We start from the raw sequence: 57,671 nt of genomic DNA, 5'->3' as shown, positions 1-57,671 counted from the left end.
GGTGTCGCGGATCAAGCACAAGTCCGCTGACTCCGCCTACCAGGGCGTCATGCTCGTCAACCCGGGTGGCCCCGGTGGTTCCGGCCTCGGCCTGGCGGTGCTCGGCGAGTACGTGCCGAACGGCGCGGGCGAGTTCTACGACTGGATCGGCTTCGACCCGCGCGGCGTCGGATCGAGCGTGCCGGCGCTGGCCTGCGACCCGAACTACGCCGGCTACAACCGGCCGTTCTACGTCCCGGTCACCCGGCAACTCGAGAAGACCTGGCTGAACAAGGCCAAGGGGTACGCGAAGGCGTGCGACACGGCCGGCGGCGCCCTGCTCGACCACCTGAAGACCACCGACTCGGTCGCCGACATGGAGAGCCTGCGCAAGGCCCTCGGCCAGTCGAAGATCAACTACTACGGCTTCTCGTACGGCACCTACCTGGGCCAGGTCTACGCGACGCAGCACCCGGACCGGGTCCGCCGGTTCGTCTTCGACGGCGTGGTCAACCCCGAGCGGGTCTGGTATGACGCGAACCTCGACCAGGACATCCAGTTCGACAAGAACATGGACGTGTTCTTCGGCTGGGTCGCGAAGAACGACGCCACCTACCACCTCGGCACGACCGCCAAGGTGGTGAAGCAGAAGTACTACGCGACGCTCTACTCGCTGATCAAGAACCCGGCCGCCGGCAAGATCGGCCCGGACGAGTGGAACGACATCTTCGTCTCGGCCGGCTACTACGTCTTCGGCTGGGAGGACGTCGCGTCGGCGTTCGCCGCGTGGGTCAACGACAAGGACCCGGCGCCGCTGCTGAGCCAGTACGCCGAGCCCGGCACGCCCGGATCCGACAACAACTACGCCGTCTACCTGGGCGTCCAGTGCACCGACACGCAGTGGCCGACGAACTGGTCGAAATGGCAGCGGGACAACTGGAAGATCCATTCCAAGTACCCGTTCATCACCTGGAACAACGCCTGGTACAACGCGCCCTGCATCAACTGGGGCGCCAAGGCCGGCAAGCCCGTCGACATCAACGGCAAGAAGGTCCCGCCGGTTCTGCTGATCGCCGAGACCAACGACGCCGCCACCCCGTACTCGGGGGCCATCGAGGTCCGTAAGCGGTTCCCGCGGTCGGTTCTGATCGAGGGCGTCGGCGGCACCACCCACTCCGGTTCGCTGAGCGGGATCGCCTGCACCGACGACACCATCGCCGCCTACCTGGCCACCGGCGAACTGCCGGACCGGGTCCGCGGAAACCGTTCCGACAAGCAGTGCGACCCGATTCCCCAGCCGGATCCGGCCGCCGTGTCGGCGTTCTCGGCAAAGACCGCCGACAATGCGCGGGCCGAGGTCCGCGACGCGATCGGCGTTCGCTGAGCCATGGAGAAAGAGCCCGGTCATCCCGTACGGATGACCGGGCTCCTTTCATTGTCCGGCGTTCTTCTTCGCCGCCTGGATCTGTTCGTAGACCCTGGTCCGCATCGCGATGAAGGCCGGGTCGGCCCGGGTCGTCAACTGGTCACGCTCGGCCGGCAGGTCGATGATCAGCTCGTCCTGCACCACTGTCGGTGACGACGACAGCATCACCACCCGCTGCCCCAGATACACCGACTCGTCGATGTCGTGGGTGACGAACAGGATGGTCACGCCGAGCCGCTTCCACAGCCTGCGGACCAGGTCCTCCAGGTCGGCGCGGGTCTGCGCGTCGACCGCCGCGAACGGCTCGTCCATGAGCAGCGTCTGCGGCTCGTAGGCGACCGCCCGCGCGATGGCGACCCGCTGCTGCATGCCGCCGGAGAGCTGCCAGGGATACGCCGACTCGGAGCCGGACAGGCCGACCGCGTCCAGCGACTGCTCCACCAGCTCGGTCCGGCGCGCTCTGGCCACCTTCTTCTGCTTGAGCGGCAGCTCCACGTTGTCGCGCACGCTCATCCAGGGGAACAGGCTGCGCCCGTACTCCTGGAAGACCACCGCCATGCCCTCCGGCGGCCCGTCGACCGCCTTGCCGTTGACGCGGACGTCCCCGGCCGTCGGGTCGAGCAGGCCGGCAATACAGCGCAGCAGCGTCGTCTTGCCGCAGCCGGACGGGCCGACCAGGCACACCAGGTCGCCGTTGTCCACGGTGAACGTCAGATCGCGGAGCGCCTCGACCTCCCGGCTCCCGGACCGGTAGACCTTCCGCAGGCCCTTCACTTCGAGCATCGTCCGCTCCCTCTAGCCGGCGCGCTGCGCCGCGCGCAGGCCCTCGTACCACCGCAACAGCCGCCGCTCGGCGAGCCGGAACAGCACCGACAACACGAAACCGAGCAGACCGAGCAGGATGATCCCGCTCCACATCTCGGGGATCGCGAAGCTGCGCTGGAACTGCACGATGGTGAAGCCGAGACCGTTGCTCGCGGCGAACATCTCGCTGATCACCATCAGGATGATCGCGATGGACAGCGCCTGGCGCAGCCCGGCCGCGATCTGTGGGCTCGCCGACGGCAGCACCACGTGGGTGAGCCTGGCCGGCCCGTTCACCCCGTACGAGCGTGCGGTGTCGAGGACCACGCTGTCCACCGCGCGCACCCCCTCCACCGTGTTCAGCAGGATCGGCCAGATGCACCCGAACACGATGACGGTGACCTTCATGCCGTTCCCGATCCCGGCGAACAGCATGATCACCGGCACCAGCACAGGCGGCGGGATGGCCCGGAAGAACTCCAGGACCGGTTCCACCGTGGCCCGCAGGCGCCGGTTGAGGCCGATCGCCACGCCCACGCCGACGCCGATCAGCGCGGCCAGCAGGTAGCCGGCGAACAGGCGCACCAGGCTCGGCGCCACGTCGGCCTTCAGCCGCTCGGTCTGCCAGGTGTCGCCGAACGCGGTCAGGATCTCGGACAACGGCGGGGCGTAGAAGTTCTCGCTGCCGGCGCTCAGCACGTACCAGCCCACGAACAGGACCAGCGGCAGCGCGACCACCAGCGCGACCTTCTTCAGGATGTCGCCCACGTTCATACGGCCACCTCTTCCCGTGGCTGGTGGACGTTGCTCATACCGGCACCTCTTCCCGTGCCGGCTGGTGGACGTTGCTCATACCGGCACCTCTCCCTGTACCGGCTGGTGGACGTTGCTCATACCGGCACCTCTCCCCGTACCGACTGGTGCCAGGCGAGCAGGCGGCGCTCGCCGGTCCGAGCCAGCAGGTTGATCAGGACACCGAGCAGGCCGGTGACGACGACCAGGGCGTACATGGTGGGCACGGCGTCCGACGACTGGGCGACGGCGATCTCCTTGCCCAGGCCCGGCGAGCCGATCACCAGCTCGGCGGTGATCGCCAGGACCAGGGCTACCGAGGCGGCCAGGCGGACGCCGGTGAACACGTACGGCAGGGCGGTCGGCCAGAGCACGTGCCGGATCCGGGCCCACGCGGAGAACCGGAAGCTCTTCGCGGTCTCGAAGGCGACCGGGTCCACATCGGCCACCCCGTACAGCACCTGCACCAGGACCTGCCAGAACGACGCGTAGCAGACCAGCAGCAGGGTCGAGCCCAGGTCGGTGCCGTACATCAGCACCGCCAGCGGGATCAGCGCCACCGAGGGGATCGGGCGCAGGAACTCGACGGTCGACGCGGTCAGCGCCCGCAGCACCGGAACCGACCCGATCACCAGGCCGGCCAGCACCCCGGCGACGACCGCGACGGCCAGGCCGATCGCCCACGCGACAATGGTGTCGGCCAGCGCCGCCCAGAACGCGGCGTCGGACGCTTCGTCGGCAAGGGCGCCCGCGATCGTGCTGGCCGGCGGCAGGAACCGCTCGTCGACCAGCCCGATGCGGGGCACCAGTTCGATGACGAGGAGCAACCCGGCCAGTCCGGCGACCCCGAGCAGAGCGGGGTTGCCGGACCGGACCGGGTTGGCCGGACGGGCCGTTGTCACGGCAGCAGCTTCGCCAGGTCCGGGGTGCCGGTGAAGATGCCGTCCTTCTCGCCCAGGCTGGCGAGGGTCTGCACCGACTCCTTGTTGATCTGGGTGGGCCACTTCGGCAGCACCAGCGACGCGCGCTGCTTCTCGTCGATCTTGGTGTACGTGGCCAGGACCGCGCGGACCTCGTCCGGATGCGCGTCGGCGTAGGTCAGCGACTCGTTGATCGCCTCGGTGAAACGCTTGACCAGGTCGGCGTTCTCGGTGATCAGCTTCTGCGAGGTGAAGTACGCGGCGACGGTCAGGTTCGGGGCGGCGTCGACGAAGGTCGAGGCGATCTCCCGGCCACCGGCCGCCTTGATCGTGGACAGCTGCGGCTCGACCACCCAGGCCGCGTCGATCTCGCCCTTCTCCAGGGCCGCCGGCATGGTCGGGAACGCCATCTCGACGAAGTTCAGCGCCTTGTCGTCGCCGCCGGCCTTGCGGACCGACTCGCGGGTCACGGTGTCGCCGATGTTCTTGAGGGTGTTCACCGAGATCTTCTTGCCGGCCAGGTCCTTGGCCGTCTTGATCGGGCTGTCCGCCTTCACGACCACGGCGCCGAAGTCCTTGCCGGCCTCGCCGGTCGACGAGACACCCGCGGCCACCGCCTTGATGGGCAGACCCTTGGTCTGGGCGATCATCAGGGAGGTCAGGTTGCTGAAGCCGAACTGGGTCTGGTTGTTCACCACACCCGGCACGATCGCGGCGCCACCCTGACCGGCCTCCAGGGCCAGCTCGATGTTCCGGTTCTTGAAGAAGCCCTTCTGCTGACCCAGATAGATCGGGGCCACGTCGACGATCGGGATGACGCCGACCTTGACCTGGTCGGCACCGCTCTCGGTCTTCGCCCCACCGCCGGAATCGGAACCACAGGCCACCAGGGAGCCGGCGAGCGCAGCCGCCGCGAGCCCCGCGAGAAGTCGCCGCATATTTACTCCTTCGAAATGTGTGCGCATGACGAACGTGAGTTCTCATGGAGAACGCTATGATGTGCCCCGTGTCACGTCAACGATTCGGGTCGATCATCTGATGCCGCGCGAACCGTACTACGTTCAGTCGCTGGAGCGCGGCCTCGCGGTGATCCGCGCGTTCGACGCACAACACTCCGAGCTCACGCTCAGTGACGTCGCCCGGGTCTGCGGCCTCACCCGCGCCGCCGCCCGGCGGTTCCTGCTCACCCTCACCGACCTCGGCTACGTACGCACCGACGGGCGGCTGTTCTCGCTGGCCCCGCGCGTCCTCGAACTCGGCTACTCGTACCTCTCCAGCATCTCGCTGCCCGAGGTCGCCGAACCCCACCTCGAACGCCTCGTCGCCGAGGTCCGCGAATCGTCGTCGATGTCCGTGCTCGACGGTGACGATATCGTCTATGTGGCCCGTGTCCCGACAAGTAGGATCATGCGGGTCGCGATCAACGTCGGCACCCGATTCCCGGCATACGCCACCTCGATGGGCCGCGTGATCCTCGCCGGCCTGCCCCCGGCCGACCTGGACGCCTACCTGGCCCGGGCCCGACTCGAGCCGCTCACCGACCGGACCCTGTGCACCCCCGACGCACTGCGCGCCGAGCTCGCCCAGGTCCGCCGGCAGGGCCACGCGATCGTCGACCAAGAACTCGAGGAGGGGTTGCGGGCCATCGCGGCCCCGATCCGCGACCGCTCGGGCACCGTCACCGGCGCCGTCAACGTCTCCATCCACGCCGCCCGAGCCACCGTCGACGACATCCGCGAACGCATCCTGCCGCCGCTGCTGGCCGCCACCGCCGCCATCGAGGCCGACCTGAAGATCGCCGCCCGCCGCCCCGTCGGCTGACCCACCCGTCCGCGGCGCTCACCCCTCCGCGGTGCTCGCCCTTTCCGCGGTGCTCGCCCTTTCCGCGGTGCTCGCCCTTTCCGCGGTGCTCGCCCTTTCCGCGGTGCTCGCCCTTTCCGCGGTGCTCACCCCTCTGCGTTGCTCACCCTTTCCGCGGCGCTCACTCCTCCGCGACCGCTCGCCCGGCCGCTGTTCGGCTCCGTCCGCCGCCGGTCCGTCCGCCTCGATCGGGCCGCCTGCCTCCGGTGACGTTTCAGGCAGCAGCGGCGCTGTCATTGTCGTGCAGGAGGTGTGCGGAACCCGGTATCCGCTTGGCGGCGTACATCGCGGTGTCCGCCCGGCGCAACAGATCCACCGGATCGTCGCCCGCTGTGCCCCCGGCGATGCCGACGCTCGCCCGCACGCGCAGCGGTTGTCCCTCCACGATCACCGGCCCGTCCAGCCCCGCCAGCACCCGGTCCGCCACAGCGGCCGCTTCGGCTTCCGTCGTCCCCGGCAGGACCAGCACGAACTCGTCGCCACCCAGCCGCGCCGCCGTGTCCCCGGGCCGAATCGCCGCGGTGAGCACCTCCGCGACCCGGGTCAGCAGCAGATCTCCGGCCTCATGCCCGAACGTGTCGTTGACCTGCTTGAACCCGTCCAGATCCAGCAGCGCCACATGCACGGCGCTCGCCCGCTCACTGACCGGCCTCCTGCCATCGGCCCGTCCGTCGCCTGTCCGTCCGCCTCCTGTCCGTCCGTTGCTCGCCTGCTTTTCGTCGGCGCGCTCGTAGTCCGTGCGCTCGTCCATCCGCTCGCCAGCCGTGCGCTCGTTGTCCATCGGCCCGTCTGTCAAGCGCTTGTCGTCCGTGGGCTTGTCGTTCGTGCGCTTGTCGTCCGTGTGCTCGGGTGGCGCTGTCGGCTGCAGGGACTGGGCCAACCGGCGCTGGAAGAGGGCGCGGTTCGCCAGGCCGGTCAGGGCGTCGTGCGTGGCGGCGTGATCGAGTTCCCCGAGCAGCCGGCTGTTCTCCCGCAGCGCCGTCATCTGCCGGTAGGCGACCATCCCGGTCAGCGCCACCGCGGTGAACGCGACCGCCACCATGTCGGCGGACCGCTGCCACGCGGTCACCAGCAGCAGCCCGTCGACGGCCGCGACCGCCGCGTACGGCAGCATGCTGTACGGCCGCTTGCGGAACCCCGCGCGTGGCACCGGCCGCCACTGCGCCTCCGCCGCCTTCGCCCCCAGCCACAGGACGAGCGGGATCTGAACCTGCGCCACGAACAACCGATCCCCGGCCATCGCGGCCAGTGGCTGGAGCATCGGCGCGAACGCACCCAGCACGGCCGCCGACGCCAGCAGCCGCAGCCCCCGGCCGTCGATCGCCGAATACTCCGACATCACCGCCTTCGCCAGCGCGAACACGGTCAGCACGGCGAGCACCGTGAGCGCCAGCGACACCAGGAGCTGCGGGGTGAGCCCGGCCCCCAGCGCATGCCGGGTCCCGAAGTGCCAGCCGAACACCGCCGCGGCCAGAGCGACGGTGCCGGCGTCGAGCGCGACCAGCGCGGCGGCCCCGGGACGCCCCGTACCCGTCGGCAGCCGGACCACCGCGACGATCACGATGATCAGAGCGCAGGCCCCGAGGATCAACATCCAGGGCCCGGTGTACGAGTCACGCCCACCCGGATGCGCCAGCACATCAGCGGCCTGCGCCATCTGTCCCGCAGCGATGACCGCCGGCGCCGGAGCGAGCCGCCGCCAGAACCGCCGGGTCGGCGCACCCAGGCGCGGGTTCCGTGACACCGATCCGAACGCCGCCGACGTCAGCGCCCCCGACAGCGGGATGGCCGCCCACAGCAGCCAGGCCGGCCCGACCGGCCACACCACGGTGACCCCGAACCAGACCGCCGACATCACAAGAAGCGCAAGGCACGCCCGGCTGTACTTGTTCACGACTTCCTACTCCCCGCCAACTCAAGCGGAGAGCACATCGGCGACCCGGCGGAAAAGTTGAGCGCTCAACTTCCACAAGGCGCGCTGGTGCCAACCACCCGCGCGGACTCGACCGGTGCGTGGCCTCGGGGGTATGGGTTGCGCGGGCTGTCCCGCACGCGGCCGGGCGGGAAGCTCGGGACGACCGGGCTGCGGACTTCGGGAGGGTGCTCAACTCCGGGCGTGCGCGACCGAATGTGACCGGCGTGCCGAGACTTGTGCGTGTCCCCGGGTGGCTGGCCTGGCTGATGTGCGGGCTGGGCGCGGCTGTCGCGTACACCGTCATGCCTTATGGATGGGTCTCCCTCGTCGTCTCCACCGCCATCTCGGCCGGATCGTGTGCGGTCATGGTCGTCGGCACCCGCCGGAATCGCCCGGCCGCCGCCTGCAACTGGTACCTGTTCGCCGCCGGTGTCGCCACCTGGATCCTCGGCGACGTCGTCTACGCCGTCCAGATCCTGGTCGGTGGCGCGGCCGCCTTCCCCTCGTGGGCCGACGCCCTCTATCTCGGCGCCTACCCGATACTCACGGTCGCCCTCTTCCGCCTCACCCGCGAACGCCTAGCCGGAGGCGCCTACCTCCGTGGCAACCTCATCGACTCCGCGATCATCGGCGTCGGAGTGGGCATCGTCTACTGGACATTCATGATCGAGCCGGTCGTCACCGACTCCTCGATCCCGGTCCTCATCCGCATGGTGACCGCTGGATACCCCACCGTCGGCGTGCTGCTCTGCGCCGTCATCACCCCGATCCTGCTGCGCCGCGGCCCGCGCAGCCCCAGTCTCTGGCTGCTCACCGCCGGCAGCGCCATCACGCTCGCCGGCAACATCTCCTACACCCTCCTGCCCCACGCCGTGGATCCGATCTACCTTTACGCCGGATACCTCGTCGCCTACGCCTGTTGGGCCGCCGCTGCCGCCCACCCGTCGATGGCCCGGCCGATCACCGGCGACCGCGACAGCCTGGGACGCAGCCGTCTGCTCGTCCTCACCGCCTCCACCCTCCTGGTCCCCGCCGTCCTGCTCGTCCAGGGCGAACACGGCGGCGGCCACGTCAGCTGGGCCGCCGTAGCCGTCGGCTCGATGGCCCTCTTCGTCCTCGTCGCCACCCGGATGAGCGGATACATCTCCCGGGTCGACACCCAGGCCCGCCAGCTGCGCGACCTGGCCATGCGCGACGACCTCACCGGCCTGCCGAACCGCCGCGACTTCGAACAGCGCGCCGCCCTCGCCGTCGCCACCACCTCCTGTCACATGATCATGATCGATCTGGCCGGCTTCAAACACGTCAACGACCGTCTCGGCCGAGCCGTCGGCGACCAGGCCCTGGTAGCCGTCGCCGACCTGCTCCGCCAGAGCCTCCGCGACGGCGACGTGGTCGCTCGCATGGGCGCCGACGAATTCGCCGTCCTCGTCCACGACACGCTGCCCGACGACGGCCAGATCGTCGCCGGCCGTCTCGCCGAGGTGCTGCGACACCCCGTACACGCCGGTGAGCACGAACTGCTCCTCAACGCCCGCCTGGGCGTCGCCTCCTCCGCTCTCCCCGCACTGCCTTCTACCTTCTCTATCGCCGCCGGTGACGCGAACGGTTCTGTCCCCGCCGCCTCTCCCGCTGTGCCGGGCGTCTCACTCGACGGCGCGGCCGAACTGATCCGCCGCGCCGACACGGCGCGCTACGCTGCGAAGGCGAGCGGAGGCCAGCTCGTCGAGTACACGCCGGAGCTCGACGAGCGCGCCGAAGCCGCCGAACGGCTCGGCGCCGACCTGCGGCACAGCCTCGACGACGGCGACTTCCAGGTCGTCTACCAGCCGATCATCGACCTCCGCGACGATCGCACGGTCGCCGTCGAGGCCCTGGTGCGATGGACCCATCCGGTGCGTGGCCCGGTCAGCCCCGCCGCGTTCATCCCCGTCGCCGAGGACAACGGCCTCATCGTCGAACTCGGCGAGTGGATCATGCGAACCGCGTGCCGGCGGCTCGCCGACTGGCGTACCACCCTGGGCTCTGACGCACCGCTCTACATCAGCGTCAACGTCTCGCCGCGCCAGCTGAGCGAACCCGGCTTCCCGGCCGTCGTGCTCGGCATCCTGGCCGAGACCGGTCTCGAACCGGCCGCCCTGCTGATCGAGGTGACCGAGACCGCCATCTTCGGCGGCGGCACCGCCGTCGAGGCCGTCGAAACCCTGAACCGGGCGGGCATCCGCATCGCGCTGGACGACTTCGGCACCGGCCACTCGTCGCTGGGCCTGCTCCGTACCGTGCCGGTCGATGTTCTGAAAATCGACAAGTCTTTTGTGGACGAAATCACCGAACCGGGGCGACGCGCGGTCATCGTCGACGCACTCATCCACGTCTGCGCCGGCTTGGAGCTACGCGCTGTCGCGGAGGGGGTGGAGACCGCGGAACAGGCCGATTACCTGCGGGAACTCGGGTACCACTACGCGCAGGGATACCATTTCGGGCGTCCGGTCGCCGACCCGATCACCCCGGCGGCCGAGACCCTCCCGGTCTGATTCTCAGATCATCGAGAGAGGGTAGGCGGCATGCGCTGCCAGGGAAGCGGGTCGGTGATCCGCCGCAGCATCGGCATACGCGTCTCAACAGCGGCGACAGCAACTCGGCAGAGCGATGAATTGATGTCCACTACCCGGTGGCGCCGGGCATCCGGTGCCACGGGGCCGGATCAGTGATCCGATGCCACCACCAACGGTCCGGCACGGGGCCGGTGAGGGAGGCGAGTGCCTGACCCCCGTCGTCCACCGTTGCTTCCGCGAATAGTCGGTCCACCTCGATCAGTGCGGCCATGAAGGCGGTCCTGGCGGGTTCTGGTAGTTCAGGTTCAGCGGCGGCCAGAGCATCGCGGTTCTCCAGACCCTCCCGGTAATAATCGGGTGGATACCAGCCGTCCGGCGGCCATCCGGAGACGAGCCGCACCACCATGGACTCCCAATACGAAAGGTCGCCGATCGGCGACTCGGTGGCTGATCCTGGCACCGTTCTCAGCTGATCGGTGATTGGCGTCCGCATGTGAAATTCGTGGATCACCTCGGGGAGGGGGCGGACCGGAACGCCGGAGAGGGTCGGTATCACGCTTTCTACGGCCGCGACCCGACGACCTGACGACAGCAGATCCCCGTTCTCGTCCTCGTCGAGAAGGCGGGCGCGAGTACGCTGCCCGTCCGGCCCGACCAGCCAATAGGCGCTGGGCGGCAACGGTACAGATTTGTACGCGACGACAGTGTTCAGGCGAGCCGCCATCCAGGCGGCAGCATCGGCCTCGGACGGTGCCGCGACACTGTCGTCGAAGTAAATGTCAAGGTGAAGCGGAAAGTCGCCATCCAGACGCGTCAGCGTGCAACTGATGGGAGCGGCCCAGTTTCGCTCGTCCTCGCCATCCTCGCCGACGTCGATCGCCGTCGCCGGAAGAGACAACATCTCGGCGAGAACGTCTGCGAGTAACGACTGGTCGACTTCTCGTCGAAGGAGGAGAAGATAGCTCACTGCTGGTACGTCCCGTCGTATATGGCCTTGGCCTTGACGATCACATGCGGATTCTTGAGGAATCGGGGGTTGAACTTCAACTGTGGTGCCGCATCCGGGTCGCCATTCGCCCTGGCGATCTCTCTCAGCGCTGCGTACTCATTGCGATCCAACTTTGCGAGACCTACACCGGAATCCGGGAACAAGCGGCCACCTGGCTCCACGCCATAGGTGCGGCCGTTGACTTTGTACCGACTGTCCTCCCCTATCCATTTGGCCTTACCGGCGGCGATGTCAGCTACATCTTGAGCCGCCACGTTCTCGAATGTTCGCAGATAGACGCTGTTATGTTCCGCAGGCTGGCCGGAGCGGACGCCGGAGAGGGTATGCCGGGCATGCGGAAGCCTGATCACGCCCCACCGTTGAGCTGGACCGTCAACGGAGTCGGCGACCGGGAAGGTCGGCTCGTTTCGGCCGGCAGGGTCGGCGGTTACGAACGGGGTGGCACCGTCGGTCATCGGGGTGGGGGTGGCGTCGCCGTTTACGACCAGGGTGTCCATTCGGATTACGTCGCCGGGGACGTCCAGGCCGGAATGGCTCTTCAGTGGGAACGTGCTCACCTGGCGGGTCTGGGGGTCCAGGTAGAGGATGGTGCCGTTCTGGTTCACCGCGGCGAAAGCGTGGGTGCGGCCCGCCTGGTCCTGGGTTTCGATGAACGCGAAAGCGCCGTGGCCCAGCGACGTCAAATGGGTGCGCAAGCCGATTTCGGCCATCTTCACCTGGACCCGGGCGTCGTCGGGATCCAAGGTGCTCGCATCGGTCAGGCCCTCGAAACGGCCGCCGACCGTGTCCTCGATGCGGGCCGTCACGCCGTCCTCGGCGCCGATCGGGCGGGACGGGTCGCCGTTGTGGTAGCCGTCGAACGTTCGCGGGGCCGACACCCTCGGGCGGGCGTGCATATAGGAATCGAACAGCGACAATACGTTGTCGCCGCAGTTGTTCGAACGGGTCGGGTCGAGTTCGGGGCCGCCGTCGTTCTGCAGGGCGAACCATGTGCCCTCGCGCGGGTCGGCGTGCCGGACGATGTCGCCGTTCTCGTCGCGGGGCATGGCGCGTTCCAGGTCGGTCTGGTGCACCTTCAGCGGGGGCCGCAGACCGCCCCGCCGGTTGTACGGGCGCGATCGATCCGACGGGGGCGGGCGATCGTTTCCGGTCAGCGCGGAACTGTCGGTGGTCTCCACCGGGCCGGGGGCCAGCTCGCTGGCGCTGTCGTTGGCGAACTCCCAGTCACTGCCGGTGAGCAGGACGTCGTCCATCGGACCGTCGTTCTCGATGGCACGAGCCTGGTCGAGGAGGTTGTCGGACTCCCGCTGCAGGCGGGTGGCGTCGATGTCCGCGGCAGCCGACTCCACGAGATCGTGGCCGTTGGCGAACCGTCGCCGGTCCTCCGCGTCGAGAGCCCTGTCGTTGGCCTGTTTCCGCAGCTCCTGGGCCATCTCCTGCCGGTGCGTGCTGGCGATTCGCTGCCGCCGCTGCTGGCCCTCGTAGAGGTAGTTCTCCCGGGCGCGCGCATCCGCCGCGTCCCGATCGTCCGTCACGGGCGGTGCCGGCGTCGGATCCGGTGCCGGCGCGGTCTGCGCGAGCTTGGCGTCATGGTCCGGATCAAGAACGGACAGCGGATCCTTGACGGGGCTGGCCATGGAATCCGGGTCCAACACCGACAGGGGGTCGAAAACCGGGCGGTTCGGTGCGGCGTCCCTCGAGGGAGACGATTCCGATGAGGTACGGACGGAGTCGTCCACGATCGGAGCAGGAGCCGGAGGCGCCGCTTCCGGGCGGTCGGTCGGCTCCTCGGGCCGCACACCGTCGAAGTCCGGTGCCGTGTCCGTGCGGGTGGTGAGCTCGTCCGGCCGCACGTTGTTGAAGTCCGGCTCCACCGGCGCCGGCTGGACCGGAGCCGGATCAGGGTCCGGCGCGGGTGACGGTGCCGGGGCCGGATCAGGGTCCGGCGCGGGTGACGGTGCCGGGGCCGGATCAGGCGAAGGTGCCGGTGACGGATTGGGTTCCGGCGCGGGGGTGGGTGCGGGTGACGGATCGGGTTCCGGAGCGGGTGAGGGCGCCGGGGCCGGATCAGGCGAAGGTGCCGGTGACGGAGCGGGCTCCGGCGCGGGAGCGGGTGACGGAGTGGGCCCCGGCGCAGGGATGGGCTCCGGCGCGGGAGTGGGAGCCGGGGCCGGACCGGGAGCCGGAGCCGGCGGCGGAGGCAGCGGCGACGGCTGAGTGCTGACCGGCGGCTGCTGAAGCGCCTGCTGCTGCATCTGATAGGCCAGTGGTGGCGGAGGCGGCGCGGCGCGGTTGCTGTAGAACGGCGCCGGCGGGGTGTTCGGGGCGGCCATCGGGTTGCCGCTGCCGTCGACCATCAGCGCGTTGAGCGCGACCACGTTGCCGGGGTTCGGGGAGCCGTCGTGGCCGTACAGGGTGCGGGTCTGGGCCAGGGAGAAGTTCGACGAGTCGGCGTACCGGCCGCTCTGCGGATCGACGAACAGGATCGTGCCGTTGTGGTTGACGGCGTTCCAGGCATGGGCGCTGCCGTCGCCCCACACGTTGATGATCACGGCCGTGGAGCCGTGCCCGCCCATCGCCAGAGTGTCGATGATCTGCTGGAAGCCCTGGTCGACCGCCGCCTTCACCACGGACGGCGGACGCGGGTCGGTCCGGACGTCACCCTGGTAGGGCGCCAGCTGGGTGAAGCCGCTGCCGGTCACGTGTTCGGCGCGCAGATGGCCCTGGTACTCGCCGACGTGCCTGTCGACCTCGCCGATGCCGTAGGTGTCGATGGTCCGCGGCGCGGACACGGTCGGGCGGCCGTGCAGGTACGTCTCCAGGAACGACAGGGCGCAGTCGAGACAGTTGACGCCCCGGGTCGGGTCCGCCGATGGGCCGCCGTCGTTGAGGAGCCGCAGCCACGGACCCCGCGGGTCCGGATTGCGGACCGGCTGATGGTGGGCGTCGCGGGGGACGGCACGCTCCAGGTCCGCCTGATGGATCTTGAGGGGTACGCGGAGCCCGCCCCCGACCCGGTAAGGCCGGGAGTGGCGCGAGTTCGGGCGCTGGGCCGGGCCGGGGATCGCCGACTGGTCGTTGCTCCAGATCGGGTCACCGGACAGGACACCCCGGTCGGTGTTGGCCGGGAGGAAGCTCGACGAGTTCGTCAGGTTCCACTGGCCGGCCAGCACCGAGTGCGGGTCCTTGACCAGGGTGTCCAGCCTGCTGCCGGCGTCCCGCGCGGCCCTGCGGTGGTCGGCCTCCTGTTTGAGCGCGTCCCGTACACCGCGGAAGTCGAGGTTGCGTGCCGCTCGCAGAGCATTGCGCCGGGCGTCCTCCGCGTCGGCGCGTTCCTGGGCGACCTCCGCGGTCAGGGCCTGATGCCGCAGGTGGTACATGTCCCGGGCGAAATCCCGCTTGTTCAGCTCGAACTCGGCGAAGTACTCCCGCTCACGCTGGTCGTCCACGGCGGTCCGCGGCGGCATGTGGAACGGCACCGACACGGGGCTGGTCCCGGCAAACGACGGATCAGCACGCACGGGATCAGCACGGCCCGGATCAGTGCGACCCGGATCAGTGCGGCCCGGATTCGGCTGACCGGGCGTCTGCGCCGACGGCCCGGTCTGCGTGCCCGGGTTGACCGGTCCGGGCTGTCCGGGAGCTGCGGTGTCCGGCCGTGCCGGAAACACCGTCCCCGGCGAGGTCGTGCCCGCGGGCGGTGCGGTGGTCGTCGACGCCGCTGGAGAAACACCAGGAGAGACGGACGAATCGCTGCCGCGCGTGCCCGTGTCCGGATGGTGCGGAGATGCGCCGTTCGGAGTGGATCCCGCGAGAGGGGTTCCGTTGGCGGGCGAGCCCACGGAAGGGCTCGTGGAGGTGGCCGGGCTCGTGGAAATGGGGAGGCTGGGCGAAGGAGAAGGGCCGGACGACGGGGAAAGGCCAGGCGAAAGTGAAGGGCCGGACGATGAAGAACGGCTCGGCGAAGGTGAAGGGCCGGGCGATAGAGAAGGGTTGGACGAAGGTGAAGGGCCCGGCGATAGAGAAGGGCCGGGGGAGACAGCCGAGCTGGGGGCCATGGCCGGCCCGGTGGTGGCGATCGTCGGGGAGCCCGCCGGTCCGGCGTTGCCCGGGGGCGGCGCGAAGGTGACCGGTGCGTTGGTCTGCGCGTTCGCGGCAGGGGGAGCCCCGGCCGAGGCAGGTGCCGTCGACGTCGGGGCGCCGGGGCCGGCGGCGGGAGCGTCCACCGGCGGCGCGACCGATGACAGCGTGACATCGCCGGGCGACGATGCGACGTGGCCGGCCGCAACCGTCGGCCCCGTGTCGGTGGCGACGGGGGGAGCGGTGACAGCGGAGGCCGCCGCCGAGGAGAGGCCAGGGGTCGCGGAGGCAGCCGGATGACCCGAGAACGAGGAATCGGCAGCCCCGGCGAAGGAGGAAGCAGAGCCCGCGGAGGAAGCAGCGCCCGCGGAGGAAGCAGCGCCCGCGGAGGAAGCAGAGCCCGCGGAGGAGTGGGACGAGGCCGAGGAATAGGAGTCGGCCGGGAAAGGCGAGTGCGAGCCGGAGGACGACGTCGAGGGCGAGCCGCCCGACGAAGGAGAACCGGGGGAGGACGACGAATGCGAGCCGCCCGGCCCGAGGTCCGGAGAACCTCCCGTGGGCAGGCCGGACAACGAGGTGCTTCCACCCGTACCGGCTGGGGAGGAAACCGGAACCGGCGACGGACCCGCCGCCGGACCGTCGATCTTGAGGTCTCCGTCGAAGCTCGCCCCGAAGTCGGAGAACGACTGCCTCGTGTTGCCGACGGCCGAGCCGGCGGCGCCGGAGGTGCCGGCCTTGGCGAGGTCCTCGAACGACGGCAGCTTGCCACCGGCCGCCGAGCCGCCCAGCTCCCCGAGGACCTCAGCCGCCGCACCGCGGAACAGCCCGCTCCGGTTGCCCGCTCCCACCATCGCGCCGTGCGCGGAAGCGCCGCCCGCGGCCCCCGCGACGGTGGATCGGCCCAGGTCACCGAGGTCGATGCCGTCGGAGTGCCCGGCGCCGGCCTGATACCCCTGCACGGCGAGGTTGGTGAGGAACTCCTCGCGGGCCTCCTCCCGGCCCTCCTTGAGCGCCTTCTTGCCGAGGTTCTGCAGGCCCTTCTTGGTGAGCAGGTCCTTGCCGGCGCGTTTCGCGGTCTCCTTGACGGTCGCCTTGATCGCCTTCTTGGAGAGCTGTGCGATCAGCCGTTTGAAGATCTGCTGGATCGCCATCCGGGTGGCCGCGATCAGGCCGCCGGCCGCGGGCGAGGCGGCGCCGAGGGTGAGCGTCACGGTGACCGCGAGACCGATCAGCTCCATGACGAAGAAGCCGAGCTCGATCCACGCCTCGAGTTTCGCGGCCTCGATGTCCTGGGCGCACTCGTCGACGACCTTGCCCATCTCGCCGGCGAACGCCACGAGCGCGTTGAGCGGGGCCTCCTCGCCGTCGGCGACCTCTTTCCAGGCGGCGACGAACGCGTCGATCGTGGTGCCGCTGCCGCCGTACGCCGCGATGAACTGCCCGGCCGCGTCGGCGGCGTCCTGCCGGGGCGTGACCATCGCGTCGACCAGGTCGTACCACTGGTCGGCGAGGTCCCAGGTGGTCTTCTCGTTGCCCTCGGGCCAGTCGAAGCCGACCACCCATTCGAGCGCCTCGTAGGCCCACCCGGGCAGGTCCCAGGGGGAGTAGTCGAGCGGGTGCGGGATCGGGCTCGGCAGCATCGTCATACGGTCAGGCCTGGTACGACGTGGCGACGACGGACGCGGCGCGCGAGTCGGCGGCCTCGTTGTCGGCGACGGTCTGCACCGCGGCCTCGCCGATGCCCTCGACGTAGCCGGCGACCTTGCCGAACGCCTCGACGAACCTCTGCACCATCGGCCCGTAGTCCTTCTGGAACGCGGCGCCGATCTCGTCGCGGCCCCACGGCTGGGCGGCGCTGCCGGCGGCGATCTCGGCGACGTGGCCGTTGCTCATGCCGACCAGCCGGGCGCCGGCCGCGGAGAGGTCGCGGCCGCTCGCGGTGGCCCGCGGCGCGTCGAGGTACAGCTGCTCACCGGCCATCGTCGTCACCCGCCTCGCGCATGATCCGGTCCTGCCGGGCGAGCAGGTTGCCGAAGTCGCCGTCGCGCAGGAACCTGGCGGCGGCCGAGCCGGCCGGAAGGTACTCGCCGACCATCTCCTGCACCCGGTCGCCGGTCTTGGCGACGGCCCGCTCGACGGTACGCAGAATCGTGCGCGCCAGCTCGTCCGGATCGCCCCGCCGGTAGACGTCGCGGCTGAGCCGCAGGTCGATCAGCTGGCCGCGGGCGCCGACGGTGGCCCGGACCGTCCCGTCCGCCGACTCCTCGGTGACCGCCAGCGTGGACAGGCGCTCCTGGATGTCGTCCAGGCCCAGGCGCAGGCGCTGGTACTGCGACACGACGTCGTCGAACCGTGCCCGGAGAGCGTGGTTCACGTCCCGATCGGCCTGTCTGCTCACGGCTGTCTCCCCGAGGACTCGCGAATTGACGGCAAGAACCTACCAGCCGCGATCCGTCCCGGGGCTCCGCCGAGTGACCGCCGGGGGGTGCCTCTAAGCTCGCAGTCCGGGGACCGAAGGGGGCGGGCCAGGATGATCACACGGACCGAGGCGGAGCGCATCGCCGTCGGCTGGGCTCATCGGCAGTCGATCCAGCGGGGCTACCCGTGCGCCCCGTTCGTCGAGGAGCTGGCTCTCGGCTGGGCGGTGTCGATGGTGCTGCCGCCGGAGGCGCGGCCCGAGCCGGGCGCCGACCTGACCGCCGTCATCGACCGGGAGACCGGCCGGGTCTCGCACTGGCCGCCGGTGGACACCGGGCAGCTCGACCGGATCTACACCGAGCGCCGGGACGCCGCGGTCGGCGCGCACCGGACCGCCGATCCGCTCGCCGAGCTGTGGCGTGAGGCGTTCCGCCGGGTCACCCCGTCGGTGGCGGCGCATCTCACGCTCGGCGGCCGGCTCTTCCGGGCCCGTGGCGCCAAGGGCGACCAGGAGCTGCGTCATCATCCGATCGTCGCGGGGCTGCTGGCCGCGATCCCGCCGGGGCGCACGGTTCGCGGCGCGGCCCGGCACGCCGAGCTGCTGGTCGTGTCGGACGTGCTGGCCGAGGCCGACCGGACCCGGGCCGCGGCCGGTCTCGGCCCGCTCACCGTCGACGAGGCCCGTGCCCTGCTCGCGCCGGGCCGGTTCGAGACGTTCCACATCCGGGAGAGCGGCGACCGTCTCGGCGGGGAGCCCGCCGTGTTCTGTTTCACCTGTGCCGAGGTGCTCGTCGGCCTGCGGGTCGTCACCGAGGCCGAGCGGGCCCACCCGAGGATCCGGCGGCTGACCGCGGGGACCGATCCGGAGCCGGGCCGTTTCCCCGAGGACGTCGCGTGGGAGCTGGCGGCCGGCGACTGGCGCGGCGACCCGGAGTCGAGTGCCCGGCGCGGCGCAAGCCTGGTCGAGCGGATCGTGAGGTCGCGCGGGGCGGAGCACGCGCTGGCCTCGTTCCCGGTGGCGGAGGACGCGTTGCGCGAGTTCTCCGACGTGGCGTCGTTCCGCAACGGGACCGGCGACGCCCAGTGGGTGCGCTGGTTCCATCTGGGCAGCGGCAATCTGCTGTTCCTGGCCGACCCGCTGGCCGAGCTGGGCACGATCGTCGGCGCCCGGATGTTCCCGCTCGGGCGGGAGGGCTACGACGAGGCGGTGCTGGCCATCGACGAGCGGGGGCGGGTGTTCTCGCTGGATCAGGGCGGTGAGTGGTTCATCGCCGACACCCTCGACGACGCGATCGTCGCGCTGGCCACCGGCCGGCCGGCCGCCCGGATCCGTGACGACGGCACCTGGCAGGAGGAGTCATGATCACTCGCGCGGAGGCCGATGCGGTCGCGGCGGCGTGGGCCCGCTCCGAGTCGGCGGCCGGCGGCCGGGAGCACCGGGCGACGGTGGAGGAGTCCGGCCTCGGGTTCGCGGTGAGGACCGCACCGGCCGGCGGGGAGCTGTCGCCGTCCGGGGTCGGCACCGGCGTCCGGGTGATCGACCGCGCGACCGGCCGGGTGTCCACGTGGCCGAACTGGCCGTCCGGCACGCTGTGGGAGGTCTACGCGGAGCGGCGGGGCGAGGTCGTCGACCCGCCGCGGACCGCCGATCCGGAGGTCCAGCTCCGGCGGGAGATCCACCGGCGCGCGGCGCCCGGCGTCGCGGCCCACGCCACCGTGCAGGGCCGGGTCTACATCGCCCGCGGCGCCAAGGGCGATCAGAAACTCGACCATCACCGGCTGGTGCGGGAGCGGCTGGCCGAGCAGTCGCCGCAGGAGACGATCCGCGGCTGCGAGCGGCACGCCGAGCTGATCGTCTGCTCGGACGCGCTGCACGACGTGGACCGCCGCCGCGGGCTCGACGGCCTGCCGCCGCTCACGCTGGACGAGGCACGTGAGGTCCTCGGCGAGTCGCTCTTCGAGACGTTCCAGATCCTGGAGCCGGGCGCGGAGGGCGCCGGCGAGCCGAACACGCCGTGCCCGACCTGCTCGTACGTGTTGACCCAGCTGGCCCTGCTGCCGTGGGGCGCGACCGCCGCGCTGATCCAGGACGTCGCGCCGGAGCGGCCCAACCCCGATCCGGCCCGGTTCTCCGACCTGACCGCCGCGGAGCTGCTCAACGGCCGGTGGAAACCGGAGACACCGGCCCGCGTGCGGTACGGGATGGCCGAGGTGATGGCCGGTGACGTCGTCGCGGCCGTGGCCGGGGAGTTCCGCCACGAGCCGTTCCCCGCGGTGTTCGAGGCGTTCGCCCTGACCGGCAAGCTGCTGGTGAAACGCCGTGCGCCCGGCCGGGACCAGCGGGTCCAGCTCTTCGAGATCTGGTCGATGCCGGTCCGGCACACCGCCGGGGTGCTGCACGAGTTCGGCCGGGTGATCGGGGCGCGGCTGTTCCCGCTCGGCCGGGTCAACTTCGAGTCGGTCCTCGCCATCGACGAGCACGGCCGGGTCTTCCACCTGGACCAGGCCGGTGAGTGGTTCGTCGCCGACACCTACGTGGAGGCGCTGGAGACGCTGATCCAGGGGCGACGGACCTTCCGGGTACGCGACGACGGCACCTGGGGCTGATCCGCGCCGGAGCGGTGACGGAACCGTGGCCGGCTCCGGGGCGCGGGCACGCCGGCGTTCGGGAGTCCGCGCAACCGTCCGGGACCGTCCGGGCAACCGTCCAGCAACCGACGGATGACATCGTCGCAGCGTGACCGGAGCCCGTACCCCCGCATCCCGCCTCGTGAAAGCCGGCCTGGCGGCAGCCGCCGTGGTGCTCGGCGCCGGTGTCGCGCCGCTGCCGGCGAACGCCGACGGTCCCGGCTACGGCGGCAACGCCGACGCCCTCACCGTCATCTGGGAGGTGAACGCCCAGCGTCGCGGCCTGGCCGTGTACGCCGTCGGTTTCCGGGGCGGCTCGTCGGTGCGGGTCCGGATCGGCTCGGATGCCGAACGGACGGTCATCGCGGACCAGTACGGAGCTGTCGACCTGCTCTTCATCGCGACGATCGCCACCAGCACCTCCAAGGTCAAGGGAACCTGGAAGCTGGCCGCCGTCACCACACCCCTCACCGGCACTCCGGCGCCGTCCGGTTCCGCGTCCACACCGTCCGGTGGCCCCTCGGCGCCCGCCGGCGCCTCGACGGACGGCGGCGTCGCCGCGGTCAGCGCTGCCACCGGCGCGAGTGTGCTGGTCAGCGGGCACACTCCGGCCGGCGAGTTGCGGACGCTGATCGGCGCGGTCCCGCCGGAGATGACCGACCGGGGCGCCGCCGAGCTGATCCCGTGGGTCGTCGCCCTGGCCGGCTCGCTGATGGCCGGCCTCTGGCTGCGCCGCCGATACGCCTTCGCCGTCTCCGGCAACGTGCGCCGCTACCGGCACCCGGGTCGCCACCGCGCCTGATCCCGGCCACAGTGATCTTCGGCCTTCCTGACGGGACAAAGACAGGCGACAATCTGGGGTCGCCGAACGCCTTTGATCGCCGGGGGACCCGTAGTGACCTTCAACGGTTTCATCTCGTACAGCCATGCCGCGGACGGCAGGCTGGCTCCCGCCGTACAACGGGGCCTGCACCGCCTGGCCAAACCCTGGCATCGCCGGCGCGCCCTGTGGATCTTCCGGGACCAGACCGGGCTGGCGGTGACCCCGGGGCTGTGGTCGTCCATCCAGACCGCGTTGGACGGCTCGGAGTACTTCGTGCTGCTCTCCTCGCCCGAGGCCGCGCAATCGCGGTGGGTGAACCGGGAGATCGAGCACTGGATCGCCACCAAGTCGGCGAGCCGGATCCTGCCCGTGGTGACCGACGGGGAGTGGGCGTGGGATCAGGAGCGTCACGACTTCACCGAGGACTCGACGGCGGTGCCCGCGGCACTGCGCGGGGTGTTCACCGAGGAGCCGCTGTTCCTGGATCTGCGGTGGGCGCGGGGCAGCGAGCACCTCAGCCTGCAGCATTCCCGCTTCCGGGACGCGATCGCCCAGCTGGCCGCCCCGATGCACGGGGTGAGCAAGGACGAACTGGAAGGTGAGGACGTCCGGCACCATCGCCGGGCGCGCCGGCTCGGGTCCGGGGCGCTGGCGACGCTGCTGGTGCTGGCTTTGTGGGCGGTGCTGACCAGCGTGTCGTCGGTGCGCAATGCGGACCGGGCGACGGCCGCGGCCGCCGAGGCGTTGCATCAGCAGCAGGTGGCGGAGGTGCAACGCGGCAGCGCCGAGCGGTTCGCGCAGGAGGCGACCCGGCAGCAGCAGGTGGCGAAGGAGCAGCAGGCCCTGGCGGTGTCCGCGGCGAGCGAGGCGCAGCGGTCGGAGCAGTCGGCGCAAGAACAGCAATGGCTGGCGGATCAGGCGACCGCCGAGGCCCGGCGGCAGCAGCGGATCGCCGATCAGGCGGCGGAGCGGACCCGGCAACTGCAGCGGCTGGCGGAGAAGGCCGGCCGGCGGACGCAGCAGCTGGAGCAGGAGGCGCAGAAGCTGGCGGCGGAGGCGCGGCGGCTGACGAAGGTCGCCGAGGAGAAGCAGCGGGAGGCCCGGAAGGCAGCCGCGGAAGCCGCCGAGCAACAGGCCAAAGCCGACCAGCAGCAGCGGATCGCGATCAGCCGGCGACTGACGACGCAGGGCAAGGCGACGATCGGCAGCGATCCGAGGACGGCCCTGATGCTGGGAGCCGCCGCCCAGGAACTGACGCCCGACGCCGCGACCCGCAGCGAAGTCACCGGTGTCGTCAGCACGACGGCCTACGCCGGCACGATCAGCGACGTGACAGCGGCCGTCCACGGGCCGGACGGCGTCCTCGCGGCCCTGGGCGCCGACGGCAAGGTGTCGCTGTGGAACGTGACCGACCGGACGGATCCGGACCGGATCACCACCCTCGGCGACCCGGTCGCGGCCGACACCCCTCTGATGTTCAGCCCGGACGGGCGGACCCTGGTCGTCGTCGACCGGGAGGGCGGCGCGGTCCTGTGGGATGTGACCGACCGGCCCCGTCCGGTCCGGCTCGCCACGGTGGCGCCCGGTGGCCACGTGCACGCGGTGGCGTTCAGCGGGGACGGGACCACCCTCGTCACGGGCGACGGACGCGGGATCACGACCCTGTGGGACCTGGCCGACCGATCCCGGCCCCGGCAACTCGCCACGATGGACGAGTGGGCCCCCTATCCGGTGGCCGGTCTCGCGTTCAGCCCGGACGGCGCCACCCTGGTCGTGAACAAGACCCGGTTCGTCGGGGTCTTCGACCTGAGCGATCGGACCGATCCCGTCTTCCTCCGCGGGATGCCCGGCTTCAACATGGCGTCGATGGCGTTCGATCCGACCGGGTCGACACTGGCCGCCGGGGACTTCACCGGCGGGGTGGATCTCTACGACATGAGGGGTACGGCCACCGCCCAGGCCGGGCAGGACCGGATCGCGCCGCCGCCGACCCTGCCGCCCGAGGAGCCGAGCACCGATCCGTTCCGCCACCTGACCGGGCTTGCCGGCGCCGTCGACGCGATCTCCTACAGCGCGGACGGACGCCATCTGGCCGCCGGCGGCGGGCAGGGCACCGCGATGGTGTGGGACATGACCTACGCGGAGGGGCCCAGGCCGGTCATCACCGTGCGGGCCAACGGCGCGATCAACACGGTCTCCTTCGACCCGGACGCGGAGACACTGGTCACCGCCGACACGTCGGGCACGGCGACCCTCTGGACCGTCCGGCCCCTCGGGACTCCGGACCCGCTCGCCGCGCTCACCGTCGAGGGCGGGCAGATGCGGGCGGCGGCGTTCCGGCCGGACGGACGTTCCCTGATCGCCGCCGGTCCGGGCGGCACGGCGACCTCCTGGGACGTGACCGACCCCGCCCGGCCCGTCCGGGGCGCCGACCTGTCCCTCCACGACGCGGAGGTGCGGGCGGTGGCCTTCAGCCCCGACGGCCGTACGGCGGCGGCCGTCGGGCGCCAGGACGGACAGGTGACGCTGACGGAGGTGGCCCACCCGGACCGGCGGGTCGTGCTCCCGGGCCGGATCGAGCCCGCGGCGGAGACGAACGCGATGGCGTTCAGCCCGGACGGGCGCACCCTCGCCGTCGTCGCCGGCCCTGCCCGGCTGCTGCTGTGGGACGTGGCCGACCGGGCCCGCCCCGCCCTGCTGGCGACCCTGAGCGGCGTCACCTTCGGGGCGGCGGTGGCCTTCGGTCCGGACGGGCACACGCTGGCCACCGGCGGCGATCGCGGCTTGACGCTGTGGGACGTGACCGACCGTGCCACCCCCGTACGGGCCGGCACGCCGGCCGGCCACAACGGACTGGTGACCACGGTGGCCTTCAGCCCGGACGGGCACACCGTGGTCAGCGGCGGGTCCGACGGCCTGGCGATGCTGTGGGACATCACCGACCGGGCCCGTCCGCTCCGGCTCGCCACGCTGACCGGCCACCAGGGCGAGGTGGCCGCGGTGGCCTTCAGCCCCGACGGGCGCACCCTGGTGACCGGGGACGAGGACTCCGAACTGTTCCTGTGGGACACCGCCAACCCGGCCGGACCGATCCGGCTCGTCTCGCTGCGTGGCATCGGTGGCAAGGCGCGGGCGGTGCTGTTCAGGAGCGACGGGCGCACCCTGGCCGTCGCCGCCCGGTCCGACAGCCAGGTCGCGACCGTCACGCTGTGGGACTACGCGAAGCTGAACAAGCTCCGTGCCGACCCGGCCGCGTACGCCTGCGCCATCACCGGCCGCGGCCTCGGCGCCGACGAGTGGGCCCGTTACATTCCCGAGGTTCCGTACCGGCGTACCTGCACCGGCTGACGGCTCGCCGCCGGGCCTAACTCTCGTCCAGGTAGGCGGCCATCGCGATCGCGGCGGCCGCAGCCGCGTGATCCACCTCGGACACGGCGGCGGCCAGGATCGCGGCGTCGACGGGGGTGGCGGCGAGCCGCTCGACGCGGGCGCACGCGTCGGCCAGCGGCTGCGCGCCGAGCAGCGCGCTGGACGACTTGAGGGTGTGCGCCACCGCTGCCAGCCGGTCGTTGCCGCCGGTGGCGAGGGCGGTGGCCATGGCTTCCCGGCGTCCGTCGAGTTCGGCCAGGAACATGTTGACGGTCATCGCCACGAGTTCCCGGCCCTCGAGTTGCGCCTCGAGTTCGAGCAGCTGGGCGCGGGACAGGACGTCCGGCACGGCGGCGGCCGGGGGACTCTCCGGCTCGGCGGCCGGCGGGGGCTCGGTCAGGTACGGTTCGAGCGCGTGCCGCAGTTCCGGCAGGGTGATCGGTTTCCCCAGGTGACCGTTCATGCCGGCGTCCAGGCAGCGGGCCTGATCCTCGGCGAGCGTGGTCGCGGTCAGCGCGAGGATCGGCACCGTGCAGCCGGCCGCCCGGGCTTCCCGGGTCGCCTCGGGGCCGCCCATTCCGGGCATTTTCATGTCGAGCAGCGCCAGGTGGTATCGGGTCTCGCCGAGCAGCGCCGTCACGGCCGCCCGGCCGTCGGCGACGGTGTCGCACTCCACGCCGAGCACGCTGATCATCCGCTGCAGGACGGTCCGGTTGACGTCGTCGTCCTCGGCGAGCAGCACCCGGCCGGGCGGCAGCGGCTCGAGCGTCACCGGCGTGGTCCGCGGTCCCGCCTGGTGGCGACGTAGCTCGGCGGCGAGCCGGTCGAGCGTCACCGGGGCGGTCAGGGTCCCGCCCCGGCCCGGCGAACCGGTCGAGCCGATCGTGACGGTCCCGCCGGCCGCCGGACTCTCCTCGCACCGGACCACGAGACCGGCCCACTGCTCGTCGGAGTCCTGGCCGGGCCCGACCCGAACCGGTTCCGCTCCGGCCGCCGTGACCAGCCAGGACAGCGCCAGCCAGGAACGCGAGGTCGGCGCGGCGACGGCGACCCGCCCCTGGACTGGCGGCGCGGTCACCGGCACGTCCCGGTCCGCAAATGCGTGCAACGGCAGGCGTACGCTCCACCGGAACCCTCCACCGGCCTCCGTGACCACCGTCGTGCCGCCGCCCGCCGACGCTGTTTCCTGCGCCGCACTGGTCCCGTGAGCCGGGAAGGCGTCGTGCCGCAGCGCCCGCGAGCCGTGGCCCGCGCCCGTGGCGCCACCGAGGGCGCCGGCCAGCCGATCGACGAGAGCGAGCTCGGCCGACTCCGGAGCGAACCCGGAACCACCCTGCGGCTCGCCGGTGGCGGTGACGTCGATGCGGTACGCGTCAGGGCCGTCCACCTCGGCGGTGACGACCACCTCGCCGGTCCCGGGCTGCCGCAGAGCGTGCCCCACGACCGAGGTGAGGATGCGCCGCAGCACCGCGGCGTCACCCCCGACCACCGCGGGCAGGCCCGGCGCGGGCGTGGCGAGAAGCAGGACCCCGCGCTCCCGGCACTCCGCGCCCATCGACTCTGCGGCGCCTTCGAGCACCTGCCGGAGCACCACCGGCCCCTCCGGCGCAACCGGCTCCCCGGTCTCCAGCCTGGCGAGCGCCGCCAGGTCGTCGGCCAGCGACTCCAGCCCCTGAGCGGTCCGCTGGATGTCGTCGATCGTCTCCTGGGCGGCGGCCGGCAGCGCCTGCGCGCGCAGCAGCTCGATGGCCGCTGTCACGGCGGCGGCGGGCGTGCGGATCTCCGGCCCGAGCAGCCCGAGGAGCCGGTCCCGGGAGCTTCCGGCGGTGGCGCTCTCCACGGTGATCAGGCGGCGCTGGGCACCGCACGTGCTCTCCAGCCCGGTGACGCGCACGGTGGCGGCGGCGCCGGGATCGCACCGGCACGGCCGTACGACGTCGGATCCGGCGCCCGCGTCGCGTACCAGATCGGGAAGGTTGCCATGGGCCGGGCAGTCCGGCCGGGGGCTGGCGTGCCGCCAACGCTCGTTGGCGACCAGGACGCGGCCGTCGTCGTCGGCGATCGCGGCCGGGTACGGCAGAGCGTCGGCCAGGCTACGTGCTGCGAAACTCATGCTCTGACCCCTTGCAGAACCGGCGTACGGCGTGTCCAGGCCCGGCCCTCGGCGACCGCGATCAGCAGCAGCGTGGGCAGCAGCGCGGCGGCCGAGCATGCGGCGATCTGGGCGGCCGAGCCGTGCCACAGCTGGATCAGGGCGACCTCGAGGACGGCTCCGGCCCAGGGGATCAGTGTCATCCAGGAGCGGCGGGCGAGGGCGGCGTTCGTCAGGACGGTCACCAGAGAGGTGAATCCGGCGACCCCGCTGAGCACCTGGACGAGCGTGGTGGCCCCGGCGTACCCGTCGCCGTAGAGGACGGTCAGCACCAGCGCCGGCACGATCGCCGCCACCGCCGCGCCGAGCAGGGCCGGACCGGCGACCGCGGCGCAGGCGCCGAGCAGCGTGCGGATCCGGCCGGGCCGGTCGTGGGCGGCGACCATGCGGGGGAACACTGCCGCCATCACCGCCGCGGGCAGCGCCAGGACGGTCTTGGCCACGGTCGCCGCGGCGACGTACGACCCGGACTCGGCACCGGCCAGGTGATGCCGGGCCAGGAACAGGTCGACCGTCGAGAAGAGGAACAGGCCGGTCACCGCGACGGCCGCGCCGCCGACCGCGCCGAGCCGCAGCGTGGTCCCGGATCCCGGTTCGCGGTCGCGGAGCAGGACCCGGACCGCGGCCGCCAGGGCGGCCACCTCGCTCAACAGGGTGGCGACGAGGGCGCCGGCGATGCCGAAGGGCACGGCCAGACCGACACCGAGGATCAGGCGTACGGCCGTCGCCACCAGGTAGGTGCCGGCCACCGCGGAGATCCGGCGGGCGCCGAGGAGCAGCCCGCGTGCGGTGGCGAGAAGAGCAGCGACGACGAGGTACGGGGCGAGCTGTGCCGCCTCGGCGACCCCGTCGAGGTGGAACCAGTCGCTGAGCAGCGGCGCGCCGAGCAGGGTGACGGCGCCGGCCGGCAGGCTCCAGAGCGTGACCGCCCGCAGCGTGCCGGCGGTGGTGGCCCGCCCGGCCCCGTGGGTGGCCGCGTGCGCCGAGGCGGCGGTCTGCAGCGCGCCCAGCGGGATGCCGAGCATCACCATCGCGGCGAGCAGGGCGCCCAGCGCTCCGTAGGCGGCCGGGTCGAGAAGCCGGCCGACGAGGGCGTGGAAGGCGAGGTTTCCGGCGCTCTGCACGGCCACCGCCACGGCGATCGGCCCGGCGGCCCGGAGGAGCGCGCCGCCGGCACGCCTGTGGTCGATCTGCACGTGATCCGTATCGGCCGGGCGGTCCCGAAGCTGCTGATTTCGTGGAGGCGGCCGCGATTCTCCCGAAGGTTCCTCGCATCGGCGCGCGACGGGCGTACTTATAGGTATATGTCCGGGAAAATAGCTGCTGAGCAGGTGAGCCGCCATGTCGCGGGCCGCGCCGAGATCAGGGACACGATCACGGCCGTCCTCGACGACGCCGGAACGGATTGGGCCTGGCAAGGGCCGGCCGGCGCACCGGAACGCTGGGTCGCCGACAACGGGCCCGCCGACCTGGACGTCTGGTGCGCGGCCGGCCGACAGTCGCCCGACCCGGTGGCGGCGCTCGCCCGGGCGTACCCCAGCGCCGTGATCGCCGACGCCGCCGACCCGCGCCGCCTGCGGCACACCGGCGTCGCGGTGGTCACCGACACCGGCCTCGGCGTGGTCGACTTCACCCACGGTGACCTGCGCGTCGGCCCGATCCTGCTGATCCCGGCCGCCGAGGTCACCGTCGACCCGGCCGCACACCGGCTCACCGGCGCGGCAGCCGTCGCCGACCTGCTGGTCCGCCCGGTGCTGCGCGGGCGGATCCCCGGCCCCGAACGTCTGGCCGAAGCCCGCGAGGCCTGGACCGCGGCCACCCCCACCGGCCGAACCGCGCTGGCCCGGCGGCTCACCGCCCAACTCGGCGCCGCGGTCGCCGCCGACCTGATCGCCGCGGCCGGCGGGGCGCTCCCCGACCCGCGGCTGCCCCGCCGCGCCCGTCTCCGGCTGGCCGCCCGCAGCCTCGCGCCCGCGACGATCGGCGCCACCTGGGCCCAGCGGCACAGCATCCGGCCGGCCGGCCCGTCCGCCGGCCCCCTCGGCCTCCGAACCCGCGGCGTCGTGGTCGCCCTGGTCGGAACCGACGGCTCCGGCAAGTCCACGGTCGCCGCCATGCTCGGCGACCGCCTGCGAAGCCGGGGCTTCCCGACATCCCAGGCCTACTTCGGCATGGCCCGCGGCAACCTGCCGGGAGTGGCCCTGGCCCGCCGCCTCCTCAACGTCGGCTCCACCGCCCCGCCCCTCGCCCTGGATGCCGCCGTGCCCCTCGCCCTGGATGCCGCTCCGCCGCTCGCCGTGGATGCCGGCCAGCGCCTGGCCCCGTCAGTCGGTCCGGCAGCGGATCATGGTCTGGCTTCGGCGGCTGGTCCGGCAGCGGATCATGGTCTGGCTTCGGCGGCTGGTCCGGCAGCGGATCATGGTCTGGCTTCGGCGGCTGGTCCGGCAGCGGATCATGGTCTGGCTTCGGCGGCTGGTCCGGCAGCAGGCCATGGCCTGGCCCCGACGGCCGCCTCGGAAGCCGGCCCGGGCCGAACCTCGACGGGCGGCCCGGTCGCAGCCGCCGCAGATACGTCCGGCCCACAGGCCCCGGTAGCCACTGCATCCGCCCTTGGATCAGCCAGCGAGACGGATACGACATCGGTTTCCGAATCGGGTCGGCCTACCGAGATGGAAACGAGTTCCGTTTCGGGCCGGATGGGCGAGATGAGAACAGGCTCTGGATCGGATCGGCCGACGATGGCGGTGGCTGGTACCGGGCCGGACAGCGAGGGCGTTGGGCGAAGGCCGGACGGCGAGGGCGTTGGGCGAAGGCTGGACGGCGACGGCGACGGCGGTGGGCGGAACGGGCCGGACGGCGAGGGCGGTGGGCGGAACGGGCTGGACCACAGGCGGCTGCGGCGGGTGGCGGCCTGGTATTACGCCGGCGAGTATGGCTGGCGGTATCTGCGTCACGTTCTTCCGGCGCTCGTTCGCGGGCGGGTGGTGATCGCCGATCGGTGGGTCTACGACCTGCGGGAGTCGCCGTGGCCCGGGTCGGCGGCGGCGCGGGTCGCCGAGGTGCTCGTGCCTGCTCCGGATCTGCTGGTGCTGCCGGATGCGCCGATCGACGTCATTCACCGCCGGAAACCCGAGCGCAGCGTCGCCGAACAGCGACAACAGCAGGAACGCTTCCATTCTCTGCTCGCCGAGAGCCCGGCGCGCTGTGCCGAGATGGTGATCGACACGTCCGGGCCGGCGTCCGGTGATCGAGTCGCGGACGTGGTCGCGGCTGTCGTGGAAGCGGCTCACCGCCCTCGTGGCCGCCGCCGCTGAAGAACGGTGGCGGAAGGCGGCAGCCAACCCGGCGTTGTGACGGCCGGCGACGTTTACCGCACGCCGCGACGGGTAGTCGCGCGACCATGACCACGAGGGAGCAGCGACCCTCACGCGAGGGAGCAGCGACCATGACGCCTAGGGAGCAGCTCGTGGAGCCGATCGGCGATCCTGACGACACCGGCGATTTCGCCGAAGAACACGAACTCACCGAGGTGGACGACGAGGCTCCGGAGGACGAGCCGGAAAGCCCGGACCGATGGACCGGTGGCCTCGACCGCGAAGGACCACCCTGACCGGTACCGCACTCGGACCACCCTGACCGGTACCGGACTCGGACCACCCTGACCGGTACCGCACTCGGACCATTGAGGCGCAAGGTGACGGCCGCCGCACCCTGGCTGCCGTCCGCCGTCGCTGTTCGCCGTCGCTTCACCGCCCACCGTTACCGCTCGCCGCCCGCGATCTTGTGGACCTCCGCGGAAAAGGGGGTGGCGGAAATCCACAAGATCGCGGGCAGGGTGAGGCGGACATGCTGAGCAGAGGGACCGGACGGAGTGAGGCGAGCATGCCGGGCGGTGGGGTCGGGCGGAGTCGGGCCGGCGGCGTAGGCCGGGCGGAGGGACCGGACGGAGTGGGGCGGGCCGGGCGGTGGGGTCGGGCGGAGTCGGGCCGGCGGCGCAGGCCAGGCGGTGGGGCGGGCGGCGCAGGCCAGGCGGTGGGTCGGGCGGAGCCGGACGGGCGGCGCGCGCCGGGCCGCGGGGTCAGGGCTCGAAACGGTAACCGACGCCGCGGAGGGTTCGGATGTGGCGGGGGGCCGAGGCGGACTCGCCGAGTTTGCGCCGCAGGTTGCCGACGTGGACGTCGATGATGTGGTCGTCGCCGAAGAAGTTGTCGCCCCAGACGTGTTCGAGCAGCTGGGGGCGGGTGAACGTGCGGCGTGGCGCGGACGACAGCAGGTCCAGCAGATCGAACTCGATCTTCGTCAGCTCGATCACCGCGCCGGTGCGGGAGACTTCCCGTACCTCCAGGTCGATGCGCAGGTCGCCGTATTCGCGGACGGCCTCGCGCCGGGCCTGGACGGTGGCGCGGGGGCGCCGTCGCATCGCCTGAATGCGGGCGGCCAGCTCGCGCGGGGAGAACGGCTTGGTGACGTAGTCGTCGGCGCCGACCGAGAGGCCGACCACCTTGTCCAGCTCGTCGGTACGGCCGGTGACCATGATGATGTACGCGTCGGTGAACTGCCGGATCTGCCGGCACACCTCGATGCCGTCGAAATCGGGCAGGCCGAGGTCGAGGATGGCGATCTCGGGCCGCTGCTTCTGCGCCTGTGCCACGGCTTCCTGGCCGTCGCCGGCGGGCACGACCTCGAAGCCTTCCTTCTCCAGCAGATGACGGCAGATCATCATGAACTCGGGCGAGTCCTCGACGACGAGCGCTCGTGGCGTGGTCACGGCACCTCCGATGGCGATGGAACGACGGGCAGATCTCTCATCGGCCGCGCGGGCGGAGATCCAAGGGTGCGGGGGTCAGGGATCCGGTGCGACCTCAGGCACGTCCGGCGGAACGCTCCCGGGCCTGGTGCAGCAGCTCGACGAAGCCGTACGCGTCGATCTCGGCGGCGGCCTCCACGTCGAGGACGGCGATCCAGCGGCCGGTGGCGACCGGGTTGTCGGAGAAGAGGGTCGCGTCGATGTCCGCGTCGTCGGCGCGGACGAACCGGGTCAGGGGCAGGCCGTTGACCTCGTCGGCGGCGAGCGCGTCGGCGTCGGCGACACCGACCACCTCGAAGCTGATGCACTGGGCGTAGAGGGCCTCGGACAGCCGCTCGACGACGGTGCGGACGGTGGCGGCGGAGCCGTGGACCGGGAGGATCAGGGTCAGGTCGACCCCGGACTGGCCGAGGCCCGGGACGACGGCGGCGGTGGCGGCGGCGGGGGCGAGGAGCTGCGAGTTCGTCATGCATTGAGGATGGCGGCCGAAGCTCAATCCCGGCTCATCCCGATGTCAAGCGGTGGGCAAGCCCTCCGGTGAGCGCCCGGTACGCGGCGGCGGCCCGGCCGGTGGCCTGTTCCCAGCCCATGTGGTCGCGCGCGGACTCCCGGCCGGCGACGGCGTACCGGCGCCAGGCCACCTCGTCGGTGAGCAGTTCGATCAGGGCGCGGGCCAGGGCCGGCGGGTCGGTGGGCGGCACGGACAGGCCGTTGACGCCGGGCTCGAGGACCGCGCGGACGCAGGCGACGTCGGTGCCGACCACCGGCAGGCCGACCGCCATCGCCTCGACCAGCGCCATCGCCGGCGGCGAGGTGGTGTAGTCGAACTTGAACGGCCAGGTGCCGACCTGGGCCGCGGCGAACTCGCCGAGCAGGTCGGGGACGGGTTCGGTGACGACGTCGATGGCCTCCCCGGCGGATCCGGCGCGGGCCAGGATGGCGGGCAGCTCGGGGCGGGGGATGAGGAGCAGGCGCAGCCGTACGCCCGGAACCCGCTCCCGGACCGTGCCGAACGCGTCGAGCAGCGTGTCGAGGCCGCGGACCGTCTCGGCCCGGCCGGCGAAGACGATCACCGGGGACTCCCGGTCGAAACGGGCCCGGCGCTCGTCGTCGGGGGCGCCGCACGCGTACCGCACGATCTCCGGCCCGCCCGGCCTGCCGAGCCGTTCCTCGACCCGCGGGTCGGGGGTGAGGATCGTGGTGACGCCGGCCCGGCGCAGCGCCGCGGCGGCCAGTGACGGTGGCAGCACGGTGGTGGCCGCGACCCGGGGCCGCAGCACGTTCGACGACCACATCTCGGTCAGGGTGCCGCGGCGCAGGGCGCGCGGGCCGGGCAGGGTGGGCCAGGCGTAGACGGTGAGCAGTTTGGGGTACGGCCGGAGCGCCGGATGCAGGGCGAGCAGCGGCCCGAGCGCGCCGGCGTGGACGTGCACCAGATCGGGGCGCATCCCGGCGAGCACTCCGGCCAGCTCCGGCGCCCGGCCCAGGGGGAACGTCTCCAGCGAGCCGCCGAGCTCGTGCGTCCCGGCGAAGACGTGACCGCCGTCGACGACGTGCGTGGTGATCAGATGATGCTCGCCGGGGACCCGCTGGACGGTCTCGGTGACGGTACGCCCCATCGCCTCCCGTCCGGAGAACTCGGAGATGACGTGGGCGACCCTCATGCGGGCACCGCCCGTCCGGCCGGGCGGAGGCGGCGCAGCACGTGGCCGAGCGCCCCGAAACCGAACTCGCTGATCTTCATGAGCCACATGCCGAGGTACAGCAGCGGGTGGGTGCGCAGGTAGCGGATGTTGCGCAGGTAGAGGGCGAACCGGTGCAGGATGTTGATCTGCCAGCGGAACGCCTCGGGGTGCTCCTGGGCGAACACGTCGGCCGTTCCGACGTACCCCAGCTTCTTCCTGAGGGTCTTGGAGAGCCGCAGCGGGCCCTCGTTGTGGAAGAGGAAGCCCCGGGTCCGCCCGACGCGGCAGCCGGCGGCGCGGACCCGCAGGTCGAGGTCCTTGTCCTCGGAGAAGATCATCCGCTCGTCATGTCCGCCGAGTTTCTCGTAGACGTCGCGGCGCAGGCAGCGCAGCGACTCGATCTGCTCGACGCCGTCGTAGCACTTCTTCTCCAGCCACTTGCACCGTGCCCAGAAGGTGGTGCCGAACGACTCCTCCGGGATGACCAGGGCGTCGTACCGTTCGGCGAGGAGCTCGGCGCACTCGCCGAGCAGGCCGGGCGTCACCGTCATGTCGGTGTCGAGGTGCAGCAGGATGTCGCCGGTCGCCTCGGCCGCGCCGCGCCGGCGCCCCTGCGCCATCGACCGGTTCTCCCGCAGGTAGCGGACGGCCAGACCGCGGGCGCGGTGCTCCTTCACCACCTGCGGGGTGTCGTCGGACGACCGGACGTCGTCGTTCACGACGATCTCGAAGTCACGGAAGTCGGAGGCCAGGAAGGAGCCCAGGAACTCGCGGAGAAGCGCGGCGCTGTTGTACGCCGGCACGATGACCGAGAGCGTCGGAGGACGGGTCATGACCCAGTATGACCATATTTCACCCGTCCTGGTGCCGGTATGACGAGTGCGGGTATGACGACGGTGGGCCGGGGCTCGACGAGCCCCGGCCCACCGTGTGGTGGTCCTGCCTAGCGGGTGACGGCCAGCGCCAGCGCCCAGTAGGACAGTGTCAGCGCCTCGGTCGGCGTGAGCGTCGCCTTGGCGCCGTTCGTCATCGCGGTGACCTTGGCGATGTACGCGGTGTAGCGGCCGGCGGTGAGGTCGTTCTCCAGCTGCTGGAGAGTGTTCGCCGAGGCGCCGCTCGCGTACTTGCGGGTCAGGTCGACCAGCCACGGAACGGTCAGCTTCACCGTGTAGGTGACCTGTGCCGGCGCGGTGGTGTTGCCCGCCTTGTCGACGGCGCCGGAGCACTTCACCGTGTACGTCCCCCGGTTCTCCGACCTGCTGAGCACGGCCGCGGTGGCCACGCCGGACACCGGGTCGGTGGTGGTGCAGGAGAGGCGCGGGTTGAAGTCCGGGCCGTACACGGCGCCGTCGGTGGCGCCGACCACGGAGACGGCCGGGGCGGTCCGGTCGACCTTGGCCGTCACCGTGGCGTCGGCGGTGTTGCCGGCGACGTCGGTGGCGGCGCCGGTGACGACCTTGGCGGCGCCGTCGCCGTCGACGGTGGTCTCCGCCGGGCAGGACGCGGTGCCGGACGTGTCGTCGGCGCACGTGTACCGCACGGTGGGCGCGGTGCGGTACCAGCCGGCGGCGTTGGGTGTGCCGGTCAGGGCCGCGGTGATGCGCGGCGCGGTGCGGTCGACGTTCACCACGTACGACGCGTCGGCGGTGTTGCCGGCCTTGTCGACGGCGGTGCCGGTGACGACCTGCCGCCCGCCGTCGGTGTCGACGACGACGTCGGCCGGGCAGCTGTCGACGCCGGACGCGGCGTCACTGCAGGTGAAGTGGACGGTGGGCGGGGTGCGGTACCAGCCGGCCGCGTTGGGCGTGCCGATCAGGTCGGCGGTGATGCGCGGCGCGGTGCGGTCGACGTTGACGGTGACCGACGTGGCGGCGGTGTTGCCGGCCCGGTCGATGACCGTGCCGGTGACGACCTGGCCCGCGCCGTCGGTGGTGACCGTCGGGTCGGACGGGCAGACGCGCACGCCGGAGCCGGTGTCGGCGCAGGTGTAGCGCACGGTGGGGGCGGTACGGTACCAGCCCGCGCTGTTCGGGGTCCGGTCGATCGCGGCGCTGACCTCGGGGGCGGTCGTGTCGATGTCGACGGTCAGCCGGGCGGTCGCGGTGTTGCCGGCCCGGTCCACGGCGGTGCCGGTGACCACCTGCTCGGGGCCCTCGGTGGTGACCGGGGTGTCCGCCGGGCAGCTGGCGATCAGCGATCCGGCGTCGCTGCAGACGTAGTGGATCGTCGGGACCGACGTGTGCCAGCCGGTGGCGGTGGGCGCGTTCACCACGGTCGCGGTGATGTGCGGCGCCTTCTGATCGATGTTGACCGTGACGGTGGTCGTGGTGGTGTTCCCGGCGGCGTCCTTGGCGGTGCCCGAGAACTGCTGGTCCGCGCCGTCGGTGTCGGCGACCACGGGCTCGGGACAGTCGACGGAGCCGCTGTCGTCCGTACACGTGAACCGGATCGTGACGGGGTTGCGGAACCAGTCGTCCACCGGCTGCTGGGACAGCGTGGCGGTGATCTTCGGGGGAGTCTTGTCCGACGGCGCCGGCGCGACGGTGGGCTCCGGCGCGGCCGTCGAGGCGGCGGGGGCCGCACTGGACGGCGCCGCGCTGGACGGCGCCGCGCTGGACGGCGCCGCGCTGGACGGCGTCGCGTCGGACGGCGCCGCGCTGGACGGGGCGACGCTCGACGGGGCGGGGTCGGACGGGGCCGCGCTCGACGGGGCCTCGGCCGACGGCTCCGAAGAGGCCGGCGTGGTGGGCGTCTCCACCGGGGGTGCGGGCACCTCGGTGGGCGCGGCCGGCGCTGCCGTCGCCGGGATGGCGCCGGAGACCGCGTTGCTGCCGCCGTTCTCGTTGTACGCCTTCAGCTCCACGATCCACGGCTTGTCGGCGGAGAGCGCCAGGGTGGCCGACCGGGCCGACGCGTCGACCTTCACCAGCCGGCTGATCGTCTCGGTGCCGTAGCCGATCTGGTAGTACGTCGGCGACCGTGTGCCGGCGGGCGCCTTCCACACCACCGACACCTGGTCGGGCGAGTCCGCGAGCCGCTGCACGACCACGTTGGTCGGCTCGGCCGGCCGGAAACGGTCCACCAGCGACTTCGTGGTCACGCAGGCGCCGTACGCGTTGATGGTGGTCAGCGACAGCGTGTAGGCGCGCTCCGGGCTGGCGTTCGGGTAGCGGAAGGTCGCCTCGTTGCCGGTCCGCTCGGCCAGCACCACGTTGTCGATCATCCGGGTGAAGACCGCGCGGTACCCGGTCAGCGGCGAGTAGCCGCCCCAGGCCGGGGCCTTCCAGCTGGCGGTGGCCGTGCCGCCGTCGTCGGCGCGGCCGGTCACCATGCCGGTCACGGCGCTCGGGGTCAGCGCCTTCAGCGTGTAGTAGCCGGTGTTGGCGACGGCGCCGGAGGTGTCGACCGCGCCGATCCGCACCTTGTACGTCGTGCACGGATTCGGAGCGTCGATCATGTACTCGGTCGTGGTGGCCGGCAGGTCGATGACGGTCTGCACGTCACCGGCGATGATGTCGGCCGTGTAGTGGTCGGCGCCGGGGACGGCCTTCCACACCACCCGTAACTTGTACACGTCGTCGGCGGTGCGGGTCACCGCCAGTGTTCCGGGCGCCGCGAGGGCGGCAAGGGCGCTCGACGGGAGGGCGACCGAGGAGGTCACCAACCCGAGCGTCCCTGCGCCCACCGCGACGAGCAGTCGCCTCAAGTCCATCAGGACCTCGTTCTGTCGTTGGGGGGTGGGGGGATCGGCCGGCGCGGCATCTCAGACCGGGGTGCGGTCGAGTGCGGGGAGCACCGCGTGCGGCTCGCCGGCGACGGGCGCCGGTGGCAGGGTGAACCAGATGCGGGCGCCACCGCGGTACCGCGGGTCGGCGCCGATGGCCCCGCCCATGCGCTGCACCATGCGACGGCAGATGGGCAGGCCGAGACCGTTCCCCGGGTACGCCTCCGGGTGTGCCCGGTGCAGCTCCTCGAAGATGGCCTCGTGCTGGCCGTCCTGGATCCCGATCCCCTGGTCGGTGATCTCGATCCGGACCATGTCGTCCTCGAGCGCCCGCGCGGAGACGTGCACCCGGGCGGCCTCGCCCAGCGGCACGTACTTGATCGCGTTGCCGAGCAGGTTCTCGAGCACCCGCCGCACCATGCCGTGGTCGCCGTGGACGGCGGGCAGGGTGTCGCGGGTGATCAGGGGCACCGGGCGAGTAAGGCCGATGGCGTCCGCGGCCAGGTCGTCGACCAGCGCGGACAGGTCGATCGGGGCCAGGCGCAGGGTGCTGTCGCTGGTCGCCGAGTAGGCGAGCACGTCGTCGATGAGCCGCCGCATCCGGTCGGCGCTGCGGTTGATCTCGGAGACGAACTCGTCGTACCCGGCCGGGCGGGGGAACCCGAAGTCGAGGTGCTCCAGCAGCTGCGCGTACCCGAGGATGCCGGCGAGCGGCGCCTTCAGGTCGTGGCTGACATCGCGCGCGAAGGTCCGCAGCTCCGACACCGACCGGCCCAGCCCGTCCATCGCGGCCTGGAGTTGCGCGTTGTGGCGGCGCTCCTGCTCCAGCTCGGCACGGAGACCGGCGAGCTCGATGTTGACGGTTTCGGACACCGTGTGCCTTTCCTGGTGGCGGGTCATCGGGCCATCACCCGGGCGGGGTCGTCGTCGGTCTGGATGCGGGAGATCAGCCGGCCGACGGCGTCACCGGTGGTGTCGCCGGCGCCGGGCGGCGCGGTAGCCGCGGGATGGAGGTACGGCGCCAGCGCGGCCCGCAGCTCGGGCAGTGTGATCGGCTTGCTGAGCCGCCCGTTCATGCCGGCGGCCAGGCAGCGGTCCCGGTCGGCCGGAGCGGTCGCGGTCAGAGCCAGGATCGGGGTACGGCATCCGGCCGCCCGGATCAGCCGGGTCGCCTCCAGCCCGTCGGTGCGCGGCATCTGGACATCCATCAGCACCACGTCGTACTCGGGGCCGGCGAGAGCCGCCCGGGCCGCCTCCTCGCCGTCGACGACGGTGTCGCAGGTGACGCCCATCAGCTCGATCATGCGGCGGAAGACGGTGCGGTTGACCTCGTTGTCCTCGGCGAGCAGGACCCGGCCACCGGACAGCGGCGGAACCGTGACCGGAGCGCCGCGAACCCCGGTGCGCTCCTGGTTCAGGGCGGCCACCACGCGGTTGAGGACGAGCGGGGCGGTCAGCACGCCGGGACGCCGGACCACGCCGGTCCGCGGATCGGTGCTGGAGATCATCAGGCCCTGGCCGTCCGGCCCGACCGCCCGGCCGACCGTGTCGGCGCGGTGCGCGGCCTCGGCGTCGTGCGAGTCGTCGCACCACACCACCGTGTCGATCTCCGCCATCGGCCGGATCACCTCGGCGAACTTCGCCGCCACCGGTTCGGCGCCGGCCCCGGCCAGCAGCCAGGACAACGCGCGGGTGGACTGGGCGGTGGGCGCGACCACGGCGATCCGGCGGCGCGCCAGCGGGCGGGGCTCGGCCTCGACCGGCGCCGGCGCGGCCAGCAGCGGCAGCCGGATCCGGAACAGCGCGCCCGCGCCGGGCGCCGACTCCACCTCGATGTCGCCGCCCATCCGGGCGATCAGCCGGGACGCGAGCGCCAGCCCGAGCCCGGCGCCCTCGTGGCGGCGGGCGCTGGACGAGTCGGCCTGGGTGAACGGCTGGAAGATGCGGGCCCGCTGCGGCTCGGTGATGCCGGGGCCGGTGTCCGACACCGTCATCAGCCAGGTCCCGTCGCCGGACGCCTCGGCCAGCACCACGACCTCGCCGGCGCTGGTGAACTTGACGGCGTTGCCGACCACCGCGTCGAGCACCTGCCGCAACCGGCGGGAGTCGCCCATCACCACCGGCGGCAGGTCCGGCGCGGGAGCGGTGAGCAGCAGGATGCCCTTGCTGCGCGACTCCCGCTGCAGCGGCTCGACCACGCCCTCCAGCAGCGCACGGACGGTCACCGGCTCGTGCGCCAGGCGCAGCCGCCCGGTCTCCAGCTTGCCCAGGTCGAGCAGGTTGTCGGTGAGCGTCTCCAGAGCCCGCGCGGAGAAGTAGACGTTGTCCACGATCTCGCGGACGCCCTGCTCCAGCGTCTGCGCGCGGAGCAGCTCGACCGCCGCCACGACGGTGGTCACCGGGGTGCGCGCCTCGTGGCTCAGCAGCGCGAGGAACTCGGCCCGGTTGTCCGGCCCGGCCTCCTCGGCGAGGACCGTGATCAGGCACTGCCGTTCGCCGTCACCGGCGTCCAGAGCGCTCACCTGCCACGTGCGCTCGGTGGACTCGTCACAACCGCAGCGCAGCCGGGCCGGCGGGCCGGTGGGCGTCATGTGCCACACCGCCTCGAGCACGCCGCGATGCCCGCCGCACGGGCCGGGCGCGGCGCTGAGGAACCCGCCCTCGGCCGGATAGAGCTCCGCGTCGCGGCCGGGTACCGCCCATCGCTCGTTGGCGACGAGCACACGACCGTCGAGGTCCAGGATCGCCGCCGGTGCGGGGATCGCCTCGATGAGGGTGCGCGCTGCATATCCCATGCCAGACCTTTCGCGTGGGAGCGAGCCGGGCGGGGGAGGCCCGGGCCTTCATGCTGTGCTCCCTCGGGAGCGGGGCGAGGTTGCGTCGTGGTGCGGATCGGTTTCCGGCGACGCTCCCCTGGACCGGGGCGCGGGGCGGGCGTGGTGCTGATCGGTTTCAGGCTGGGCCCCTCGGGGAGCGGAATCGGGTGGGTTCGGGGTGCGAATCGGTTTCAGGCGGCGTGCCGGCTGCGGTAGCCGCTCGGCGCGACGTCGGTGGCGGCGGCGCGGGTGCGGCGGCGCAGCCACAGGCCCAGCGGCAGGGCGGCGAGCGCGACCGCGCCGAGGGCCCAGGGGAGCAGGTCGACCGGGCCGCGCGCGGCGGCCCGCGGCGGGATCGCCGAGATCAGGATGCGGGAGGTGCCGGAGACCGAGCGGCCGGCCAGCACGATGCTGGCGCCGGACATCCCGGCCCCGAGCAGCGTCTCCGGCACGCTGACCTCGATGCGGCCGTTGTCGTCGCCGCGGGTCTGCTGGATCGGGTTGCTGCCGAGCCGCACCTCCACCAGGTCGCGGGCGCGGTAGCCGACCCCGGTGACCTGCAGGCGGTTGCCGTCCTCGGCCCAGGTGAGCACCAGGCGGTCGCTGCTCGCCGCGGCGCCGGCCGGCTTCGCGTCGAGCGTCAGCGCCGTGCCGCAGATCGCCAGGACGATCATCAGGACGGTGACGGCACGGCGGGCGGCGGAGGCGGTGAGGAACGACATGAGAGGAGCTTGCGGTACGGGCCACCGCCTGCGGAACGCCGACGAGCGAACCATGAACGCCTCCTGAGCAGCCCTTGAGCTTGCCGCCGAGCCGGTTACGCAGTGGCAGCGAACGGTGTCTCAGCGCACCCGGGGCGCCTGTGTCCCGGCCACCGGCTCAGCCCGGCCGGGAACACGCCGATCGGTATCTCGAGGGCAGATGTCCGGAGGTTCGCCGTGGCGCTCGATCTTGCCCCGCCGGTGGTTCAGGACCGGGCGGAGCCTTCGCCGGATCCGGTGCGGCCCGTGCGCCGGGAGACCTCCCGGCACCGTCGCCGACGCCGTGACCTGCGGACCCGGGCCGAACAGCTGTGGCGTCCGGCGATCGCCGGGGCGGTCGTGCTGTTCGCCGCGAGTGGACCGGCGCACGCGTTCGGCCGTACCACCGTGGTCTTCTGGATGATCCTGATCGGTCTCGTCCTCGCCGCGGTGGCGGTGCCGCTCGGACTGCTCGCGCTCCGTGGCCGGACCCGGCCGATGCGGGATCTGCCGCGCCGCGCGGCGCTGATCGCCGCCCGGCCGTATCTGGTCGTGCTGGCGCTCGACGTGCTGATCGTCAGCCGCTGGTTCCGGACCGGGACGTTCATCGCCGGCGGCGACATGGGCGCGTTCATCCGCCGCGGCTGGGAACCGGAGATGACCTGGTCGTGGAACCACCAGATCACCGGGGCCGGCTCGGCCGCCTACACGATGGCCCGGGCGTTCGAGTTCGTCCTGATCCGGCTCTGCCGGCTGGTGGGACTCACCGAGTACTCCGCCCAGTGGCTGTACTACACGTGCATCTACGGCCTGGTCGGGTTCGGGGTGGCGTATCTGGCCGGCGCGTTCGTGCGCAGTCAGGCCGGCATCGTGGTGGCCGGCGCGTTCGGCATGCTCAACGGGTTCTTCCTGACCCGGCTGCCGAACCCGCTCAACGTCATCTCGGTGGGCTCGGTCGCGCTGATCACCGGCGTGGCGATGCGGGTCGCTCTGGGCCGCCGGGTGCCGGCCCCGATCGCCGGGTTCGCGCTGATGCCCACGTCGTTCCTCAGCTTCAATCCGCCGATGCTGGTGGTCGCCTACGCCTGGGCGGTCGGCGGCACCCCGCTGCTGGCCGCGCTCCTGCTCGGCCGCCGGGCCGCCTGGCGGCTGCTGAAGTGGTTCGTCGCGGCGATGCCGTGGGCGATCGGCCTGAACGCGTGGTGGCTGGTCCCGCTGGCGCAGAGCTTCACCGGCGGCGGCGGGGCGACCGCGAACGCCACCTTCACCGACCCGACGAACTGGTCGTGGTCGCAGGTGAACAACATCCCGCCGAACATCCTGACGATGGTGGCCAACTGGGCCTGGTTCCTGCCCCAGTACCTGCCGTTCGCCACCGATCTGGACCAGCCGTGGTGGATCTGGGTGCGCTACCTGCTGCCGGCCCTGGTCTTCGTGGCCCCGCTGGCCGCGTCCCGGCGGCTGCGGCGGGTCACGCTGGGCCTGCTCGTGATGATCCTGGTGTTCGTGTTCCTGGCCAAGGGGCTGCGCCCGCCCCTCGCCCCGATCAACATGTTCCTGTACCTGCACGCCCCCGGCTTCTGGCTGTTCCGGGAGCCGATGAGCAAACTCGGCCAGCTGCTCGTCTCGTTCTTCGGGGTGATGCTCGCCGCCACGGTCGAGGGGCTGCTGTTGCGGCTGCGGCGGCTGCCGAGGCGCCGACGACCCTACGGCCGGGCCGTCGCGGCGGTCCCGGTCGTGCTGGCGCTGGCCTACCCGTACCCGCTCTACACCGGCGGGGTGATGCCCGACGAACGGCCCACCCAGCCCTCGATGCACGTCCGGGTGGCGCAGGAGTGGTGGGACGTGGCCGAGCACATCGACGCCGACCCGCGCCCCGGCAAGGTCTTCGTGCTGCCCCTGGACGACTACTACCAGATGCCGACGACCTGGGGTTTCTTCGGCGCGGACAGCATCGCGAACCTGCTGATCAAGCATCCCGTGGTGCAGCCCAAGCCGGACGGCTACTTCGGCGACGTGCCCGGCTTCGCGGCCGCGCTGCGCCTGGTCGAGGCCGCGCTGCTGGCCGGCGACCTGGAGCCGGTGCCGCGTCTGCTGCACTCGATCGGGGCGAGCCGGGTGATCGTCCGGCACGACCTGGTCCACGGCCTGCCCAACCGCTACTTCGCCGACGACGCGGTGCTGGCCGCCGCGATGGCCCGGGTACCCGGCGCCACCCTGGAGGTGGACGGCCTGCTGCAGGTGTGGCGGGTCGGCGACGGCTCCAGCCAGACCGTCCGCACGTACGACCGGGTGCTCGACGCCCCGGCCCGGCCGGACGCGGGCGCGGCGGTGCTCGGCACGGTCGGCCCGTCCACCGCGATCGCGGCCCGCCCGGACACCACGGCGGTGGCCACCAGCCCGCAGGTCGACGACACCGCCGCGGTCACGCCGGACATCGTGCACTGGCCGGTCCCGGCGGTCGACGAGGGCTCGCCGAGCACGACGGTCGACGTGCCGGCCGGCCGGTACACGGTGGCCCAGCGGGCCCGCGCCGCGCCGGCGCTGATCCCGCGCGTCCACGACGGCGAGCTGCTGCTGGAGGACCGGACCGTGGTGAAGGTCGACGGGCGGGCGGTGTCCCGGCGGCCCCCGGTGAAGGTGCCGCTGCCCGCCGACCGGGAGATCCTGGCGATCAAACCGGCCGGAACCCGCCGGGTGGTGTCCCTGGACGTCGACAAGCCGGCCCCGGTGCCGGTCGGCGCGGCCACCCGGCTCACCCTGCTCGCCGCCGACCCGACCCCGGCGAAGGTGAGCGGGTTCAGCAAGGTCTTCGACTGCAACAACTACGAGCCACGGCCGTGGCGCGAGCTGGGCCTGTCCGCCAAGATGACCGAGACGAAGAAGCACGGCACGTCGGTCCGGCTGCAGGCCTCCGACCACGCGGCGTGCACCCGGGTCATCGTCAGCAAGGCGCCGCCCGGCCAGATCTACCGCGTCCGCCTGCAGTACCGGCACGTCTCCGGGCCCCGGCCGCAGATCTGCCTGTGGCAGTCCGGCGCCGCCGGGTGTGAGCTGTCCTCCCGGCCCGCCCTCAGCGACGAGTGGACGCCGTACGAGGGCGTGGTGACCATGGACGCCGGCGGCCTGCTCCAGATCATCCTGCACGCCGACGTGGGCCGCCGGCTCTCCTCGCCGACCGTGGTGGAGTACCGGGGAGTCCAGGTGCAGGCGCTGGAGGAGGTGGGCAGCCACGAGGTGTGGCCGCCGGTGGTGCCGGAGACCACCGTCGAGCTGACCGCCGGCCGGCACGAGCTGCGGGTCGACGGCGGGCTGTCCGGCTCGATCCTGACCTCGTTCGAGCCCCTGGAGGACTGCTACCGCTACGACGACCAGACGGCCGACCAGGCCGGGCTGGCCGCCGAGTCGGCAGTCGGCGGGGACGGCGAGACGACGTACACGCTCAAGGCGGTCAGCCACCTGGCCTGCATCGGCGCGAGCGCGATCGACTTCGGCGGGGCGTCGCTGTACGAGCTGTCGATGGAGGCTCGCAGCGTCGCCCTGCGCAACCCCAAGTTCTGCCTCTACCTGCGCGGGCCCGACCTGTGCCGCAAGCTGCCGACGGTCGCGGTGTACAAGGGCTGGACGCCGTACGAGGCGCTCATCCCGCCCGACCCGAACACCGTCGAGGCCCGCCTCTACCTGTACGGGCTCCGCGACCTGGAGGGCAGACAGCAGTCGCAGGTGGAGTACCGGGGCGTACGGATCCGGCCGGTCGCCTCGACCTCGGCGGTCGTCCTGATCCGGCAGGCCGCACCCGGCCCCGAGTCCGTGGTGGACTGGGAGCGGGAGAACCCGGCACAGTTCTCCGGCACGGTCACCGGGTCCGGCCCGACCGTGCTGGCCCTGGCCGAGAGCGCCGCGCCGGGCTGGCAGCTGAGCGGCATCGCCGGGGCGCAGAAGGTGACGCTGCAGGGCTGGATGGCCGGCTGGACGCTGCCGGCCGCCGGTGACTTCACCCTCGGCTACGCCCCGTCGCGCATCGCCCGGGCCGCCTTCTACCTGCTGCCGGTCACCGTGGCGCTGTCGGCCGGCTTCATGTACGCGGTGCGCCTGCCCCCGGGCCGCCCCGGCGACTGGGCCGTCCGGCACCGCCGGCGCCGACGCCGGCCCGCGTGGTTCCGGCTGCCCCCGTTGCCCCGGCTGCCCTCGTTGCCCCGGTTGCCGCCGATGCCCCGGTGGCGCCGATGACCGGGATCGTCCGGCGGCTGCTCGGCGCGCGGTCCCGGCGGCGGATGCGCTGGGCCCGCCGGCACCTGGTCCTCTGGACGTCGGCGGCGCTCGTCGTGGCGCTGGTGGCGGTGCTGCTGTGGCCGGCCGGCCGGCGGTTCATCATCGCCCCGTCGGTGGTCACCGTGGTGGCCGCCGGCGACATGGCGTGTGACCCGGCCGACCCGGACCTGAAACCGCCCGGCGAGCCACCCGGCGACCGCTGCCGCCAGCAGTCGGTCTCCGACATCGCGGTCGCCCTCGACCCGGACTACCTGCTGGCGCTCGGCGACGTCCAGTACGAGGTGCCGACCGGCGAGGCGTTCCGCACCGTCTACGGCCCGTCGTTCGGCCGCCTGCGGGACCGTACCGTGCCGGTCTTCGGCAACCAGGAGTACAAGGTGCAGGACGCGTCGTCGTTCACCGCGTACTTCGGCGAGCGGGTCCGCGACCCGCGCGGCTTCTGGTCCGAGGAGATCGGCCAGTGGCATCTGGTGGTGCTCAACTCCAACTGCTCCGGGGTGGCCGGCGGCTGCGGGTACGGCTCGCCGCAGCAGGCGTGGCTGGCCGCCGACCTGGCCGCCACCGGCGACCGCTGCGTGATCGCCGCCTGGCACCATCCGCGCTGGTCGAGTGGGATCGGCGGCTCCGACGAGCGGACCGCCGACCTGTTCCGGACCCTCTACGAGCACCAGGTGGAGCTGGTGCTCTCCGGGCACGACGCGCACTACGAGCGGTTCGACCCGATGAACCCCGAGGGGCGCCCCGACGACAAGGGGGTACGGCAGTTCGTCGTCGGCACCGGCGGGCAGGCGCACTACCGTCCCGAACTGCCGCCCGCACCCGGCGCCGTGAAGGGCGACTACGCCGACTACGACCACCACGGCGTGCTCAAGCTGACGTTGCGCCCGGACTCCTACCGGTGGGCGTTCCATCCGCTGGAGGCCGAGGACACCGTCGAGGACGTGGGCGAGGCCCCCTGCGTCTGACCGGTCAGGCCGCCACCCGCATCGGGCCGCGCGGCACCCGGGCGTGCTGCCGGACGGCGGCCAGCAGGGTGTCGGCGACGGTGTCCCACGAGTGCGCGCCACCGTAGGGCAGCGGCGCGGGCGGCTGCCGCTGCCAGCCGGGCAGCAGCTCGGCCAGCCGGGCCGCCATCGCCTCCGGCCGGGCCGGGACGACCACTCCGCCGGCCGCCGTCGTCGAGTCCCGCAGGCCCGGCACGTCGTAGGCGACGGTCGGGGTGCCGAGCGCCGCCGCCTCGGTGACGACCAGGCCCCAGCCCTCCCGGACGCTGGCCGCCAGATGGACGTGCGCCCGGGCCATCAGGTCGTGCTTCTCCGCCTCGGTGACCCGGCCGTGGAAGGTGACGTGCGCGGGCGCGGTCGCGGCGAGCCGGTCCAGCAGCGGGCCGCCGCCGACCATCCACAGGCGCAGGCCGGGGATCCGCTCAGCCGCCAGCCCGACCGCCCGGATCACGTCGCCGGGCCGCTTGTAGCTGACCATCCGGCCGCAGAACACGGCTGTCGGCTGCTCCTCCTTGACCGGTCGGGGCAGCGGGTTCGGCGGCTCGTAGCCCTCCGGCACCACCGTCACGTCGTACGCCCCGAAGCGGGCCAGCGCGTCCCGGGTCGACGCCGACACCGCCAGGATCGGGCTGCCGCCGAGCCGCCGCAGCCAGTTCGGCTCCAGCCGGTGCCGGCCCAGGTGGGCCAGGATCGGCGGGGCGTTGATGTGCCAGATCTCCTCGCAGGTCTGGTGGACCAGGGCGATGGTCCGGGCGCCGTCGTCGACCCACTCGTGCGCCTGGAAGGGCACCGTGTTCGTCTCGTCGATCACCACGTCGAAGCGGCCCCGCCCGTGCCGCTGCCACCAGCGGCGGGCTTCCCGGTAGACGGTGAACCGGCTGCCGGCGCGGATCACCCGGTAGCCGTCGCGCAGTTCGTCCGCGGGCCGGCCGGCCACCGCGGCGGCGAAGAGGGTGACCTGATGGCCGGCCGCCGCCCAGCGTCGCAGCACCTGCTCGGTGTAGACCTCGGCCCCGCCGGCCGCGGGGTGGCTCAGGTCTCGCCAGTTCAGGATCAGGATGCGCATCGGTCCTCCCGGGTCCGCCGCCCAACGCGGCGATGACCAGGAAGATCGGCCACCGGGGGCCCGGCTTGAGAACGTTGCCGGATATCGGCCCCGGAGGCTCGGAAGAGCGGCAATAGTGGAGCAAATGACCGAGGACCGCCGAAGCCGGGCTGGGCGGCGTCGGCGGCGTGCCTACCCGGCTGTGGCCGGCTCCCGCGTCCTGACGGCGGAGTCGGTGCTCCTCGGCCTGATCGCCGGCCTGCTGGTGGTGGCGCCGTGGACACGCCCCGGCTATCTGCTGCTGCTCGACTGGGTGTCCGGACCGCACCAGGCGCTGACCCCCGGTCTGTACGGGCTCGACCCGGCGGCGCTCGACGCCCTGCCGTACCGGCTGGCCACCCACGGGATCCGGCGGCTGGTCGGCTCCGGCGCGACCAGCTGGCTGATGATCCTGGCCTACTTCCCGATCGTCGCGGGCGGGGTCTCGATGCTGGCCGGCGGCTCCCGGTGGCGGCGGCACCCGGCCGCGCTGTTCGCCTGTCTCAACCCGTTCGTGGTCGAGCGGATCCAGGCCGGGCACGTGCCGTTCCTGCTGGCGGTGGCGTTGCTCGCGCCGATGGCGGCGTCCGCGGTGCACGCCCGGCGTGAGGGCCGGTGGATCGCGGTCCGCCCGGCCGGCTGGTACGCGCTGGCCATCTCGGTCGGCGCGCACGCGGCGTGGCTCGGCGCGACGGTGCTGGTCGCGGTCGCCCTGCTGCCCCGGCCACGGTGGCGCGACGCGGTCCGCACGGTGACCGTCATCCTGTCGGCCGGATGCGTCTACGCGTACGCCGCGGTCGTCGTGGCCAACGCGATCCTCACCGTCCGGGTCGGTGACCAGGACCTGGACGTGTACTCGACGTACCCGGGCTCGGCCGGTCTCGCCACGGCGGTGATCACCCTGCGCGGCTTCTGGCGGGGCGCGTCGGACAGCAGCCCGGAGGCCGCGCTGAGCCTGGCGCCGGGCATCGTGCTGGTGGTGGCCGCGGTGCTGGGTCTGGGCCGGATGTGCCGGCGGGACCCGCTCACCGGCGTGCCACTGGCCGCCGTCACCGTCGTGGGCATGCTGCTCGGTGCGGGGGTCGACGGCCCGCTCGGCACCGTCTACCGGATCGCCTTCGAGGTCCTCCCGCTCTTCGAGGCCATGCGGGAACAGCAGAAATGGGTGGCGCTGGCGATGCTCGGGTACGCCGTGGGCATCGGCGCCACGGTGGAGGCGGTGATGACGAGCCTGCGGCCGAGCCGTTCGCTGGCCCTGCAGGCGGTGGCGATCACCTCCGCGCCCGCGCTGATCGGCATGTACATCTCGCTCGGCGCCTCGCTGGTCTGGGGGCTCGGCGGCAGTGTCCGGGTGAGCCACTATCCGGCCGCCTGGTATGCCGCCGACCGGGCGATGGGCGCCGGGGACGAGTCGGTGCTGTTCCTGCCCTGGCACCAGTACCAGCCGTTCGCGTTCACCGCCACGCGCAGTGTCGCCACGCCGGCCGGGGCGTTCTTCCGCCGGCCGGTGCTCAGCAGTGACGCCACCGAGCTGGGCAAGGTGCGGTCCAACTCGAACTCACGCCGGATGGCCTATCTGGACCAGTTGATCGCGAAGGGCGGCGGTGGCCAGTTCGGGCAGTTGATCGCGCCGCTCGGCGTCCGGTACGTCGCGCTGGCCCGGGACCAGGAGAGCGACGTCTACGCCTGGCTGGGCAGACAGCGGGACCTGACGCCGGTGCTGCGTACGCCGGAGCTCGATCTCTACCGGGTCACGGTGGACGGAACGGGCCGGGTGGTGAGCGCGCGCGCCGGGGATGTCGAGGCCGCGCTGCGCTGGTCGGCGGAGGGTCGCCTGGGGACGGAGACGTTGCTCTCCGGAGCCGGCGACGGTCCGGTCCCCTCCACCTCGTCGGGCGGGATCAGCCGCGTCGGGGCCACCCAGTGGCAGGTCGCGGAGGGGAAGGCGGGATGGGTGGTGCTGCCCGAGGAGTGGTCGGCGAAATGGACGGCGGGTGACCAGGTCACCCGGCCCACCGTGGCGGGGACGGTGGCGGTCCGGGCCGGCTCCGGGGCCTTCACGGTGCGCTACACACCGTGGAAGTGGTTGCGGCTGGGTCTGGGGGTGTCGCTGGTCGCGCTGGCGGCGTTGCTGGTCACCGGGGTGATCGAGCACCGGCGGGAGTGGCTCAGACGGCGGCCTGACGGTAGTGGCCGGACAGGTGACGACGGTGGATCGTGACGGTGTCGCGCAGCGTGCGGACGATCGCGTTGGTGGTGACCGTGCTGCCGTTGAGACCGGTGCTGAGAATGACCGGGGCGGCGTGCATGTCAGCGATGCCGGCGGCCTTGGCGGCGACGAAGAACTCCAGGTCGAAGGCGAACCGCTGCTCCCGCAGGTGGGGGAGGAGCTGGGCCAGCGCGTCCCGGAGGATGATCTTGCAGCCGGTCTGGGTGTCCTTGACCTTGAGCAGGAAGAGCAGGGCGACCAGGGTGGAGTAGACGATCGAGATGAGCTTGCGCAGCTTCGAGGCGCCGCTGACCGAGGCGGCGTGCCGCTTGTCGGCGTAGACGGCGGCGTGGCCGCCACCGCGGGCCATCTTCAGGTAGGTGGCGAGGTGGTGCGGGGCGATGTCGCCGTCGGCGTCGATGAACCCGACCCAGGCGCCCTGCGCGGCGGCGAAACCCTGGTGCAGCGCGTTGCCCTTGCCCGAGTTCGTGCGGTTGTCGATCAGCCGTACGCCGGGGATGCCGTAGACGTGGTGCTGGGAACCGTCGGTGCTGCCGTCGTTGACCGCGATGATCTCGAAGCCGACGCCGGCGGCGGTCAGGGTGGCCGCGATGTCGCGGATCGTCCGGGCCACCACCGGGCCGCAGTTGTAGAAGGGGACGACGACGGTCAGGTCGATTCCCGCGGTGGCCGGGGCCCACAGGTTCGGCGTGGTGGCCGGCGCCAGGGTGGTGACAGCGGCGACGGTGGCGATGCGCTGGGCGGTGGCGGTTGCGTTCATGGCCCAAACGTTGGAGCCGCAACCTCAAGCCCTCCTCTAGCCCGAATCAGGCTTACGACAAGCCGCTGACCAGCGGGAATCCAGAGGTCGAGCTGAGCCGCGCTTGAGAAACGGCCCGCACAGTTCGAGCATGACTTCGCAGACGGCGGCCACGAGCCCGGCCACCATCGAGATCCTGCAGGCGGTCCTGCGCTCCGAGGCGATCGAGCCGATGTTCCAGCCTGTGATGCGCCTGTCCGACGGCGCTGTCATCGCCTACGAGGCGCTCGCCCGCTTCCACAAGGACACCTGCCTCAACCCGGACATCGCGTTCGCCGCCGCGAACGAGGCGGGTCTCGGGGTGGAGCTGGAACTGCTCGCCATGCGGCGCGCCTTCGCCTCGCTCGACCTGGTGCCGGAGGGCGCCTACCTGAGCACGAACCTGTCGGTGGAGGCGATCCTCGACCCGCGGGTGCAGGAGACGTTGCTGGCCCACGCGCACCGCCGGATCGCCGTCGAGCTCACCGAGCACACCCAGGTCTTCGACTACCCGGGGCTGGTGGCGATCACCGAGCAGCTCCGCGCGTACGGGATCCGGATCGCCGTGGACGACGCCGGCGCGGGTTTCGCCAGCCTCAGCCACATCCTGCAGCTGCGCCCGGACATCATCAAGCTGGACATCACGCTGACCAGCGGCATCGACATCGACCCGGTCCGGATGGCGCTGGCCCGCTGCCTGGCCGGCTTCGCCTCGGACATCGGCGCCATGCTGGTCGCCGAGGGCGTCGAGACCGAGGCCGAGCGGGAGAAGCTGCTGGAGCTGGGGATCCGTCTCGGCCAGGGCTACCTGCTGGGCCGCCCGGCCCCGCTTCCGCAGCGGGACCGGGCGATCTGAGTCAGGGCAGCCACTTCTCCCAGACGGTACGGTGCGCGTCCGCCCACTTCTTGGCGGCGTCGTCGGCCGACAGACCGTTCTGGGTCATGTCCCTGGCCACCTGGTTCTGGTCCGCGTTGGTCCACTGCCAGTTCTTGATGAAGGTCGCGGCCGGGTTGCCGGAGTCGACCCACGCCTTGCGTCCGATCTTGTCCAGGTCGTACGGCTGGTAGTCGCAGGCCACCTTCTCCGCCTCGGCGTCGCAGCCGGGCGTGTAGTTGGGCAGCGGGATGTGCACCAGCTTCACCTCCGACAGCAGCCACTGCGGCTCGTAGAAGTACCCGAGCAGGGGTGTCTTGTCCTCCTGCGCCTTGCGGAACGCCGCGATCAGTTTGTCCTCGCTGCCCGCGTACACCACGGTGTAGTTCAGCTTGAGGTTCTCGATCAGCGCGGCGTCGTTGGACACGAACGACGGGTCGCCCGCCAGGAACTGGCCCTTCGCCCCGGATTTCGCCGTCTTGAACAGGTCGGCGTAGTCGTTGAGGTTCTTCCAGTCGGTGATGTCCGGGTAGGTCTTCGCCATCCACGGCGGCACATACCAGCCGAGGACTCCCTTGTTGCCGGTCAGGCCCAGCTCGACGGCGACCTTCTGCCGGTCGATGTACTTCTTCTTGAGGTCGTCGTGGCCCCAGTTCTCCAGGATCACGTCGATGCTGCCGTCGTTGAGGCCGGCCCAGGAGGCGGTCTCGCTCAGCTCGACGGCCTCCACCTGGCAGCCCAGCTCCGACTCGAGCAGATAGCTGACCACGGCAACGTTCGCGGCGTACCCCGACCAGGGGTTGACCGCCACGGTGACGGTCCCGCACCGGCTGGTCTTCGGCACGCCGGGCGGCGGGCTGATCGCCGCCTCGCCGCTCGCGCAGCCGGCCAGCGCCACCAGCCCGATCGCCGCGATCAGCCGCGGCAGCAACCGGCTCACCACGCCGACGCCCGTTCCCGGCTGGCCCGCTTCGCCAGGACCTCCTCGGTGAGCGCCACCAGCACGCCCTTCACCGACTCGCGGTCGCGGGCGTCGCACTCCACCAGCGGCAGGCCGGCGCCGACGCCGAGGGCGTCGCGGACCTCCTCCAGGTGGAAACGCTGCCCGCCGCTGAAGCGGTTGATGCCGATGATGAACGGGATCTCGTGCTCCTCGAAGTAGTCGATGGCCGGGAACGAGTCCTCGATCCGCCGGGTGTCGACCAGGACGATGGCCCCGAGCGCGCCGTCGACCAGGTCGTCCCAGAGGAACGCGAAGCGGTCCTGACCGGGCGTGCCGAACAGGTAGAGCAGCAGCGCGTCGTCGAGGGTGATCCGGCCGAAGTCGAGGGCGACGGTCGTGGTGGTCTTGCCGGACACCGCGGAGGTGTCGTCGATGCCGATCGACCGCTCGGTCATCTCGGCCTCGGTGACCAGTGGCTCGATCTCGGAGATGGCACCCACGAACGTGGTCTTCCCGACGCCGAAACCACCGCTGATAACGATCTTGACAGCGACGGGGTGCGCTGCCGACGGCTCCCTAGAGCGCCCGGACACGGTCCCTGATCCTTTCGATCAAACTGGTGGAGAGCTCACCGACCGACTCCTGGACGGTCAGATAGCCCTGCGTGATCAGGTCGGCCACGATCACCCGGACCACGCCGAGCGGCGCACGCAACGCCACCGACAGGTCCGCGACCGACATCGGCGACTGCGCGAGCTCGACGATGCGCCGGGACTCGAAGCGCAACGGCGCCGACAGCGCGGCCGGGGCCGCGTGCAGCAACGTCTCGATCCGCAACCCGTCCTGCAGGGGCTGGGTCCGCCCGTTCGTGAGCATGAACGGGCGGATCACCGGGTCCTCGTCGGGGTCGGTCGAGTGCAGCCCGGAGGACGGCCGGTGGGAGCCGGCGTACGGGATCATCTCGGGCTCGGAGCCCCACGACGGGCCGGTCATCGCGGTAGGTGTTGCCGGGACTCTGCGATCAGGGCCGGGGTGAGCAGGTCGCCGAACCGGTCGGCGAGCAGTGAGATCTCGTAGCCGACCAGGCCCAGATCGCACTCGCTGCCGGCCACCACGCCGAGGACGCTGCCGCCGCGGATGACCGAGACCAGCAGGAAACCCCGATGCATCTCGATCATGATGAGCTTGAGGCCGTCGAAGTCGTACCGCCGGGAGGCGCTGCGGGCGAGACTGGCCAGGCTGGAGACGATGGCGGCCAGCTGGTCCGCCTCGGCCCGGTTCAGCCCGTCCGAGCTCGCGATCAGCAGGCCGTCGGAGGACACCGCGACGGCATCACGCACGCCGTCCGTCTGGTGCACGAAGTTGCCGAGCAGCCAATTGAATTGGTGCCGATCCGCCGACGTGTCTACGCTCATCATTCTTCTTTCCAGGTTGCTGCCAAGGGGCCATTTCGGGATAGCAGTCACGACAACCCCGCTGTTTCGGCACTGCCACGCTGGATGCCGCCACGCAGCGCGTTGAGCCGGTCCCGAACCGACTCGGGCGAGTCGTTGATCGGCCTCGACTTCTCCACGGTCGGCGCCGCGGTCTCGGTCTTGCGCGCCTGGCCGCCGCGCTGCGCTCGGGGGGTGCGCTTGCGCAGGCCGTTGGCGGTCCGTGGGGCCGTGTCGTCGGAGAGGGTGAAGCTTTCCATGGCCTCCAGCGCCGGTGGCGGCGGGGTCGCCGGCGTGGCGCGGGCGTCGTCCAGCACCACGTACTCGATCGCCGTCGACTGCAGCGGCCGGATCGGGGACGTCTCCATGGCGGCCAGGGGCGCCGGCATGACGACGGTGGGTGGCTCGATGGTCGCGGTGATCTGGCGGGCGGACGGCGACGACGCCGGCCGGGCCGCGGGCCGGGGCGGTGCGCCGACCGGCGGCGCGGTGGCCAGGATGTCGGCGGGCAGCGTGATGCGGGCCGTCACACCGGTCACCGGCGACGGCGTGAGCTGCACCTCGATGCCCATCTGCTGGGCCAGGCGGCCGACCACGTAGTGACCGAGGAACCGGGCCGGCGCGGTGATGAAGTCGCCCTCGCCGCGCAGACGCTCGTTGGCCCGCGCCATGTCGGCGGCGGTCATGCCGATGCCCTGGTCGCTGACGGCGATCAGATAGTTGTCGCCGATCCGGCGGCCGTGGATCTCCACGTCCACGTCGGGCGGGGAGAAGGCCAGGCCGTTCTCGATCAGCTCGGCCAGCATGTGCGCGATGCCGCTGACCGTCGAGCCGTTGACCAGGGTGTCGTCCACCCGGCGCAGCGTGACCCGGCGGTACTCCTCGACCTCGGAGACCGCGGCCCGGATCACGTCGGAGACCAGCAGCGGCTCGGACAGCTGCCGCGGGCTGGACGCGCCGACCAGGATCAGCAGGCTCTCCGCGTTCCGCCGCATGCGGGTGGCCAGGTGGTCGAGCTCGAAGAGGTTGGCCAGGCCGGTCGGGTTCGACTCCTCCCGCTCCAGCTTGGTGATGAAGCCGAGCTGACGGCGCAGCAGGTTCTGGTTGCGGCGGCCCAGGTTGGCCAGCGACTCGGCGGTGGTACGCCGCAGCACCGCCTGCTCGGTCGCCAGCTCGTACGCCGTGGCCTGGATCCGGTCGAACGCGTCGGCCACCAGCCGGACCTCGATGCTGGCGCCGCGCGGCACGAGCACCGGCAGCGGTGGCGCCGTGTCGTCCCCGGCCGACGCCCGCTGCACGGCTTCCGGCAGCTGCTGCACGGCCAGCCGGTTCGCCTCGCCGGCCAGCACGGTCAGCGGCCGGGCCACCGACCGCGACGCGACGGTGGCGAGCCAGATCGAGCCGGCCAGGCACAGCAGCACCGCGCCGAGCAGCACGCCCATCCGGACCGAGGCCTCGTCCTCCAGGATGTTGGCGCGGGCCGAGATGACCGAGCCGACGTGCCGTTCCAGCTGCAGCATGTCGTCCAGCAGCGTGGTGTGCGCCGACCACCACGCCTGCGGGTTGACCTGCAGGTATCGGCCGTCGCCGGAGAGCAGGGCGACCTGCTCGAAGTAGGCCGCCTCACGGGCCGGGCCGGTATCGAAGAGGTACTGCCGGGACGCCCGCTCGGTGTCGTTGGCGTAGCGGTCGAAGGACTTGAGCGCGGCGTCCTTCGTGGACCGCTGGGTGACGAACTGGAGGAACTCGCCCTGCTTGAAGCCGCCGGCCGAGAAGACGCCGTTGAGGAACGCGCGCTCCTGGGCGATGGCCTCCTTGGCGTCGCTGAGCGATCCGAGGGCGGCCGCGCCGCGGCGCAGCTCCTCGTCGCCGGTGCTGTCCAGGTCGAAGTCGAGGTTGCCGAGGTCGGCGATCCGTGCGGTGTAGAAGGAGAAGGTGGCGTCGCGCTTGCCGGAGCCGGTGTCGGTGCCGGCGCGGACACCGGTCAGACCGTCCAGCTGCCGGGCCGCGGCGGCCACCCGGTCCTCGACGTCGCCGCCGTCGGCGATCAGCAGCTCGAGCTGGCTGCGGCTCAGGTCGACCGCGTCCCGGGCGGGCAGCATCTCGTCGCGGAAACCCTCGTTGCCGCCGAGGTAACCGGCGGTCAGGCCACGCTCGGTCTGCAGGTCCTGGACCAGCTCCTGGACGGCGACGTTGATGGTCACGGCCCGGGCGGTGGCGGACGCCTCGCGGTAGTTGGCGACCTCGCCGACGGCCACGATCGTCAGCAGCACCAGGGTGGTCGCGACGGGCAGCGCCAGCGTACGGATCACCCGCCGGCGGATCGTGCCGCCGGTCCGGTGGCTCAGGACCTGCTTGTCACCTGCGTGGGCGCCGGGGGCCGGTGCGGTGTCACCGGCCGGCTCGGACAGCTCGGCGCCCTCGGCATGGACGGACAAGCGATCAGCTCCTCTGTCGACTGCCGGCATGGCCCCGTCCTGGCCGGCACGCGAGTCGATTCACGACAATGAATCGTTGAAGTTTGTTAAGCAAAGTGGATCGAAAGCAGCGCGAGGCGGCGCCCCCGGAGTCGGAAATCCGATCTTCCGTGATCGCCGGACAAGAATCTTCTTTTCCTTCTTGATGGTCAACACCGCGGACCGAAATTTACGATGGTGCAACCTCTTTGTGCATTGCGCCCATTACCGCCGGTAATATGGGAGCGCTCTCAGTGACCGCTGGTGAGTTCCGGGCTCACGTCGAGGATCCAGGCGGCGAGGTGCGCGGCGAAGGACGCCCGCACCAGGATCCGGAAACCGGACTCGCGGCGCTGCACCACCACGGGCGTGTGCGCCAGAACGGTCTGTGCACAGTCGCCGATCGCGAAGACGCGTGGGTGCAGATCGATCGAACATCCGAACGCGAGAAGCTCCCGGACGGCCGGACCGCTCAGATCGAGCGCGGTTCGCTGCGCCGAGACGTCCACAACGGACACTCCCGGTGCGCGGTATTCCGCGAGCAGCCGGTCCTCCGCGCCGGGCGGGCCGACGACGAGGAACTCGTCCGGTCCGAGGGCCAGCACGTTCACGTCGCCGGGGTGTGACGACGGCGGGGTGGAGGCCCGCACGTTGATCTGGGCCAGGAACGGCGTCTCGGTGACGGTGATCGCGCCGCTCAGGGTGGCGAGACGGTCACGGAGGTCGTGCAGGGGCGACCTCCGGAAGTTCCGGTCAGCCGTCACGGCGTGTTCCTTCCGGGTCGTAGAGCACGGAGCCGGTGACGGTCACCGGCGCCAGGCCGTCGTCGAGGGTGGCCCAGACCGTCTGTCCGATCAGGTCCCGGCCGCCGCTGATCAGGGCGAGCGCGAAGGTACGGCCCAGAGCCGCGCTGCGGTACGAGGAGGTGACGTGCCCGAGCACCCGCTGCGGCGCGCCGGTGACCAGGTGCGCGCCCTCCGGCAGCAGCTCGCCGCCGTCCGGGAGCAGGCCGACGAGCTGCTTGCGGCCGGGGCGCGCGGTGTCCGTACGGCTGAAGGACCGTTTGCCGATGAAGTCGGCCTTCTTCTTCGACACCGCCCAGCCCAGCCCCAGGTCGTGCGGGGTGACAGTGCCGTCGGTGTCCTGGCCGATGATCGGGTAGCCCTTCTCGGCGCGCAGCACGTGCATGGTCTCGGTGCCGTACGGCGTGATCCCGTGCGCCGAGCCGGCCTCGATCAGCGCCTCCCACAGCGCGAGCGCGTCCCACCAGCTGACGTTGATCTCGTAGGCCAGCTCGCCGGAGAAACTGATCCGGCACACCCGGGCACGCAGGCCCGCGACCTCGGTGTCCCGCCACGTCATGAACCCGAACCCGGCCCGGCTGACGTCCAGGCCGGGCGCGACGGCGGCGAGCACCTCGCGCGAGCGCGGGCCGACCAGCGCGACGGTCGCCCACTGCTCGGTCACCGACGTGCACCGCACCCGCAGCTGCGGCCACTCGGTCTGCAGCCACTCCTCCACCCAGTCCAGGACGGCGGCGGCGTTGCCGGTGGTCGTGGTGACCAGGAACCGCTCCTCGGCCAGCCGGATGACGGTCCCGTCGTCGAAGACCATCCCGTCCGGTCGGCACATCACGCCGTACCGGATGGCGCCGGGTTTCAGCGTGCTGATCAGGTTGGTGTAGAGCCGGTCCAGGAACTCACCGGCGTCCGGCCCCTGCACGTCGATCTTGCCGAGGGTGGAGGCGTCCATCATGGCCACGCCCTCGCGGGCCGCCCGGCACTCGCGCAGCACGGCGGCGCTCAGGTCCTCGCCGTCGCGCGGGTAGTACCAGGGCCGTTTCCACTGGCCGACGTTCTCGAACAGCGCGCCGCGCGAGACGTGCCAGCCGTGCAGCGCGGTCACCCGGACCGGGTCGAAGAGCAGGCCCCGGTCGCGGCCGGCCAGCGCCGCGAAACTCACCGGCGCGTACGGCGGCCGGAACGTCGTGGTGCCCAGCGCGCCGACCTCGACACCGAGCAGCTCGGCGACGACACCGCTGGTCAGCGTGCCACCGGTCTTGCCCTGGTCGTGCGCGGTGCCGGCCGTGGTGTAC

General features: G+C 72.1%; 41 protein-coding genes (2 of these 41 cut by a window edge). 13 read left to right on the top strand and 28 right to left on the bottom strand.

The genetic code is table 11. The features are described from left to right. On the top strand, positions 1 to 1,363 hold the 3' portion of the coding sequence (locus tag BM290_RS00745; protein WP_093608877.1) for an alpha/beta hydrolase. 230 nt of this gene lie to the left of the window's left edge; 1,363 of the gene's 1,593 nt are visible here — the last part of the coding sequence; the start codon falls outside the window, past its left edge; the stop codon is at positions 1,361 to 1,363. 48 nt (positions 1,364 to 1,411) lie between these two features. On the opposite strand, the gene BM290_RS00740 is transcribed toward BM290_RS00745, so the two are convergent. The 4 genes from BM290_RS00740 to BM290_RS00725 form a co-directional block, all read right to left on the bottom strand. Further along, positions 1,412 to 2,188 (bottom strand): ABC transporter ATP-binding protein, encoded by a 777-nt coding sequence (locus tag BM290_RS00740; protein ID WP_093608875.1) that lies wholly within the window; start codon positions 2,186 to 2,188, stop codon positions 1,412 to 1,414. Between the two features lie 12 nt (positions 2,189 to 2,200). Then, positions 2,201 to 2,983 (bottom strand): ABC transporter permease, encoded by a 783-nt coding sequence (locus BM290_RS00735; RefSeq protein WP_093608873.1) that lies wholly within the window; start codon positions 2,981 to 2,983, stop codon positions 2,201 to 2,203. A 116-nt stretch (positions 2,984 to 3,099) separates the two neighbouring features. After that, complete coding sequence (locus BM290_RS00730; protein ID WP_093608871.1) at positions 3,100 to 3,903, bottom strand: ABC transporter permease; 804 nt, start codon at positions 3,901 to 3,903, stop codon at positions 3,100 to 3,102. Next, entirely contained in the window at positions 3,900 to 4,859 is a 960-nt protein-coding gene (locus BM290_RS00725; RefSeq protein ID WP_093608869.1) for an ABC transporter substrate-binding protein, read from the bottom strand. Before BM290_RS00725 ends, BM290_RS00730 begins: the two co-directional genes overlap by 4 nt. A gap of 100 nt (positions 4,860 to 4,959) precedes the next feature. Here BM290_RS00725 and BM290_RS00720 point away from each other — a divergent pair, with 100 nt between their 5' ends. Next, entirely contained in the window at positions 4,960 to 5,742 is a 783-nt protein-coding gene (locus BM290_RS00720; protein ID WP_093608867.1) for an IclR family transcriptional regulator domain-containing protein, read from the top strand. A 253-nt stretch (positions 5,743 to 5,995) separates the two neighbouring features. Here the strand turns inward: BM290_RS00720 and BM290_RS00715 are convergent, their stop codons facing one another. Continuing rightward, the gene (locus tag BM290_RS00715; protein WP_143133553.1) at positions 5,996 to 7,636 is read right to left on the bottom strand and encodes a GGDEF domain-containing protein; all 1,641 of its coding nucleotides are present in this window, start codon (positions 7,634 to 7,636) and stop codon (positions 5,996 to 5,998) included. 284 nt (positions 7,637 to 7,920) lie between these two features. Here BM290_RS00715 and BM290_RS00710 point away from each other — a divergent pair, with 284 nt between their 5' ends. Beyond that, the gene (locus BM290_RS00710) at positions 7,921 to 10,230 is read left to right on the top strand and encodes a putative bifunctional diguanylate cyclase/phosphodiesterase (protein ID WP_239143345.1); all 2,310 of its coding nucleotides are present in this window, start codon (positions 7,921 to 7,923) and stop codon (positions 10,228 to 10,230) included. Positions 10,231 to 10,360: 130 nt separating this feature from the next. Here the strand turns inward: BM290_RS00710 and BM290_RS00705 are convergent, their stop codons facing one another. Genes BM290_RS00705 through BM290_RS00675 form a run of 4 tightly spaced genes read right to left on the bottom strand, consistent with a single transcriptional unit; the run spans position 10,361 to position 17,738 of the window. Further along, on the bottom strand, positions 10,361 to 11,218 hold the full coding sequence (locus tag BM290_RS00705) for a hypothetical protein (protein ID WP_093608863.1): 858 nt from the start codon (positions 11,216 to 11,218) through the stop codon (positions 10,361 to 10,363). Beyond that, complete coding sequence (locus tag BM290_RS48010) at positions 11,215 to 16,980, bottom strand: toxin glutamine deamidase domain-containing protein (RefSeq protein ID WP_177319523.1); 5,766 nt, start codon at positions 16,978 to 16,980, stop codon at positions 11,215 to 11,217. Before BM290_RS48010 ends, BM290_RS00705 begins: the two co-directional genes overlap by 4 nt. Positions 16,981 to 16,990: 10 nt before the next feature. Further along, positions 16,991 to 17,320, bottom strand: a complete 330-nt coding sequence (locus tag BM290_RS00680; RefSeq protein WP_093608861.1) for a hypothetical protein — start codon at positions 17,318 to 17,320, stop codon at positions 16,991 to 16,993. Further along, on the bottom strand, positions 17,310 to 17,738 hold the full coding sequence (locus BM290_RS00675) for a YbaB/EbfC family nucleoid-associated protein (RefSeq protein WP_093608859.1): 429 nt from the start codon (positions 17,736 to 17,738) through the stop codon (positions 17,310 to 17,312). The genes BM290_RS00680 and BM290_RS00675 overlap by 11 nt, the downstream gene beginning before the upstream one ends. A gap of 132 nt (positions 17,739 to 17,870) precedes the next feature. On the opposite strand from BM290_RS00675, the gene BM290_RS00670 reads away from it, so the two are divergent. From BM290_RS00670 to BM290_RS00655, 4 genes are all read left to right on the top strand, one after another. Further along, positions 17,871 to 19,121, top strand: coding sequence for an SUKH-3 domain-containing protein (locus BM290_RS00670; protein WP_093608857.1), 1,251 nt, complete (start codon positions 17,871 to 17,873; stop codon positions 19,119 to 19,121). Further along, complete coding sequence (locus BM290_RS00665; RefSeq protein WP_093608855.1) at positions 19,118 to 20,365, top strand: SUKH-3 domain-containing protein; 1,248 nt, start codon at positions 19,118 to 19,120, stop codon at positions 20,363 to 20,365. Before BM290_RS00670 ends, BM290_RS00665 begins: the two co-directional genes overlap by 4 nt. 130 nt (positions 20,366 to 20,495) lie before the next feature. Further along, positions 20,496 to 21,188, top strand: a complete 693-nt coding sequence (locus BM290_RS00660) for a hypothetical protein (RefSeq protein WP_143133552.1) — start codon at positions 20,496 to 20,498, stop codon at positions 21,186 to 21,188. Between the two features lie 93 nt (positions 21,189 to 21,281). Continuing rightward, entirely contained in the window at positions 21,282 to 24,557 is a 3,276-nt protein-coding gene (locus tag BM290_RS00655; protein ID WP_143133551.1) for a TIR domain-containing protein, read from the top strand. A 16-nt stretch (positions 24,558 to 24,573) separates the two neighbouring features. On the opposite strand, the gene BM290_RS00650 is transcribed toward BM290_RS00655, so the two are convergent. Together BM290_RS00650 and BM290_RS00645 are read right to left on the bottom strand one after the other, a co-directional pair. Further along, the gene (locus BM290_RS00650; protein WP_093608849.1) at positions 24,574 to 26,691 is read right to left on the bottom strand and encodes a response regulator; all 2,118 of its coding nucleotides are present in this window, start codon (positions 26,689 to 26,691) and stop codon (positions 24,574 to 24,576) included. Next, positions 26,688 to 27,926 carry a lipopolysaccharide biosynthesis protein gene (locus BM290_RS00645; RefSeq protein WP_093608847.1) on the bottom strand — a complete coding sequence of 413 codons (1,239 nt, stop codon included), beginning with the start codon at positions 27,924 to 27,926 and terminating at the stop codon, positions 26,688 to 26,690. Before BM290_RS00645 ends, BM290_RS00650 begins: the two co-directional genes overlap by 4 nt. Between BM290_RS00645 and BM290_RS49410 the strand changes: the two genes are divergently transcribed. Both BM290_RS49410 and BM290_RS48005 read left to right on the top strand, forming a co-directional pair. Then, positions 27,927 to 30,044: a hypothetical protein gene (locus tag BM290_RS49410; RefSeq protein WP_244903856.1), complete on the top strand. Its 2,118-nt coding sequence runs from the start codon at positions 27,927 to 27,929 to the stop codon at positions 30,042 to 30,044. A gap of 131 nt (positions 30,045 to 30,175) precedes the next feature. Continuing rightward, positions 30,176 to 30,340 (top strand): hypothetical protein, encoded by a 165-nt coding sequence (locus tag BM290_RS48005; protein ID WP_177319522.1) that lies wholly within the window; start codon positions 30,176 to 30,178, stop codon positions 30,338 to 30,340. A gap of 468 nt (positions 30,341 to 30,808) precedes the next feature. Here BM290_RS48005 and BM290_RS00630 read toward each other — a convergent pair whose 3' ends face one another. The 8 genes from BM290_RS00630 to BM290_RS00595 all read right to left on the bottom strand — a co-directional run bounded on the left by BM290_RS00630 (position 30,809) and on the right by BM290_RS00595 (position 40,484). Continuing rightward, positions 30,809 to 31,498 (bottom strand): response regulator transcription factor, encoded by a 690-nt coding sequence (locus BM290_RS00630; protein WP_093608845.1) that lies wholly within the window; start codon positions 31,496 to 31,498, stop codon positions 30,809 to 30,811. 94 nt (positions 31,499 to 31,592) lie between these two features. After that, the gene (locus BM290_RS00625; protein ID WP_093608843.1) at positions 31,593 to 32,006 is read right to left on the bottom strand and encodes a hypothetical protein; all 414 of its coding nucleotides are present in this window, start codon (positions 32,004 to 32,006) and stop codon (positions 31,593 to 31,595) included. A gap of 34 nt (positions 32,007 to 32,040) precedes the next feature. Continuing rightward, positions 32,041 to 33,201: a glycosyltransferase family 4 protein gene (locus tag BM290_RS00620; protein ID WP_093608841.1), complete on the bottom strand. Its 1,161-nt coding sequence runs from the start codon at positions 33,199 to 33,201 to the stop codon at positions 32,041 to 32,043. Beyond that, the gene (locus BM290_RS00615; protein WP_093608839.1) at positions 33,198 to 34,055 is read right to left on the bottom strand and encodes a glycosyltransferase family 2 protein; all 858 of its coding nucleotides are present in this window, start codon (positions 34,053 to 34,055) and stop codon (positions 33,198 to 33,200) included. Before BM290_RS00615 ends, BM290_RS00620 begins: the two co-directional genes overlap by 4 nt. A gap of 110 nt (positions 34,056 to 34,165) precedes the next feature. Continuing rightward, positions 34,166 to 36,934: a hypothetical protein gene (locus BM290_RS00610; RefSeq protein WP_093608837.1), complete on the bottom strand. Its 2,769-nt coding sequence runs from the start codon at positions 36,932 to 36,934 to the stop codon at positions 34,166 to 34,168. Positions 36,935 to 36,985: 51 nt separating this feature from the next. Beyond that, complete coding sequence (locus BM290_RS00605) at positions 36,986 to 37,846, bottom strand: sensor histidine kinase (RefSeq protein WP_093608835.1); 861 nt, start codon at positions 37,844 to 37,846, stop codon at positions 36,986 to 36,988. Continuing rightward, positions 37,843 to 39,741, bottom strand: coding sequence for an ATP-binding protein (locus BM290_RS00600; protein WP_093608833.1), 1,899 nt, complete (start codon positions 39,739 to 39,741; stop codon positions 37,843 to 37,845). The genes BM290_RS00605 and BM290_RS00600 overlap by 4 nt, the downstream gene beginning before the upstream one ends. Before the next feature lie 212 nt (positions 39,742 to 39,953). After that, entirely contained in the window at positions 39,954 to 40,484 is a 531-nt protein-coding gene (locus tag BM290_RS00595) for a hypothetical protein (protein ID WP_093608831.1), read from the bottom strand. 285 nt (positions 40,485 to 40,769) lie between these two features. Here BM290_RS00595 and BM290_RS00585 point away from each other — a divergent pair, with 285 nt between their 5' ends. Continuing rightward, the gene (locus BM290_RS00585) at positions 40,770 to 44,732 is read left to right on the top strand and encodes a hypothetical protein (RefSeq protein ID WP_239143348.1); all 3,963 of its coding nucleotides are present in this window, start codon (positions 40,770 to 40,772) and stop codon (positions 44,730 to 44,732) included. Further along, positions 44,729 to 45,739, top strand: coding sequence for a metallophosphoesterase family protein (locus tag BM290_RS00580; RefSeq protein ID WP_093609802.1), 1,011 nt, complete (start codon positions 44,729 to 44,731; stop codon positions 45,737 to 45,739). Before BM290_RS00585 ends, BM290_RS00580 begins: the two co-directional genes overlap by 4 nt. A 4-nt stretch (positions 45,740 to 45,743) precedes the next feature. Here the strand turns inward: BM290_RS00580 and BM290_RS00575 are convergent, their stop codons facing one another. Then, on the bottom strand, positions 45,744 to 46,844 hold the full coding sequence (locus BM290_RS00575) for a glycosyltransferase family 4 protein (protein WP_093608829.1): 1,101 nt from the start codon (positions 46,842 to 46,844) through the stop codon (positions 45,744 to 45,746). A 124-nt stretch (positions 46,845 to 46,968) separates the two neighbouring features. Between BM290_RS00575 and BM290_RS00570 the strand changes: the two genes are divergently transcribed. Continuing rightward, a complete protein-coding gene (locus BM290_RS00570; RefSeq protein WP_093608827.1) occupies positions 46,969 to 49,083 on the top strand; it encodes a hypothetical protein in 2,115 nt (704 codons plus the stop codon). On the opposite strand, the gene BM290_RS00565 is transcribed toward BM290_RS00570, so the two are convergent. Further along, positions 49,031 to 49,852: a glycosyltransferase family 2 protein gene (locus tag BM290_RS00565; RefSeq protein ID WP_093608825.1), complete on the bottom strand. Its 822-nt coding sequence runs from the start codon at positions 49,850 to 49,852 to the stop codon at positions 49,031 to 49,033. The genes BM290_RS00570 and BM290_RS00565 overlap by 53 nt on opposite strands. A gap of 130 nt (positions 49,853 to 49,982) precedes the next feature. On the opposite strand from BM290_RS00565, the gene BM290_RS00560 reads away from it, so the two are divergent. After that, the gene (locus BM290_RS00560) at positions 49,983 to 50,726 is read left to right on the top strand and encodes an EAL domain-containing protein (RefSeq protein WP_093608823.1); all 744 of its coding nucleotides are present in this window, start codon (positions 49,983 to 49,985) and stop codon (positions 50,724 to 50,726) included. A gap of 1 nt (position 50,727) precedes the next feature. Here the strand turns inward: BM290_RS00560 and BM290_RS00555 are convergent, their stop codons facing one another. From BM290_RS00555 to BM290_RS49400, 7 genes are all read right to left on the bottom strand, one after another. Beyond that, positions 50,728 to 51,684: an ABC transporter substrate-binding protein gene (locus BM290_RS00555; RefSeq protein WP_239143349.1), complete on the bottom strand. Its 957-nt coding sequence runs from the start codon at positions 51,682 to 51,684 to the stop codon at positions 50,728 to 50,730. Beyond that, positions 51,681 to 52,280, bottom strand: coding sequence for a GTP-binding protein (locus BM290_RS00550; protein ID WP_093608819.1), 600 nt, complete (start codon positions 52,278 to 52,280; stop codon positions 51,681 to 51,683). The genes BM290_RS00555 and BM290_RS00550 overlap by 4 nt, the downstream gene beginning before the upstream one ends. After that, positions 52,264 to 52,680 carry a DUF742 domain-containing protein gene (locus BM290_RS00545; protein WP_093608817.1) on the bottom strand — a complete coding sequence of 139 codons (417 nt, stop codon included), beginning with the start codon at positions 52,678 to 52,680 and terminating at the stop codon, positions 52,264 to 52,266. The genes BM290_RS00550 and BM290_RS00545 overlap by 17 nt, the downstream gene beginning before the upstream one ends. Then, positions 52,677 to 53,102, bottom strand: coding sequence for a roadblock/LC7 domain-containing protein (locus BM290_RS00540; RefSeq protein ID WP_093609800.1), 426 nt, complete (start codon positions 53,100 to 53,102; stop codon positions 52,677 to 52,679). The genes BM290_RS00545 and BM290_RS00540 overlap by 4 nt, the downstream gene beginning before the upstream one ends. A 47-nt stretch (positions 53,103 to 53,149) precedes the next feature. Then, on the bottom strand, positions 53,150 to 55,558 hold the full coding sequence (locus BM290_RS00535; protein ID WP_239143350.1) for a sensor histidine kinase: 2,409 nt from the start codon (positions 55,556 to 55,558) through the stop codon (positions 53,150 to 53,152). A gap of 269 nt (positions 55,559 to 55,827) precedes the next feature. After that, positions 55,828 to 56,340, bottom strand: a complete 513-nt coding sequence (locus tag BM290_RS00530; protein WP_093608813.1) for a sarcosine oxidase subunit gamma — start codon at positions 56,338 to 56,340, stop codon at positions 55,828 to 55,830. After that, on the bottom strand, positions 56,330 to 57,671 hold the 3' portion of the coding sequence (locus tag BM290_RS49400; RefSeq protein WP_239143351.1) for a 2Fe-2S iron-sulfur cluster-binding protein. It continues 1,412 nt past the right edge of the window; only the last 1,342 of its 2,754 coding nucleotides appear in the window; its start codon lies beyond the right edge, outside the window — the gene reads right to left on this strand; the stop codon is at positions 56,330 to 56,332. The genes BM290_RS00530 and BM290_RS49400 overlap by 11 nt, the downstream gene beginning before the upstream one ends.

It is taken from the genome of Actinoplanes philippinensis, from assembly GCF_900113015.1.
GTDB lineage: Bacteria > Actinomycetota > Actinomycetes > Mycobacteriales > Micromonosporaceae > Actinoplanes > Actinoplanes philippinensis.
The sequence above is the reverse complement of the archived record's forward strand: the minus strand, read 5'-3'. Positions and strand labels throughout refer to the sequence as shown.

Bases quoted from the DNA above. Each gene is read 5' to 3' on its own strand.
- BM290_RS00740 (WP_093608875.1), bottom strand. From the start codon at position 2,188: ATGCTCGAAGTGAAGGGCCTGCGGAAGGTCTACCGGTCCGGGAGCCGG.
- BM290_RS00735 (WP_093608873.1), bottom strand. From the start codon at position 2,983: ATGAACGTGGGCGACATCCTGAAGAAGGTCGCGCTGGTGGTCGCGCTG.
- BM290_RS00725 (WP_093608869.1), bottom strand. From the start codon at position 4,859: ATGCGGCGACTTCTCGCGGGGCTCGCGGCGGCTGCGCTCGCCGGCTCC.
- BM290_RS00720 (WP_093608867.1), top strand. From the start codon at position 4,960: ATGCCGCGCGAACCGTACTACGTTCAGTCGCTGGAGCGCGGCCTCGCG.
- BM290_RS00715 (WP_143133553.1), bottom strand. From the start codon at position 7,636: ATGTCGGCGGTCTGGTTCGGGGTCACCGTGGTGTGGCCGGTCGGGCCG.
- BM290_RS48010 (WP_177319523.1), bottom strand. From the start codon at position 16,980: ATGCTGCCGAGCCCGATCCCGCACCCGCTCGACTACTCCCCCTGGGAC.
- BM290_RS00680 (WP_093608861.1), bottom strand. From the start codon at position 17,320: ATGGCCGGTGAGCAGCTGTACCTCGACGCGCCGCGGGCCACCGCGAGC.
- BM290_RS00670 (WP_093608857.1), top strand. From the start codon at position 17,871: ATGATCACACGGACCGAGGCGGAGCGCATCGCCGTCGGCTGGGCTCAT.
- BM290_RS00665 (WP_093608855.1), top strand. From the start codon at position 19,118: ATGATCACTCGCGCGGAGGCCGATGCGGTCGCGGCGGCGTGGGCCCGC.
- BM290_RS00650 (WP_093608849.1), bottom strand. From the start codon at position 26,691: ATGAGTTTCGCAGCACGTAGCCTGGCCGACGCTCTGCCGTACCCGGCC.
- BM290_RS48005 (WP_177319522.1), top strand. From the start codon at position 30,176: ATGACGCCTAGGGAGCAGCTCGTGGAGCCGATCGGCGATCCTGACGAC.
- BM290_RS00625 (WP_093608843.1), bottom strand. From the start codon at position 32,006: ATGACGAACTCGCAGCTCCTCGCCCCCGCCGCCGCCACCGCCGCCGTC.
- BM290_RS00620 (WP_093608841.1), bottom strand. From the start codon at position 33,201: ATGAGGGTCGCCCACGTCATCTCCGAGTTCTCCGGACGGGAGGCGATG.
- BM290_RS00615 (WP_093608839.1), bottom strand. From the start codon at position 34,055: ATGACCCGTCCTCCGACGCTCTCGGTCATCGTGCCGGCGTACAACAGC.
- BM290_RS00610 (WP_093608837.1), bottom strand. From the start codon at position 36,934: ATGGACTTGAGGCGACTGCTCGTCGCGGTGGGCGCAGGGACGCTCGGG.
- BM290_RS00605 (WP_093608835.1), bottom strand. From the start codon at position 37,846: ATGACCCGCCACCAGGAAAGGCACACGGTGTCCGAAACCGTCAACATC.
- BM290_RS00600 (WP_093608833.1), bottom strand. From the start codon at position 39,741: ATGGGATATGCAGCGCGCACCCTCATCGAGGCGATCCCCGCACCGGCG.
- BM290_RS00595 (WP_093608831.1), bottom strand. From the start codon at position 40,484: ATGTCGTTCCTCACCGCCTCCGCCGCCCGCCGTGCCGTCACCGTCCTG.
- BM290_RS00580 (WP_093609802.1), top strand. From the start codon at position 44,729: ATGACCGGGATCGTCCGGCGGCTGCTCGGCGCGCGGTCCCGGCGGCGG.
- BM290_RS00575 (WP_093608829.1), bottom strand. From the start codon at position 46,844: ATGCGCATCCTGATCCTGAACTGGCGAGACCTGAGCCACCCCGCGGCC.
- BM290_RS00570 (WP_093608827.1), top strand. From the start codon at position 46,969: ATGACCGAGGACCGCCGAAGCCGGGCTGGGCGGCGTCGGCGGCGTGCC.
- BM290_RS00565 (WP_093608825.1), bottom strand. From the start codon at position 49,852: ATGAACGCAACCGCCACCGCCCAGCGCATCGCCACCGTCGCCGCTGTC.
- BM290_RS00560 (WP_093608823.1), top strand. From the start codon at position 49,983: ATGACTTCGCAGACGGCGGCCACGAGCCCGGCCACCATCGAGATCCTG.
- BM290_RS00545 (WP_093608817.1), bottom strand. From the start codon at position 52,680: ATGACCGGCCCGTCGTGGGGCTCCGAGCCCGAGATGATCCCGTACGCC.
- BM290_RS00540 (WP_093609800.1), bottom strand. From the start codon at position 53,102: ATGAGCGTAGACACGTCGGCGGATCGGCACCAATTCAATTGGCTGCTC.